The following is a 57,252-nucleotide window of genomic DNA, read 5'->3' on the forward strand; positions in this document are numbered from 1 at the left end:
GAAATCACCTTGACGATATCATTCTTCTTGATGTTAGCCATTAGAGAACCTCAGGTGCGAGGGAGATGATCTTCATGTACTTCTTGTCACGGAGCTCACGAGCCACCGGTCCAAAAATACGGGTTCCACGCGGTTCGCCATCCTTGTTGATGAGAACCACTGCGTTGTCGGAGAAACGAATGAACGTTCCGTCCGGACGTGCGATTTCTTTTGCTGTGCGGACGACAACGGCGTCGGCCACGGAACCCTTCTTCACCTTGCTCTGGGGGATAGCGTCCTTAACGGCTACCTTGATGACATCACCGATGCTAGCATAGCGACGGTTTGTGCCACCCAAAACACGGATGCAGGCGACTTCCTTGGCACCACTGTTATCGGCCACGACGAGTCTGGTTTCTTCTTGAATCATATTCGCCTTACTCCAGGAGTTTACTTCTTCTTTTCCACAATGCGGACGAGGCGCCAGCGCTTCGTTGCAGAGAGGGGACGAGTTTCCATGATTTCAACCAAGTCGCCTTCTTCGGCTTCATTCTTTTCATCGTGAGCCTTGAGCTTGCTGGTCGTAGTCATGATCTTGTTGTACATCGGGTGACGCTTGCGGTTTTCGACCACAACCGTAATCGTCTTGTCCATCTTGTCGGAAGAGACGATACCCTGCTTGACTTTACGAAGGTTTCTTTCCATTTCCTGCTCCTGCCGGCTTATGCCTTGGCCTTTTCGCTGAGGATGGTCTTGATTCTGGCGATGTCCTTGCGGGCAGCTTGAATCACAGAGGGTTTTTCCAAATTACCGAGCTTCGCAGTCATGCGGTAATTGAACAAATCGAGATTCAACTGAGCCAGTTTTTCCTTGAGCTGGTCAACGCCCAGTTCTTTCAATTCACGTGCTTTCATTAGATCTCCGATTCTTCGATGATTTTGCACTTAAGGGGGAGCTTCTGAATTGCGACATGGAGAGCTTCCATGGCAAGTTCACGTTCAACACCACCCATTTCAAAAAGGATGCGACCCGGGAGGATTACGGCTGCCCAGAATTCGACTGCGCCCTTACCCTTACCCATACGGGCTTCTGCAGGGTGACGGGTAATCGGCTTATCGGGGAAGACGCGGATCCAAACGCGGCCACCACGCTTGATCTTACGAGTCATGGCGATACGAGCAGCTTCGATCTGACGAGCGGTGAGCCAGCACTTTTCAAGAGCCTGGATACCGAATTCGCCAAAGGCGATATAGTTGCCACGAGAGGCGACGCCCTTCATGCGCCCTTTCATTTGCTTACGATGCAATGTTCTTTTCGGACTCAGCATAATTACTTCTCTCTCTTGTTGTCGTTCATGACGTCCTTACCAATCTTTTCACCGTGCATGATCCACACCTTGATACCGATGGCACCATAAACGGTCTTAGCGATGGCAGTTGCGTAGTCGATGTCAGCACGAAGAGTGTGCAGAGGCACGCGGCCTTCAGCATACTTTTCAACGCGTGCAATTTCAGCACCGCCGAGACGGCCACCGCACTGCACCTTGATTCCTTCAACGCCCATGCGCATAGCGGACTGGATAGCGCGCTTCATGGCACGGCGGAAAGAAATACGCTTTTCGAGCTGGCGAGCAATGTTTTCAGCCACGAGCTTGGCATCAGTTTCCGGACGCTTGATTTCGTGGACTGCAATATAGATTTCTTTACCGGTGAGGAACTGGAGTTCGCCCTTCAAACGTTCCAATTCTTCGCCCTTTTTACCGATAACGATACCCGGGCGAGCGGTATAGAGGTTAACGTTCACCTTCTTGACGGTACGTTCGATGCCGACCTTGGAAAGGGAGGCATGTTCGAAACGCTTCATCAAGTAGCGACGGAGCACGATATCTTCATAGAGAAGATCGGCAAACTTGTCTTCGGCATACCACTTGGATTCCCAACCGCGGATAACGCCAAGACGAAGACCATTAGGATGAGTTTTGTGACCCATTATTAATTCTCCTTGTCTGCGACAACGACGGTGATGTGGGAGAGCGGCTTTTCGATACGGAAAGCACGGCCCTGGGAACGCGGGTGAATACGCTTCATGATCGTACCACCATCAGCGGTGATGGTCTTGATCACGATTTCTTCGGCGGAAACCGGAGCGGCGGACTTCTGCTTCAAGTTAGCGACAGCGGACTTGAGAGCATTTTCAACCAGCGGAGCACCCTTGGTCTGCGTACGGAGGATGGAGAGCATCGCGAAGGCTTCGCTGACGGACTTGCCACGAACGAGGTCAACTACGCGACGGAGCTTGCGAACGCCGTAACGGACGTTTTTAACTTTAGCAACAGCTTGCATTATTTCTTGCCTCCAGCAGTTTCAGTCTTGCGGTGACCGCGGAAAGTACGGGTCAGAGCGAATTCGCCGAGCTTATGGCCAACCATGTTTTCGGTGACATAAACCGGAAGGAACTGCTTGCCGTTATAGACGGAGAAAGTGAGTCCGACCATATCCGGGACGATTGTGGAACGACGGGACCAGGTCTTGATAGCCTGTTTCTTGTCGGAACCGGCCATCGCCTGGGCCTTGCTGAGAACGTGGGAATCCACGAACGCACCTTTCTTAAGGGATCTAGACATGAATTAGGCCCTCTTCTGACGATGACGTACGATGAACTTATCAGTACGCTTGTTGTTACGAGTTTTAGCACCCTTAGAGTTCTTACCCCAAGGAGAGCACGGATGACGACCACCAGAGGTACGACCTTCACCACCACCAAGGGGGTGGTCGACCGGGTTCATAACGACACCACGGACGGCCGGGCGCTTGCCGAGCCAGCGAGAGCGGCCTGCAGAACCCGAGGATTCATTCATGTGATCGATATTGGAAACCTGACCAACGGTAGCGAGGCATTCTTCCGGGATGTAGCGAACTTCGCCACTCGGAAGCTTGACCTGGCAGAGCTTGCCGTCCTTGGCAACCAGTTCTGCACCGGCACCAGCGGAACGAGCAATCTGAGCACCCTTGCCCGGCTTCATTTCGATGTTGTGGATAATGGTGTTGAGCGGAATGTCGCGGAGAGGAATTGCGTTACCTACGCGGAATTCAGCACCTTCACCAGCTTTCAGCACATCGCCAACCTTGATTTCGGCCGGAGCGATGATGTATGCACGCTTGCCGTTTTCGTACTTGACGAGAGCGATGCGAGCTGTACGGTTCGGATCGTATTCGATTGTTTCGACAGTGCAGGAGAGACCGGCAAACTGACGCTTGAAGTCGATGATACGATACAGTTTCTTGTGACCACCACCACGACGACGGGAGGTAATTTCACCAGCATTGTTACGGCCGGAGCTGCGCTTGATACCTTCGGTAAGCGGCTTGTACGGCTTGGCAGCGGTGATTTCCTTGCGGTCACCAAGCTGCTTGTAACGCAGTGTCGGGGTAATCGGGCGATAAGATTTCAGACCCATGGTTATACTCCTTCAAACTCGGCAATCTTTTGCCCGGCCTTCAACGTGATGTAGGCCTTCTTCCAGTTCGGTTTCTTGCCAGCGACCATACGGACGCGCTTGATCTTGCCGCGGTTGATCAAAGTATTGACCTTAGCGACCTTGACGTCAAAGCGCTTTTCGATAGCGTACTTGATGTCTTCCTTGCTAGCGTCCAAGGCAACCTTGAATACGTACTTGTGCACGTCGTTACGCGGATTGACCATGTTCTTCATGGTTTCTTCGGTAACGTGCGGAGCAACGAGGATTTCACGAATTTCTTTCATTAGCGGCCTCCTTCAAGTTCTGCAAGAGCAGCCTGAGAGATGACAACGTTATTTGCGCGAACAACATCGTAAGTGTTGACGTCAGCTACGCGAGCGCAGCGGCACCAAGGAATGTTGTTGGAAGAAAGATAAAGGTTCTGATCCTTTTCGCTAACGATGAAGAGGACGTTACGCTGTTCGATACCAGACTTGGAAAGAACTGCGAGGAGATCCTTAGTCTTCGGAGCGGCGAAGCTGAGAGCTTCGAACACGGAGACCTTACCTTCGCTTGCCTTGGAGGCGAGAGCGGAGTGGAATGCGATCTTCTTGACCTTCTTGTTAACCTTTTCGAAGTAGTCATGAGACTTCGGACCGTGAGCCTTGGCACCACGAACCCAAACTGCAGAGGTGTTCTGGCCGGAACGAGCGCGACCCGTACCCTTCTGCTTCCACGGCTTCTGGCCACCGCCGCTGACTTCGCCCTTGGACTTAGTCTGAGCAGTACCCTGACGGTTGTTGTTCAGGATAGCCTTGATGTGGAGGTACATGCAGACCTTGTTGACTTCCTGGTCGAAGAGAGCCGGGAGCTGGATATCATTCTTAAAATCGCCAGTAGCGGCGAAAAGCTTTGCACTAGCCATTAGTCTTTCCTCACCACGATAATGCTGTTCTTCGGGCCCGGGACAGCGCCACGGACGAAGATCAGGTTGCGGTCGCCATCAACTTTGACGACCTGGAGGTGCTTCACGGTCACTTTCTTGTTGCCGTATTGACCAGCCATACGCTTACCCGGGAAAACACGACCCGGATAGGAGTGAGCGGACGTACCACCCGGTTCGCGCATATTGTGCGTACCATGGGAACGAGGACCGCTATGGAAACCGTGGCGCTTGATAGTGCCAGAGAAACCATGACCCTTGGAGATGCCAGAGACGTTCACAGTCTTTGCATCAGCGAAGTCGGCAGCGCCGAATTCCTTGCCAACCGGCCAGGATTCGAGATCAGCGACATCAAATTCAGCGAGGTGTTCACGAACAGCCACGTCAGCCTTCTTGAAATGGCCGACTTCTGCCTTATTGGCGCGCTGTTCCTTCTTGAGACCAAAGCCGATCTGGACAGCAGTGTAGCCGTCCTTCTCTTCTGTCTTATGGCAAACGACCACGCACGGACCGGCTTCGAGAACCGTGACAGGGACGCATTCGCCCTGTTCCGTGAACACTTGGGTCATTCCCAATTTCTTTGCGAGAATACCGTTCATTGTTATTAGACCTTAATTTCGACTTCAACGCCTGCCGGCAAGTCAAGTTTCATGAGGGAATCTACAGTTTGCGGCGTAGCATCAAGGATGTCGATAAGACGCTTGTGCGTACGGGATTCGAACTGTTCACGAGAAGTCTTGTCAATATGCGGAGAGCGGAGCACCGTATACTTCTGGATCTTCGTCGGGAGAGGGATGGGGCCTGCAATACGAGCCCCAGTGTTCTTAGCTGTATTCACGATATCTTGAGCGGAGCGGTCGATCATACGATGATCGAAGCTCTTCAAGCGAATACGGATGCGTTCACCAGCCATGATTATTCCTTACTTGATGATTTCGGTAACAGAGCCAGCACCAACAGTACGTCCACCTTCGCGGATAGCGAAGCGGAGCTGCTTTTCCATGGCGATCGGAGCGATGAGGTTCACGTGAATCGTGACGGTATCACCCGGGGTAACCATTTCGACGCCTTCCGGGAGCTGAATCGTGCCGGTAACGTCGGTGGTGCGGAAGTAGAACTGAGGACGGTAGCCGTTCATGAACGGCGTGTGGCGGCCACCTTCGTCCTTCGTGAGAACGTAGATTTCAGCCTTGAATTCGGTGTGCGGAGTAACGGACTTCGGAGCGGCGAGAACCATGCCACGGACGATGTCCTTCTTTTCAGCGCCACGGAGCAAGAGACCAACGTTGTCGCCGGCCTGAGCGTCGTCGAGGAGCTTACGGAACATTTCAACACCGGTGATGACGTATTCGGTGGTTTCACCGAGACCGATACGTTCGACCTTGTCGTTCAAGCGAACGACACCGCGTTCGATACGGCCAGTAGCGACAGTGCCGCGGCCAGTAATCGTGAACACGTCTTCGATCGGCATGAGGAACGGCTTGTCGGTATCGCGCTGCGGGAGCGGGATGTATTCGTCGCAAGCGTTCATGAGTTCCATGACCTTGTCCTGGTATTCCGGATCGCCTTCGAGGGCCTTGAGTGCGGAACCACGGATAATCGGCGTGTTGTCGCCGTCAAAGTCGTACTTAGACAGAAGTTCGCGGACTTCCATTTCGACGAGGTCGAGAATTTCGGCATCGTCAACCATGTCGCACTTGTTCATGAACACGACGATCTTCGGCACGCCAACCTGGTGAGCGAGAAGGATGTGTTCGCGAGTCTGCGGCATCGGGCCGTCAGTAGCAGCAACGACGAGGATAGCGCCGTCCATCTGAGCAGCACCAGTCACCATGTTCTTCACATAGTCAGCATGCCCCGGGCAGTCGACGTGTGCGTAGTGACGGTTAGCAGTGGTGTATTCCACGTGGGAGGTGTTAATCGTGATACCACGAGCCTTTTCTTCCGGAGCGTTGTCGATTTCGTCGAAACGCTTTGCAGCGGCAAGACCCTTAGCAGCAAGGGTGGTGCAGATTGCAGCGGTCAAAGTGGTTTTACCGTGGTCAACGTGGCCGATGGTGCCGATGTTGCAGTGCGGCTTGCTTCTGTCAAAATGTTCTTTTGCCATTTTTTCCTCTTCTTCAGCAGAAGGTTTATCGCTTCAAGTTCAAGAGAACTACTTGAGTTCTCCGTATTTTCGCAAAGCATAGGAAGCGGTACTCTGCGAAATTGGAACACAAATTTAATAATTTCTAGATTATTTGCAAGATTTTTTCTTTTGAAATTTCGCCAAAAATGCGGATTTTCGGACTTATCCACAACTTTTTCATCGTTTTTCGGCTGTTGAAAACACGCTTAAATCCTAGGTAAAAATTGCCCTTTTTTGCTTAAATTTCAAAGGTTCAATATTTTATTTCAACTATAAAACCAATTTTCTAACAATTTATCAACAACTCAATTAAATTCACTAAGCCCGTGATTTTCAACACGTTACAAAATGTAAAAAGATTTTTACATCAATAATTTTTACAATGTTTTACAAAAGCCGAGGCCCGTTCTCCCCCGTCCAATTTGTTCTAAGTCACTATCACAACACGAAATCGATGCGAAAAGTTTTTTTACAAGACATTATATATACACATTTCTATCTTTACACGAGGTGTTTGGGGAATATTTCTGAGGAACTTCTATGAAATACCCCTTTTTGAGATCCTTGCTTTCGCTTGGAACTATTATTTTGGCTTGTTCTTGTTCGGATGATAAATCGCCCAGCAATGGTAGCGATGTTTCTATTATACCTTGTGAAGACGCTTGGTATCTGCAAGAACAGGGTCTTTTGATGTATAAAGATCAAAGAGTCACCGACCTTGCCGGAAACCAAGTCGGTAAGCTCGTCCCTATCCAGGGAACATTGATCGCCATCGTCAAGGACATGGCAGGCAATACCATCATTCCTCAGGTTGATTTGGCTAAAACGCCGGTAATTCCTGGCGACGCTGCAAGGTGCAATACGAATCCGCAGCCCGATGCCTCCATTTCGACCTGCGTTGACGCTTGGTACTTAGTGGCCGACAAGAAATACCTCCTTTACGCAGACCTCACGGTAACTGATGAAGCCGGTACGCAAGTCGGTACAATCGTCGCAACTTCGGGTTCTACGCTCGTCAATGTAGTCGATATGTCCGGCAAGCCGGTTGTCAACAACATCGATCTCAATACCCTTCCGCTTATCCACGGCGACAATGTCCGCTACAAGATTCTGGAACCGGCCTTCCACTTGAAGGATGCGACTGGCGACTACGTCATTTACCAGAACACTGTCGTCACCATGCCAGATGGCACACCCATCGGTTATGCCGACTTTACAACAAATACCATCAAGTACATTGACATGGTCACTGTACTCACTACGACTTCGAACATCTTAACGCTCCCCATCCTTACACCGGGTGCCAAGTGCGTGGATTATACCGCTCCAGTCGTATCTTCGAGCTCACAGCAACCGATTGTTAGCAGTTCCTCTACTTATATCCCGCCAAACCCGAACAGCAGCAGCTCCAAACCCAAGAGCAGTTCTTCTCAACCGAAGAGCAGCAGTTCCGCACCTCCTCCGAGCAGCAGTTCTGCACCTGTGACCGGCAAGTGCCCGACAATCAAGACTAAGGGCAACGGCGGTTCTGGTTGGGCAACCCGTTATTGGGATTGCTGCAAGCCTCACTGCTCATGGCCGGAACACTCTGGTGGCAACTTCTCCAAGCAGTGCACCAACAAGGGCAAGTCCGCAAACACGAACTGGGGCGACGGCAGTATCTGCAGTGGCGGTCCTCAGATGACTTGCACAAGCCAAATTCCGTTTACGATTGACGGCTGTACCGAAATGGCATTCGCATTCGCGGCAGTTCCGGCAGCAAACGGCGGCTCCTGCGGTAAGTGCTTCCAGCTTACCTTCACCGGTACCGGTAAGTATTCTAACGACGCAAACATCAAGAGACTTAAAGGCAAGAAGCTCATCATCATGGCAACCAACGTAGGTGGCGACGTTCAGCAAGGGCAGTTCGACATCATGATTCCGGGTGGTGGCGTCGGTATGTTCAACGGATGCTCTAGCATGGGCTGGGGCAGCCAGGGCGCACAATACGGCGGTCTCCTCTCTGATTGCGAAACCGAGACGAAATACGCCGCAGGCAAATACAAGAGCTGCCTCACCGAAAAGTGCAACAAGTCGTTCGCCAACGACGAAGAAGCAAAGAAGGGCTGTCTCTTCCTTGCAACATGGATGGAAGCAGCAGGCAACCCGAACCACGAATACGTGGAAGTGGAATGCCCGCAGGTACTCAAGGACAAGTACTAATCGACAAGTCTAAAATGGAACTAAACGCCCCGGTAAGGGGCGTTTTTCTTTTTTGTAAGTCTTTGATAATAAACAGTTTGTGTTATGATTCACAATTTGTTCCTGTTTAGTTCTTTTTACTCTTATTTACGAGCATTTTTCTCAATAAGATTTTATCTTTAAGCCGGGATGATTGGATTCATGGGTGCAACTTTTTAAGGGCTTAGTATACACTATGAAGAATAAAATTTTCAAAACCCTCGCCGTTTTCGGCCTTTCCCTCGTCGCATGGAACTGCTCCGAAGACCTCGCTTCCGCTGCACAATCTGGCATCGAAGCAACCGCTACTCCAAAACCTGCTCTCGAAGTAGATCAAAATAGCTGGATGCTCGTGGCGGGCTCACAAATTTTCTTAATCGTGCCGAACGGAACAGGCACATATCTCGTCACCAACGAAACTAGCATTCCTGTTGGTGCATTCGATGTCGCTACAGGTTCTATCGTGGACTTGAGCGGCAATGCAATTGTAAATAACGTAAACCTTGCAACCCTCCCTGTTGTCAGTCCGGACAAGACAATTACCTACGCCGATGGATCCAAGGCAACCATTACCGGACAGACAATTCTTCTCCCGGGCGGAATCGATCCGAACGCAGCCAATATCGGCACAGGCGTTAGCTCCAGTGCAATCGTAGCTGTCAGCAGTTCCTCGGCATATATTCCGGGCCCGACTCCTGTTGCAAGCTCTAGCTCTGCCAAGAACAACCAGCAGCAGCCGAAGTCTTCCTCTTCTCAAAAGGTTGACCAGCCGAAGCCGGCAAGCTCTTCTGCAACACAGCCTACTGTAGTTGGTAACGTCACCGTGACAGGTAACTTGACCCAGACAGTCGCAAAGGGAGCCTCCATCAGCAAGGTGACCTTTAGCGGTGTTGAATCCGAACCGAACCGCAACTGGACATTGCACTTCTTGCAAGCAAACTACGACAAGAACGCAAAGACCTACTCTCTTGAAGGTTCCGTTCCTGATTACTGGAATGAAGCAACGGCCACAGAAGAAATTACTATCGATGGCCAGAAGTTCTCCTTCGTATTGACGGTTAGCGGCAACTCTCCGGCAAAGAGCTCCAACAGCACAGCCAAATCTTCTAGCAGTGCAAAGTCCTCTTCTTCTCAGCAACAGCCGAAGTCTTCCAGCAGTCAGCCGAAATCCTCCAGCAGCGCTCCCAAGTCGAGCAGCTCCCAGACACAAAGCAACCCCAACGCTTCCGCTGAAGAAGCCCAGTATCTCAACGCTGGCGCCGGTGGACAGCAGGGCTTCGCTACCCGTTATTGGGACTGCTGCATGCCTCACTGCGCATGGCCGGAACATGGCGGTGCAGCCAAGACTTGCGATGCCAAGGGCAAGAATCCGATTGGCAACACTAGCGGCAGCATCTGCTCTGGTGGCCAGGGTACAACTTGCACAAGCCAGATTCCTATAATCGTGAGCGACAAACTCGCCTACGCTTTCGCAGCGACTCCGGGTAACGATGCTACATGCGGCAAGTGCTTCGCCCTCACCTTCACCGGCACTGGCAAGTACGAAACCAAGGCTAACCATCAGGCACTCAAGGGCAAGACCCTCGTCGTGATGGCTTCCAACATCGGTTACGACGTGCAAGGCGGCCAGTTCGACATCATGATTCCGGGTGGCGGATTCGGTGCATTTAACGGATGCAGCCAGATGGGCTGGAACATTCCGCAAAACACCACGACATACGGTGGCCTCCTCTCCGACTGCGAAAAGGAAGTCGGTTACAATGGCAACCTCCTCACCCTGCGTAAGGAATGCCTTACCAAGAAGTGCAACAGCGCCTTTGCAAACGATGCTGAAGCCAAGGAAGGCTGCCTCTTCCTCGCCACTTGGATGGAAGCCGCAGGCAACCCGAACCACACTTATAAAGAAGTGCCTTGCCCGCAAGCCCTTAAGTCCAAATTCTAATCTTTCATAGGAAGGTTTAAGGCACCCCGTTCGGGGTGCCTTTTCTATTTGCAAATGGAACTTAAAATTGTTCGAGCAACTTAATGCGTTCGGGCGTATCCGGATGCGTGCAGAACATGATATTCGCTTTAGCTACCCAACCCTTAAGACCCATATTGTTGTCGAATTCTTCATCAGGGTGAATAACGTAAAGCTGTGCAATATCGCTACGCTTCACATTGGCTAGCCCAGGATCTTCAGAAATTTTCCTCAACGCAGAAGCAAGGGCAAGCGGGTCACCGCAAAGCTCGGCTCCCCCAGCATCAGCAACATACTCACGCTTGCGAGAAATGGCAAGACGCGTCAATGAACTGAAAAAGTAACCCACAGCGGCCCAAAGCAAAACAACAAGTAAAATAAGAATGATTCCCCCGCCATTCTTGCGGTTTGAGCGGCGCGGTGCACGTGTTATAGAACCCAAAATGCGGAATATCCCGTGCATGAGCATGGAGAAAATCCCGACAAAAACAATGCACACCACCATAAGGCGTGTATCGCGGTTCTTGATATGCGTGAGTTCATGGCCCACAACAGCCGAAAGCTCAGCATCATCTAGCTTATCTATAATTCCCGTCGTGAGCGTAACCGTATAGGAATTTATATCAATGCCGCTTGCAAAAGCATTCAAGCTTGAGTCCTGGACAATGTTGATTTTCGGCATCTCGATACCGCCTGCAATACAGAGGTTTTCGACAATGTTATAAACGCGGACATTCTCCTTGCGCTCGAGCGGGCGCGCGTGCGTTGCATGACGGATGATAGAAACATTCGCAAAGTACGCAATGATGAACCATATTGCGGTTATCCCAAGCACATACGGCGCCACCGCATAAAAAATTTCCCAAATGGCAGGCCAATGAAACGTAGTCGCCTGAAGCCCCGCATCACAATGTCCTTCCCAACAAAAATACCCGAGCCAATCGAGCATCATGATAGAACCCAAAACCATTCCCAACAAAAGTAGCGGGAACATCAAAAGCAGAATAACCGTATTGCGATTATTCCGCCAAATCTGGGTTTGGATACCGACATAGCGCATAATTTAGGTGATAGCGACCTAATTAAAACTTCACCTCGGGAGCCTTTTCAAGCGTTGCGCGATTTTCAGTTGCCTCGTACATGGCAGCACGCTTAAAGTTGAACATACCGGCAATGATATTGCTCGGGAATGTTTCGCATGCATTGTTGAATTCGCGAGTCGTAGAATTGAAGAAGCGGCGAGCAGCAGCAAGCTTGTTCTCGATATCTGCAAGTTCTGTCTGCAACTGCAAGAAGTTCTGGTTTGCCTTAAGTTCCGGATAAGCTTCAAGCGATACCTTGAGCCCCGAAAGCGCACTACTCATTGCCTTGTCCGCTGCAACCTTCTCGTCAATAGTCGTTGCGCTCATGGCGGCAGCACGGGCAGCAGTCACCTTTTCGAGCACTTCCTTTTCGTGAGAAGCATAACCCTTGACCGTCGAGACCAGCTGCGGTACAAGATCATAGCGCTGCTTGAGCTGCACATCGATATTGGCAAAGGCATTCTCGCGATTATTGCGGAGCTTCACAAGTCCATTGTACATGGAAATGAAGCAGAGGACTAAAATCACGATAACGGCGATAACAATAACGGTTACCATATAATCTCCTTTCTTATAGTATTGAATATATATAAGTTTTTAGTTTTTCGCAGTAGCCTTCGCAGCCTCTTTCTTCTCTTTTTCATCCTCAGGCATCGGTTTCGTATCTTCGAGCAGGCGGTCAGCCCATTCCATCCAGAACGTGCAGCGTTCGCCTTCGAGCTTCATCTTCGCGAACTTCACCGGTTCCGTTTCGACTGCAAGCGTCACCACGGATTCCTTGTAAGCTTGCGGGAGACCTGCCACGTGCGCCATACGCTTCTTAAGTTCAGCGACAGTTGCATCGAGAATATCGACTTCAAAACGACGCTCAATGTAACGGCGGATAATGAACCCAAGCGACATGAAGTAATCGCCCTGATTGCCTTCGGCAAGGTAATTCTTGTTGCGCAAATTCTTGAGAGCAAGTACGGCCTCTTCGTACGGCGGGAGCTGAGGCTCTTCGCCACGCTTTGCAAATTTCTTGTGCAAGAACCATCCGAGGAACACAAGCAAAACCACACCAAGAACAGCGAACAGAATATAAAGCCACTGCGGGAGTCTCGGGTCGCTGAGCGGATCTTCGACTTCGAGGATATCCGTTTCTTCGCCATTCGTGCGGTTCGAAACCTTGACCGCTACCGGGTCGGTGTGCGTCTTGACAGTATCCGTTCCGACAATTGCGTTTACCTCTTGCGGTGCAATCAGAAAATCGCCGCTCACGAATGTATTGAGCGTCGCAAGCCAAGTAAACTTTGCTGTTCCCTTAGGCATGCCCTCGGTAATCTTTTCGTTCTTCATTTCCTTGACTTCAAAACTGCCAAGGTTCCCGACAAAACTCGGCAAATCTACAATCGCATTTTCAGGTGCGGTCACTTGTATTTCGTAATTGAACTTGTCACCGATAAAAACTTGTGCATTATCGACATTTGCCTTGACCGACAAGTCAAACGCAAAAGCAGGGAGTGTGCAGAAAGCAAAAAACGCGACAACTGCAGCACGCATAGCTGCAGGGCGGAACAAACTTTTACATAAAACTAGTGACATTAAAAACCTCTGTGGCAAAGAATATACAAAAAAACTAATTCCTAGTTTTAACCCTCCTGAGCCAAAATTTCTCTAATAACTAAGCTCTTAGTTCTGCCAACTCCGTTGCTGCAATATTTCCCCTAGAAATTATTATACATTTGAGATGAAAAGAAGGAATTTTATGTCCAACAAGAAAAACCAAAACTTGATTAAGGGATTAACGCTCATTATTACGATAGTGGTAATGTTTGCTGCGATTATTGTTGTCAAACTTTCTGTCGTCTATGGCCCTATTGCATACTTGATTTTTGCTGCATTTGTTGTGTTCGTCATGCTTGCGGGTTATATCTTTTGGAGCAAGAACCGCGAAAACGAAACTACGCAACAGATTGCCGATTTAATGAAAGAGGCTCTGACGACTCCGCTAGAAGGCAATTCTTTTGGAGATTCGGGATACGCTGCGGCCATCAAACCTGATGGAACCATCGACCAAAGACTCATAAGAAGCATGAAACGACTCGAGCCGACAGTTTCTGCCCTATCGAAATTTTTTGATGATTTTATACACTACAATGGCGTGGCCGAAAAATTGCGCAACCATTTTTCGCTAGGAAGTGGTAGCGATACATTTCATGAACTTTCAACGATATTCCTTTCGGATGTGGCATTCCTTTCCGCAAAACTCGGGCACGAGGTAAGTTTTGATTCATTTGAATCATGCGGTTTTGTGACGCTTCTTTTGCGGCTACGAACAAACGCTCCCGAAAATACCGATTGGAATCGTCTTGTTTTTCAGGCATTCGTCGACAGAAATATCGACATGGATTCATTGCTCGACAACTTGCAAAAGAACCATGCCCAAGTTGAAGCCACAGGCGAAATATTTCTTTTCGCTTCCATTTTCTCGGAATTTTCACCGGATGCCGTTCAAAAATACATGCGCTTGATGTATGACTTTTCGGCAGCCCTTGCAAACATCGACCGAAAACTCATCCCGCAAGAAGTCCAATGGCTGCAGCACCTAGAACGATTCATCGGCAATTACCGTTTATCGGCCCGCAAGCCAAACTTTGTAAAATGTACCACTCGTCAAGTGAATTACAAAAATCCACTCAATGACATGGTCGTCAAGAATAAGTCTAAAGTCGAAGCAGACAGTTTTGTCAGCAGTGATGTGATCACAAGGCTCAACGAACTTATCGGACTTTCTTCGGTCAAGCGCGAAGTCATTACATTCCGCAACTTTATCAAAATTCAAAAGGAACGCAAGAAAAAAGGATTCTCTGTTCCGCCGACATCTTACCACCTGGTATTCTCCGGTAACCCCGGAACAGGCAAAACAACGATTGCTCGAATCATGGCCGAAATTTTTCGAGATATGGGCGTTCTTGCCAAAGGCCACTTGGTTGAAACATCTCGTGCCGATTTAGTCGCAGGATACATGGGGCAAACGGCGATTAAGACAAACAAAGTCATTGATAGCGCACTTGATGGTGTCCTTTTTATCGATGAAGCCTATACGCTCTCGAAGAATGCCGAAAACGATTATGGTCAAGAAGCTATAGACACGCTCCTCAAGCGCATGGAAGATGACCGCAACAGACTGGTGGTTATCATTGCAGGTTATACAAACGAAATAAAAAATTTCGTGAATTCCAACCCGGGGCTTTCATCTAGATTTAACAGGTACATCGAATTCCCCGATTACACAGAAGATGAACTTGCAGAAATTTTCAAATCGCTACTTTCCAAATACGATTACAAAATGGACTACGATGCCGAAGTCGCAATGAAAAAATGCATCGCAGCTGCAGTTCAAAACAAGGACAGTCGCTTTGGTAACGGACGTTACGTGAGAAACCTGTTCGAAAAAGTCATTGAAAAGCAGGCCAACCGCCTTGCCGCATTATCCGATTTAGGAAAGGCTGACGTAAGCAAAATTATTGCATCCGATTTTGTTTAAATCGCCTAACTACTTTATCACTTTTTGAAGTAGTCTTTGGCTGCGCAACATGGCAGTCGGGTGTTCGCGATACACAAGTGCAAAGAAGGTCGTGTACGGAATTTCGCATGCAGCAAGTTCGCGCATGGCAGCCTTCGCGACTTTCTTATCAGTCTTTTCTAGCGCATACTTGTCACATTCGTATTCCTGATTCCAGCAGTAAAAATGAAACAGCACGCGGAACGGAATCGCAACCATATGGAGCCACAATACAGCTTCGATAAAACTTGCATTCCAACGCACCATCATTGCTGCCAAGAACCATACCGCTACCATCCAAAAGGCGACCTTCATCAAATTGCGCAACACTGCGTGGTGCAGCGCCTTGTGACCTTCTTCGTGCAGCTTCACAAATTTTGACTCGGGCACTTCGTTGCGATATTCCGGAAGCGGTACAATATCATTCACAAGCGGAATCAAACGCAAGACTGCAAACACGCCACCGCGCATCTGCGTAAGCCTGCGTTCGCGAACCTCCAATGCGATGCGCGCTGCAACTTCTAAACAAAGTAAAATGTATAACAACATAACAGAAGAAATCCGCGCAGTTTAAGCCTAAGCAAGATTTTTCACAATGGCGTTCAAACGCTTTGCCGATTCTTCAAGGCGTGTCTTTTCCCATTCCATGAATCCCTTGTCTACCGGATGAGCGCTATCGTAGTCATCGAAAATCTTACGGCCGCGTTCGTTATCGCGATCCAAGCCATGGTTTACATTATCGAACCATTCCTTTTCGAGTTGCTTATAACGCTTGACTAAATCATCCATCGTTTCAGGGAGCGATACAACACGTGCAATTTCTTTGTTCGTATCGACAAGGAGCTTACGCAATTCGCGCACAGACTGCTTTGCAAGCGATTCATCGCTTTCTACAAGCGATAATATCAAATCTAGCACATAGCGTTCTAGATATTCACTATATGTTTTGATTGCATTCTGGCGTACGCGTTCACGCATAAAGTTTTCACCAAGACCGTCAATATCAGATTTCGTATAAACGTCCTTGACCTTTTCCACCTGCAAACGATTGTACGCATCGAATACCAATCGGGCTGTTTCAGGATTGTAAATCGAATAGAATGTCGATGACACTAAGCCCTTTCCACGAATAGCGTACTTGTATGCATTGCGATCAAGTGCATACGCATTCTTGGAATAATTCCAGCCCGGCACAATTTCATTTAAACGCGGGGCAACACCCACCAACTGCGGATCTCCGGCATGAATCAACGAGAACGGGAACTTGAGACGTTGCGGGAGTGTCGTAAGGCCGCTTGCAATCAAAGTAAATGGCGACTCGCGGAAATTCGACGGGAACTTGATGTTCACGCCAAGACCAAAGAACATGCCCTGACCAGGCATCACTTCTTGATCCGGCATGCGCCCCGTGTGATTGCTACCGACATTCGCACCATAGCCCAAATTGCCACAGCCTTCCGGCCAGAGTGCCGCAATCAAAAGCGAATGATGATGCATCTGCGTCATCGGACCCATGTACGAACTGTTGACCTCGCCTTCTTCGATATGGCAGCACGGAGCAATGATAGAAGACTTCACGATTGCCTTGCTCCCCACCTTGCAGCGACTCATCAACACGGAACTTTGGACTTCGGCACCGGAATGTATCGACACGCCCATTTGTACGTTCGTATTTTCAACAATCACAGAATCATAGACATGGCTTGATTCTTCGAGCGAACTCATGATAATGGAGTTACGGATTTTCGCAGCACCTTCAATACGGGCATGCGGGCCGATCCAGCTATTACGGATAATGTTCGTATTCGAAACGATAGCACCCTTCCCCACAATCCCGAACGGCAGCGCAAGTTCGGACCTGTAAGTACTGAGCATTTCTACAAAAGAATTCTGGACACTCGGTTCTGGCTTATGGAACAACTGCAAGTCGACAAGGTCCATCGTGAGTTCCGGGAACACCAGCACTTCGCGACCGCCCATCTCGTTACCCACATTGATAGACGAACCTACCATGTAGTTGATTTTTCCACTACTGACAAGAGTTCCCACATTATGCACAACTGCACTGCTACGCACAAGTACATTGCTAAGCATCGAGACCTTGTAAATCAAGGCGTTCTCGATAATGCAGTTGTGGACCATGCAATCATAAATACCCGTCGCAACCGAAACATCGCCCGGCAAAAGGAGCGTGCCAAAAAATTTCGGCAAACGCACATCGCCCATAAAGCTCGAACGGAAAATTCTATTCGGATCAAAATCAGGCTCGACCAGCACCTTGGTCCAGTCATCGCAACTGTTCCCGTTTTTCTCCAAAATCTGGATTTCAAAAGCCGTCATCGGACGGTACTTGCCAGTCGCTGATTTAATGACTTTAAAATTTTCAACCGAAGTAGCCAAAACACTGCTCTTCAGTGCTTTTTTCAATTTTAACAATCGCTGCATGGTTAAAAAATAGACTAAATTAGGGTCGATGATGAAGGAATACCTCTTCAACTTGATAAAAAAACATCAATACAATATCTCCATTTATACTGAAGATATTTTTGAAAGACGTTGTCAGGAAGAAATTATCCGCAGCGATGAGGATAAGAGTTCCTTCGTGTACGTTGAATTCGACTTTGAAACTATCGACAATACGCTTGGAAACAAGGCGAACTCACAGCAGTTCTGGAACGTCTTTATAGAGACACTCTCCCAGAACAAGCGCGGCAACGATATCCTCGGTTTTTTGGAACACGAAAGTGGAATCGGACTGTTATTGCTAGATTCGAAACTCGACGGGTGGACCCGCCTTGCAGGTCGTTTTTCGCGTAACGCAAGCAAGCACAACTTCGATATTATAAACCTTGTGCTCGAGAAAACCGTAAAGCCCATCGTGTATCCGAGCTGCATCCAGGACATCCAGGCACAACAAGCCCAGAAGCAGGAACAATGAAAGTTCTCGTCATAGGCTCTGTCTACCCAAGATTTCAAGAAGATGCCGAAGTCCCGTGGCTGCGCACTTCCGTTGCACACCTGAAAAAAGCAGGCGTCGAAATTCAAGTGCTTGCTCCTGCATACAAAGGACTCAAGAGTCACGACATCGATGGAACACATGTAAACCGTTTCCGCTACGCACCTGCGAATTGGGAAATTCTCACGCACGAAGAAGGCGCCCCAAGCAAAATGGCTTCCAAGCCGTGGCTACAGTTGCTCGCCATTCCCTATATCATCAACGGATTCATCCAGTGCATACGCATTTGCCGCAAATGGAAACCAGACGTTATCCATGCACACTGGCCGTTCCCGCACGCCTACATCGCACTCGGTGCCGCAAAGCTTTTTAGAATTCCGCTCGTACTGAATTTCCACGGCGCAGAACTTTTGCTCATCCGCAAAAAGAAGTGGGTCAAGCCGCTCTTGAAATTTGCCATCGGACAAGCACAGGCAATCTTTGCTAACTCGAGTTTTACGGCCGGAAAAATCAAGGCACTCCGTAACGCGAACGTCGAATGGAGCCCGTACGGAACGACACTTGAGACGAGTGGTTCGACTAATTCGACAGGCTCACCAACCTTGTGTCATCCTGAGCAAAACGAAGTGAAGTCGAAGGATCCAGTCACAATTGTTCCGCATCCAGTGAATGGCAAGTTCAAAATTCTCTTTGTCGGGCGACACATCGAACGCAAAGGCATCTGCTACCTCATCGAGGCCGCTAAGTACTTACCGCGTGACCAGTTCGAAATTCGCATCGTTGGCGTCGGCGACCTGACCGAACAACTTCACGTCATTGCGAACGAAGTGAAGCAATCCAACCCGGATTCTGCCGAAATCATATTTACAGGCAAGCTTTCTCCGGAAGATCTTGCAAACGAGTACAAGACAGCAAACGTCTTTACGCTCCCCGCCATCGTCGACAGCAAGGGCGATACCGAAGGTCTCGGTGTCGTTCTTATCGAAGCCATGGAACTCGGCCTCCCGATTGTCGCAAGCAATGTCGGCGGAATTCCGGACGTTGTTATCAATAACGAATCGGGAATCCTCGTTCCCGAAAAAGATCCTGTCGCTCTAGCCGATGCATTCAAGCGGCTCGCAGCCGATCCGTCTCTGACGGAACGCCTCCTCGCCGGTGCTCAAAAACGTATCAGCGAATGTTTCACCTGGGACGGCATTATCGAACGCCAGGTTGAAGTTTATAAGAGAGTCATACACAACAAAAAGTAGGCAATCATCCCGCGCAAAGCGCTGGATTTTTTCACAAAAAAAACCGCGATTCTTCGCGGCATTCTTTTTGATATTTCTAGTAACTAGCTAAACTACTTTACCTTGAAACCAGCTTTTTCAAATGCAAGCTTGTTTTCAGGATTCTTCAAGGCCACGTTAGTAATCCAGTCATATTCGGCAATGCCACCCTGCAGACCTGCACGTGCGCAGAGCTGATCACGTGCAACATTGTAGGCATTCAGTACCTGAATCTTTTCGTAATCCTTCGAATTGTCGATACGTTCAGACCACTTTGCGCCAAGTTCGACAAGACCATTGCTTGCCTTTGCGTAAATAAGTGCTTTTTCGACTGTAATAACGGATTTTGCAGGAGCCGTAAACGGAAGCACAGGAACAATCGGCTGCGACTGCGGCAACACTACCTGGCTTGCAGCCTTTGCTTCTGGCTGCTTGTCAGAGCAAGAAACAAAAAAAGAGACGATTGCCAAAAGTGAAATTGCTAGAATTTTTTTTGACATGCTCGCCTCTTTTTTTTGTAATAGCGGTTCAGGGATTTGAACCCCGGACCAATGGATTATGATTCCAGTGCTCTACCACTGAGCTAAACCGCCATCGAGTGCAAATTTAGCAAAAGTGGTTTTAAATTTCAAGGGGTATTCGAAAAATAAACCTTAGTTTCTAAAAATTTTTCGCCCCATTCTATCACACGCCAACGTGGAGCTGCAGAACTCAAACAAAATACCGAAATATTTGGATCAATCTGCATCTGCGTCGACGGCGTGACATAAACTGTTTTGTCTCCCAACTCTACAGTCATCTCACTGTGATAGTGTCCTACAAAAATATACTTGAGATTTTTGATTTTTGCAAGAGAATTCTGAACTTCTTCCATATTTTGCAAAGAATATCTTAAATCCATGAACTTGTGGTTGCAATAACATGGTGGATGATGGAGGAATAAAAGAACTTCGCCATCAATCTTTGCAGTTTCTTCTTCGAGCCATGCAAGCTGTTCACTCGAAACAGTACCACATGCACTATCTAAAAAGAAAATGGAATGACCATCAATATCGTAACGATAGTAGCATTTTCCATTATGAACTTTGCCTTTCAGGTCAAAGAACTTTTCCATGACTTCAAGATTATCATGGTTCCCCGGAATAATGCACACCGGCACTTTACAGTCTTTTAAAATATCGGCAATAAAGGAATAAGCGCCAGGATCGGCACTGTCTGCCAAATCTCCAGAAAGTACCAAAAGATCCAGATTCTTCATAGAATCGGAATTGTATGCAGCGAGAAAGTTCTTGCGAACATCAATCTCCTGCACAGGGCTAGAATCCTTCCCGATGTGGGCGTCGGATATCTGGCCAATCTTTAGTACTTTGTTTTGCATGCTTTTACGTAGATTTACTATGAATATAGCTAATGGGGATAAAAATTGATGTTATCAACTATTAATTTATATTTTTTGTGATTTAGTTCATACTTTTGGGGGTATTTTATGCACTTTCCCGCCGAATCTTCAACATCCCTTTGTTACCACCTCGTGAATTAACATTGAAAACTAGGGTTCAACACTTATCAACGTTGAAAAAAGTGAATAGATTTTAAATTTTCAACATTAATCCACAATTTCTTTATTTCTGTATTTCGTTGAATATCATTGAGTTACAATTACAAACCAAAATTTTTATCCACTATTCACCACATTAATTATCAAATATTATATATAAATATATCTAATATTATTTAATATAAGTGGTTGATTACTTTTCCTTTTTGCCTGCAAGCATTTCGTTCATGTCGCAGTTGCCCTGGAAGATGGCACCTTCGTTAATGACGAGCTGTTCGGCCTTTACATTTCCGATAATCTTTGAGTTATCCTGAAGAATAAGCTTAGTCTTGCAATCCACATCTCCCTTGATGGAACCTGCAAGAATGGCGGCGCCACACTTGACGTCACCTTCTACAATGGCATACTTTTCAAGAATCAACTCGCCATCTATCGAAACGTTTCCATAAACCTTTCCGGCAATACGTAAATCCGTCTTTCCGGTAATATCGCCATTAACTACGACACTTCTTCCGATTTGAGTAAATTCCTGTTCGTTCTTTGCCATAACTTACCTCTAGTAAGTAAATATCGTTTCTGGATCCTGCGGAATATTGTTTTTTGTAACGGAGTAGTGCAAATGTGGACCACTTGTATTTCCGGTTTCTCCAATATAACCGATGACATCACCTTTTGTGACGTTTGCCCCTCTTCGGGTTCTTATAGTCTTGAGGTGTGAATAAGATGACTTATAGCCATTCTGGTGATCGATGACAACTGTGTTTCCGAGATCTCCACTATTACCTGCAAAAGTGACTTTTCCACTGCCGGATGCAAAAACTGGGTTCCCCTTGCGGGCCGAAATGTCAATTCCCAAATGCTTGTTTTCATAGGAGAATTTTTTGCTTATGATACCGACTGCAGGAATAACATTTGGGATTCGTTCCATTCTGATTTTTTCGTCGGTCGTCAACCAGTTGTGGATGCCTTCGAAATCGATGCTGTTCTTTTGGGAAGGCACGTGTGCAAATCGGTTACGTTCGATAATACTGTTGATCTTGTTGGAGTCGTTTTCCAGGAAAGTCTCGAAAATATTCTGGATTCTATTTTCCATAATCCACAAGGAATCAAGTCGCGAGAACAACTCTTCGTAGTTTGCGTTCTGTTTCACAAGCTGCGCATTATGCACGCGCATCTTTTCGTAGTTCGCAAGAGTTTTGTTGATTTTTGCGATGTGGACAATGAATAAAACAAGAATGATAGCGACAATGACAAGCCCGACATTGAACAAGATAAACTGCTTGCTCGAAATGCGGTACTTCTTGGTGCCGTACGGATTTTCCGGAATAATCTGGATGGTGTAATACTTACGACTCACGATTTTACCGTTAGCGGTTTTCCATGATTTCTTGAATTCGGGTCAAGTCATCCATGGAATAATAGTTGATAACAATTGTGCCCTTGGTCTGGTCCTTGGCGTTCGGGTTCAAGGCGACCTTTGTTCCGAAGAATGTTTCAAGACGGGATTCGAACTGCTTCATGTCGGCACTGAGTTCAACCTTCGGTTTTGCCGGAGTATCAGATTCGGAATCTGCACCATGGACTTCCGGAGGGAGCTCATCTTCAGTTGTTTGGGCAGTGTTGCTTTCAGGTTCCTGAGCTTGTCGAAGGGCCAAAGCATCGTCTTTATTCACAAACGGATCTTCACCACGGCTGATGGCTTCAATCTGGCGAACGTTCAGACCTTCTTCGATAACGCGTTTTGCGAGAGCTTCCGGGTCTGCGATTTTTTCACTGCAAAGTGCACGGGCGGCACCACCTGCAAGTTTGCCTTCCTGGATCCATGCTTGGACCTGGTTCGGGAGCTTCAAAAGACGAAGTGCGTTCGTAATTGCAGAACGGGACTTGCCTACCGTCTTTGCGAGGTCTTCGTGCGTGTAATTGTGATTGTCAATTAATTGTTGATAAGATTGAGCGACTTCAATCGGGTTCAAGTCCACGCGCTGGATGTTTTCGATCAAGGCCCATTCGCTCATGGTCTTGTCATCGAGGTTGTCGTAAACCTGTGCCTTGATAGTTCTGCAGTTTGCAAGTTTGGATGCGCGAGTACGGCGTTCACCGCTGATGATCTGGTAACGGTCGCCTACCTTGCGGACTGCGATCGGTTGGATAAGACCATGCTTTTCGATAGTTTCTGCAAGTTCCACAAGTTCATCGTCGTCGAAGAACTTACGCGGTTGGAACGGGTTCGGGTCAATCAAGTCGATGTTGATTTCGACTATTTTTTGATTGTCCGGATTTGTGTTTTCAGTAGTTCCGGAATTGTGGATAGCGTTGTCGACAGAATTGCCGAGAACATCGTGTGCTTTGAAAATTGCAGAGAGACCGCGACCAAGTGCTTGTTTACCCATAATAGTTTCTAGTTGTTAGTCAATGGTTATTAGTTAAAAGTTAGTAGTTGTTAGTTACTAGTCAATGGTTGTTAGTTAAAAGTTATGCATCTATGTAGCTGTTAAAACTAATGACTAAAGACCAATGACTATTGACAGGGTCTACTTTTCCTTATTCAATATTTCCTCGGCGAGTTTCATGTATGCCTGGGAACCCGTGCTCTGGACATCGTAAAGAATGACCGGCTTTCCGTGAGACGGAGCTTCGGAAAGTTTCACGTTACGCGGAATCATTGTCTGGAAAACGGTATCGCTCAAGTTTTCGCGGACTTCTTCGGCAACCTGCTTCGAGAGACTCAAACGGGAGTCATACATCGTGAGGAGGGCGCCTTCGATTTTCAATCCGGAATTAAGGTTCTTCTGAACTTCGCGGATAGTCTTGAAAAGTTCAGTCATACCCTGCAAGGCGTAATATTCACATTGCACCGGAATAAGAACGCTTGTCGCTGCAGTCAGTGTATTGATTGTTAACAAGTTTAAGCTCGGAGGAGCGTCGACAATGATGAAGTCGAATTCCTGCTTCAGAACATTCATCACGCGTTCGAGTCTGCGTTCGCGGCTCATGGCGTTGACAAGTTCTATTTCCATGACAGCAAGGTCAGGTCCAGAAGTAATAATCTTCAAAAAGTCAAGTGGCGTGTCCAAAATTGCAGGCTTGATATTTTCGAACGTGAGATTATCCGGATTTCCAGCCATGTCCAAGATTTCGTGGATATCCATATCCTGGGATTCCATGAAACCCAAACCCTGCGAGGCATTACCCTGCGGGTCCATGTCTAAAAGAAGAGTCTTCTTTTCAAGGGCTGCAAAACTGGCGGCCAAGTTCACGGCCGTTGTAGTCTTGCCGACTCCACCTTTCTGGTTGCATATGGCGATAATTTTACTCATTATTACCTCGGGTGACTAGAGCGTACACCTGTTCTTCTTCTGGAAGTGTGTATTGTTGAATACGCACATTAGGATCATTTTCCAAATGGACAATATTATTGTAACTCTTGAGGGTGACAAATGTACCACCTTTCTTGAGTCCAACTTGGGCGCGTTCCCAATCATTTTCGAAAGTCGAGAGGGCACGGCAGCTGATAAAGTCAAGGTCGGTCAGGCCGGAAGTTTCAAAGCGCTTGCCGACGACAGTCAAGTTATCCAAGTGGAGTTTTTCCTTGACCATCTGCATAAAGTTCACGCGCATGTGGCGCGGTTCGACAGCATAGAACTGCACGTTCGGCATAGCAATCGCAAGCGGGAAAACTGGGCAACCCGCCCCAGCACCCATATCAGCCCAACGCTTCGTGTCATCCTGAGTGGACACTGACTTCCCTAAAAACACAAAGGGAACGAGCGAGTCGGCTATGTGCCTGCTTAAGAACTTTTCAGAATCCTTTGCCGAAATCAAGTTGCCAAATTCCTTGGTGTCCACCACCAAGTCTGCAAATTGGTAAAGCTTGTCGAGAGTCTCTTCGGACAATTGCACACCATGTTCTGCCAAGAACTGGTTCAAGAGATTTTGCTGCGCTTTGTTAGTTCTATAACTCAAGTTTTTTTATTGTCATTCCCGCCACCGAGCGGGAATCTCCCTTTTGTTGGAATTTTGGTTGCATGTTTCACGTGAAACCTTATGAGCCGAGAGTCGCAGAACATACTTGTATGTTCTATGACCGAGGCGATTAAGGTAGGACACGAAGTGTCCAAATATTTTCGATCCGAATTGAAATTTAGCATAACTTTTTTAGAAAACAAACAAATAACTCCCCCACTATAAAACTTTTATAAAATATATGTTGATAACATTTTGATAAATGTTGAGAAACTGTTAAGGTGAGAGTCGCAAAAATAAGCTTGCTTATTTTTATGACCGAACCGCCAATTTTGCGCTTGCGCAAAACTTGTTAAGGTTTGAATGCGAAGACGTGCTTTATGTTCCACGTGAAACGCAGCCGAGGTCAGAAAGAGAAAAAAATGCTTGCATTTTTTCATTTGCTGACCGATGGGTGTTGGACTACGATGTAATCGTAGGCCCAACATAGGGTGAGATATGAGGCGAGTGAAGCAAAAAAATTCCCTCGCATTCATAGCGAGGGTTATCTGTTTTTAATGGTTAATTACTTTAAAAATTGGACTGTGAATTTTCCTTTAGCAGGTCGTCCCATTAAATCAAAATGTCTGCGTTTTTCGATATGTAGTTTTTGGCGGGCTGTATTATGAATTGATGTTTTGCCATTTTTTCGTTCATGGAAAAAGTAGGTAACTGTTTTGTGATCAAGTCCTTCTTCTATATATGTTTTGCTGAGTGTAGGTTTCCCATTTATAACAGCGGTTTCATATCGGTACCATATAGTTTGGTAATTGTCGCGATCATCTTTCTGATAGCATGTATTAGTATCTTTTTCATCCATGACAATAATCTCGGTTTGGTCGCGTCTGAAAATGGTATCGTTTTTCATGACATAGATGAAAGTATGTTCATCTTCATCATCAATGTCGGTAATGGCTATGGAGTCTCCATCAAAATACATAGTTGTTGTCGGTGAAAAACTCATACTGTCTATCGCAGTACTTATGGTCCATATATTTCCTTCGTGAGAGACCTTGATACTATCATGAGGTATATTAGTTGTTTTATAGGACCATTCCCCATTACGGAGGTTCGCTTCATAGATGCTATCGATTTTTTCATTGTTCCAGTATGCTTTCCAGATGTAGATGGATTTGCCTCTGGTTTCGGCTGTTCCTTTGTCCCAGTATGCACTGTCTGGAACGAGACCATCATAATTTTCATCGAACATTGCAATTTCCATTTTTTCTAAATCGAAAATTGCCTGGATGCAATTGGCCGAAGCTTGAGAAAATAGAACTAAAGCGGAAAGTATAAGTATGATTTTCTTCTTCATGTATTGTAATATAGTAAATAAATTAATTTGTGAGTATTATATTGGAAAAATTATGGAATCGACTTATGGCTTTACCGCAGGCTTAACTTGAGGTGGATTTTGTTCATGTCGCGAAAAGTTTTCCATGAAGAACGGGAGTGTAATTATCTTAAAGAACCAACCAATGTTGCGTTGCTTGTTGGTGATTTCGAAAGAGACACCTGCTGTTACCTGAGCTAAGAAAATTCCAAATTGAATCCCCACTTCTTCAACGAATCCGAATTCTTTGAACGAATAATGAAATTTGTTGTCTTTTTCCTCAGATCTGAGAAACCATTCTATAGCATGACTTTCGGCTAGCGCAACTCCAGAAAGATTGTTCCCATACAATATGTACTTTGTTGTACCGGATGCAAGCCACAATCCTCCAAATGCTATTTTCTGCAAAGTGCTTTCTTTGGGAGCCGCCATTCCGAGAATGCTAAATCCTACAGAGATTGCTGCACTTCCGATTGATAAGTCATCGATTTTCTTGTCTCCTTCGGTTCTTTCTAACCTGCGATCAAATCGTAAAAATGTAAAGTCTGCGAGCAGTCGGTCAATGCTGAAAAGTTTGCTCCCCAAGTTTTGTGCGCTCATGCAAAATATATCCACTTCAAATCTTTTAGTGGATGTATATCCTACCCCTCCTAGGAATATTACCTGGAATGGGTTGTATTTGTTTTCGTAGATGTTGCTTACATCTATAGAAAAAGTAGAATCCTGCACTGAATCTTCCAATGCAGATATCTTTGCAAAAGCGAAAGATATAGAAATGAGGAATATGGTAATAGACTTTTTAATCATAATGTTCCACGTGAAACGCAGCCGAGGTCAGAAAGCGAAAAAATGCTTGCATTTTTTCATTTGCTGACCGATGGGTGTTGGACTATGGCTTTGCCATAGTCCAAACATGCGATAGCGAGTGTTGCAAAAATATGCTTGCATATTTTTATGACCGAGCATGAGCATGTAGGACTATGATGAAATCATAGTCCAAACATGATATGAGGCGAGAGAAGCAGGAATGAACATAAATGTGTTATTTATGTCCTTCGCTCCATTGTCTAGATTACAAAAGGTATTGCTAAGAAGAATAATTTTGCATACCATCCTATGTTACGCTGTTTGTTTGTTACTTCCAACGATATGCCAGAAGATATGTAGGCGACTACTAAATTTAATTGAACGCCGATTTCTTCAATGAAACCGACCTCGTTAAAAGCATAATCTGTCTTTCTGTCATGTTTGGTGTTGCTAAGGAACCATTCAAAGGCGTGTGTTTCTACGAGCGATATGCCGAATATGGGATTTTCTATCACTGCGAATTGCGTTGATCCGGAAGACAACCATAACCCACCAATTGCGATTTTTCGCATTGTACTTTTTTTGTCGGTGAATCGGGATATGCTTCCGAATACTAATGTTCCAATAATTGCCCCAAGGGAACTTTCGTTGATTTCTTTTCCGTTTTCTTTTCTTGTTAGACGTCTATCGAATCGCAATGGGATGAAATCGAATTCCAATCGTTTATTGTCGAAGGCTCCCATTATACTGACGGATAATCCGTTGAGTTCGAGTCTTTTTGTGGAAGTGTATCCTACCCCAACTAATTTTAAGGAAATGAGGAGGTCGAAATTGTTGGATTTGGTGGTGTCGATGTCTAGGTTACTATCGATTGATTTTTCAATAGGAGATGTGTCCTCGTAATTGTTTGCGAGGACAAATGATGCTGAGACAAAGAATATGGTAAGAGCTTTATACAGTAATCTCAATTCTGTTCCCTTCGGGGTCGAGGACTACACTTTCATAATACCCATCGCCGGTTGTTCGAGGTTGACCTACAACGGGTACACCTTCAGAAGACATTTGTTGGGTCAGGTGGTCTACCTCTTCTTTTGAACCAACGGAAAAGGAAAGATGGGTGAAGCCAAGATGTTCCACGTGAAACATCTCGACAGTCCCAACATTTCGTTCAACACATATGTCAGGGCGGTGCATGACTTCCAGGCGGGCACCATCATCGAAGGTAATGAATCTGCTGGTAAACTGTTTTGTCGGGTTGTGGTAAATTGGGTGGACTACCCCGCCGAAGTATTTCCGGTAGAACTCACATACCCTATCGATGTCTTTAACCCAGATGGCAATATGTTCAATCTTCATAAAATGATCATTTGGAACAACATTATTAATATACATAAAAGCGACCTATTTGCCATTATTATATAGTGAATTATATTTAATAGTGAAATATTTATAGGAGGTTTTCGTGATCAATATTGAAGTTATCCAGGGCGATATTACCAAGCTTAAAGTCGATGCCATCGTGAATGCGGCGAATTGTTCGTTGCTGGGAGGTGGCGGTGTCGATGGAGCTATACATCGTGCGGCAGGTCCGGAACTTTTGCAGGCGTGTATTCCCCTGAAAGGTTGTGAGACGGGCAAGGCCAAAATCACTCCCGGGTTTAAGCTTCCGGCGAAGTTTGTGATTCATACCCCGGGACCGGTTTATCGTGACGGTCAGCATGGTGAACCTGAACTTTTGGAATCGTGCTATAAAAGCTGCCTTGCTCTTGCCGAAGAGAATAATTGTGAGACTGTCGCCTTCCCTGCTATTTCCACCGGCGTCTATGGCTACCCTTGGAAGGCTGCAACCGAAATTGCCGTGAAAACTGTTCGCGAATTCTCGGCGAAGATTGTTAAGAAGGTTATCTTCTGCTGCTTCAGTGCAGAGATGGAAAAGATTTATCGAGACGTTTTTAAATGTGCATAATATAGGACCGTCGCTTTGGAATTTATTATCATTTTCCTTCTCTCTGTACCTGTTATTGTTTTTTCTCTCCATCGTAAGCGGGTTCTGCTTATCGCTGAAATTCGATGGGAATCTCAGCCAGTAATGTTTACTATTGTTTTGGCTACGTATTGTTTGTGTGCTGTTGCCAGTCTTTGCAATTGCTTACCATTACTTGAAATTGTTTTTCCTAAAGTGATTGCCCCTTCGTCCGAAAGTTTGGAACTTCTTAACTTCATTACGGGTTTTGAGTTTTGTTTTGCAGGGGCGCTTGTGTCGGTATTTGCAAGAGTTGTTACGATACGCAAAAAGAACTATACCTGGAAAAGCTCGCCAAAGGTTAGAGGGACGATATTGGCGGTGTGCATTCTCATGTCGGCAGGGGCGCTAGAATTATTAATTTCTATATTGGCATAAAAACAAAAAGGAACATCTTATGGAAGAAGTCAAGAATTTCATCAAGGAATGCGGGGCCTATTTCCTCGCAACAGTCGATGGTGACGAACCGAAGGTGCGCCCGTTCGGGACCATCAATATTTTCGAGGGCAAGCTCTACATCCAAACCGGCAAGTCCAAGAATGTTTCGAAACAGATCCAGAAGAACGGCAAGGTTCAGCTTTGCGCCATGAACAAAACTTGCAATAAGTGGCTTCGTTTGAGTGGAACTCTCGTTCGTGATGACCGCCGTGAACCCAAAGTCCACATGCTCGAAGCTTACCCCGAGCTCAAGCGTATGTATTCCCCGGACGATGAAAACACCGAAGTCCTCTATTTCAAGGATGCAACTGCCACGTTCTGCAGCTTCACTGAACCGCCGCGTACTGTGACATTTTAGTTGATTGTTGAAAAAATTCAAATATTTTATAAACGCCGGGTTCTACGTGAAACTCGGTTCTTTTTTATTTGTGAATAATTATCGATTTATGTATGTTGATAAAACGGAGTATTTTTATAAACAATGATATGCTGAAATAAATATGAGTTTCAAAATCATTAAATTTTTGTTGATAGCTATTGTTTATATTTTTCCACTAAATGATGTTTCACGTGAAACAAATAATAAAGTAGGTGGATAAATTGTAAAAAATGATGTTAAACTGTGAAAATCTTATTTTAAATATGTACATTATATCAACACAGCGTATTTTAGAGTATATGTCGAATCCAAAATGCGCGATTAATTTTTTGCGACTTTACGTACACCCCTTCTTTGTTTTTGTAGGTGAATGTGAATAGATTTTTGACTATTTATAGTGCTATTTCTACGAAATAATTGCCTGTGGTAACAGGAGTAAATTTGCAATTGTTATATTTTGGCTGGAGGATTTATGCAGGATAATACGAAACGCGGAGAACAGGCTCTTTTTTGGATGAAAGTCCTTTTTGTACTTTTCATCCTATTGTTTTTTGTAAATAACGCCTTTGATGATTCCATGAAAAGCATGCAGCAAGATTCGGTTGTCCTTGCTGTTGTTTATATCATCTATAGTTTTATTTGTGGAATAGGCTTTTTGGTTTCTTCGGTGATGTTCCTGGTTTATTATTTCTCATGGCTTCACCGTGCGATTGCAAATTTGCGCGTTATAGCGAAACCGGATTTTTCACCTGTCGGTGCAATTATTCTTACTCTGATTCCGATTATTGGATTTGTTCTGCATTTTTGGATTTTCAACGACATGGCCGTGTGCCAGGAAAAATGCATGGAAGAGCGTGGTCTTTTGAAGGAACGTTTCCCGAAAAAATTGTTGATCGCTTGGTTCTTCGCGACGCTTGCAGTCGTGGTGCTTATGTTCCAACATTCTGAAATGACGGTTGTGAATGTCATTGAAAATTTGTTCTTTGTAACAAGCATTGGTCTGTATATCAAATTCTTCACCTTCTACATTGCGCAAGAACGTGAACTTTTCCAGTATCACACCGAGACGCTTTTCCAGAAACGTGTAGATGAAGCAATCCGTGAACGTGATATCGAACGCGCTGCCGAGATGCTTCGCAAAAGTGAAAATAAAGAACCCCCTCAAACTGAAGACGTTCAACCCTGACAAGAAATTTAAATGTGCGCCAAGTACAAACTGTCATCCTGGAGGCGCGAAGCACCGATAGGATCCATTAAGGCATTCGTGTCATCCTGAGCGAAGTGTAACGGAGTCGAAGGATCTCAGACTCGTCATTCCCGTGTAGGCGGAAATTTCATTACAAATACGTCGCCACGAATTTTTTCTGGAATTCCGGATCTTCGTGTGCCCAATGTTTTTCTTCCATCGCCTGGTATTGCCAGTTGATGGCTTGCATAAATTTTTCCGGATTGCAGAGCTGCGCGAAAATTGCATCGAGTTCATCGACCGTTGCATTTGAACCGACGAGCTGTTCCTTCGGAGCATAGCTGTACGGACTCCCTGCAAAATCGCTCCCGATAAAAACGGCTCCGAGTGCGGCTGCTTCCTTGAGCTTCAAGTCGCTCTTTGCCTTATTGAAATTGTTGTTCGCGAGCGGCGTGATGTAAAAGTCGGGCTTGTAGCTTGCTGCAGTCGATGCAAACTGCATGAAGTTCGTGTAAGGAATTTTCGTGTATTTCCCGTCGAGGTCTTTCAGAAAATTTGGCTCGCCAAAAATCTGGAAATCGATGCTCTCGTCTTCGATATGCTTGCGGATCCAGGGAATCCAGGCGCCTTCGAGGTCACCCGGAATTTCAGCAGTGAAATGACCGAGACTGCCGGCGTACATCACTTTCGGTTTTTCCGTGAAAGCGGACGTTCTCTGCCCCATCCCGAACAGCGACTTTGAAACACCGTTCGGCATCACCACCGCGTTAACGCCGAGGTCGGACTTGATGCGACTCGCGAGATAACGTGTCGAGCAAACCACCACGTCGAACAGCGGCAACACCTGCTTGAGACTTGCAAGCATCATCTGGTCATGATTCGGAATCTGCTTTGCGTACGATGCGATGACCGGCGAAAGATCCCACTGCAAATCGTCCAAGTCCGTCACCAGCTTGAACCCACATTCCTTTTTGAGCTTGGAATAGAACAACGCAATCTGCGCGCGCCCCGGCGCCGTCGGCTTCTGCAGAATCACCGCCCGCGTCTGCTTGAGAGCGTCTTTGTTGTTGCAGATGATTTGCGTAACCGAAGGCACGACCTGAAAATCGTTCGGCCCCATGAACTGCGTCAAGGGCGAAATGCAACGAACCCAGTCCGATTGCGCCATGTCGTAAGGATGCACGATAACTTGCGATTTGATCATAGTGGGAAAAGTAGTAAAAAGTTTGATGGAAGTGCCATCAGGTGCGGAAGGGAGAGTGCTGGAAAGTGAGACGAGAGTGCCGCGGAATGCTTCGGAGGAAACGGCTCGCGAAGTCAGATGGAAACACTGCGTCGAAAGTGTACTCGCCCACCCTACCCACCCCGTCATTCTGAACGGCAACACCGTGAAGAATCCAGTAACATTCCCTTTGCGTTCTCATTCCGGCCACTGTGCCGGAATCACCATTAATTATGTCATCTTAATTGAAGAATAACCAAGAAATTCATTTCAAATAAACTTTGTCCATGACAGATAAAAGTAAGAAGTTTATAAAAAACTTACTTTAGATTCATTTGTTGACAAGGTGTTGATTAAAGTATAAATTGTGCGGGAAAAGAATCTATATAAATTTTGTTAACAAGAATAAAATATGAAAGAAAAAATTTTAGAAACAATAAGAAGCAGTACTGGTGGAATTGAAGTTGATATGTTATCATCAATAGTTAAAGATCAGTTGCATATAAAGGATCAATCTATTATTGATGAAGCTGTAGGTTCTCTTACATCTGAAAAGAAAATAAAATGCAAAGAAAAAAGATGGATTGCCACAGAAAATCAAAATTTTGGTGTTTCTAAATATTATGAAGAAATTGGAGGACCACATTCTCCTGAAGGAATGAAAACTTTAGAAGAATTTTTTGTAGAAAATACAGAAAAAATAACCATATTGGTAGATGTAACGTCTGTTGTAGCGTTTAAAAAATTATGCTATCGTATTGATCATGATCTTTTGACAGAAGTAATTCTTCCTCCAGAGAATGAAATAAATATAGAACGAAGAGATAATTATAAAAAAGTAAAAAAAGAATGGATAGAATTCTATAAGTCGCATAAAAAAGACTGTTTCACATTGCTCCAATCAACAGTAATAAACAAAGCTGTAAGAACAACTCTTTTTAGTAAAGAAAAAGCTAGAATAAATATTAGAAAGTTATCTGCGCGGTCAACTCGAGATGGTAATATTATTGTTGTAGGAAATGACAATACGTTATATAAGCAGTTTGCCAACGAAATTATAATTCAACAATTGACAGCTGATTATTGTTTTACTGCGAATCCAATGAAATGGTTGTGGAGAAAAATAATAAAAAAGTGGATATTTATTTTATTAGTTTTTTTGATAATGATAATTTCGTTTATCAATGATCAAAAAATTATTGGATTTGTTACGGGTGTACTTACGGGTGCTGCAGGTAATTGTTTGTATGAGTTATTTTCTATTAACAAAAAATTTAAATAACAATATAATTTTTTACGATCCAGTCAAAGATGTTTTATATGAAAATGGTATTAAAGATAATGGATATAATAGAACGTTAACTAGAGAGCCTTATGATCTTTGTATGGAGATTACAAATAATTGTCCCTTTTCGTGTAAAAATTGTTTTTGCGAAAGGGGAAAGGATTTTTTATCTCTAGAACAGTTTAGTAAAATTATTGATTTATATCAAAATAAAATAATTCGTATTTGTCTTTCTGGAGGAGAACCTACAATTAATCCTTTTTTTCTTGATATGGTTAAGAGACTAAATACTATAGATAATATTGGTAGAGTTTTGTCGACTACAGGATACAACTATACAGAAGAAATGGCTCATTTAATGAGTGATTCGTTTTGGACGGTTTCTGTATCATTACATGGGCAAGAAGAAACTCACAATCAATATGTTGGTGGTGATGCGTATGAAAAAGCAAGAAGAACGCTAGAGATATTATCAAAATATGGAATAAATATTCATTTATATTCTGTTTTGCATAATTCTATGAATATTCAAGATATTGAACATCTCATAGAAATAAAGGAAATGTATAATGTTAGTGTTCTTCGCTTTATAAAAATAAGAAAAATAGGTATTTATCAATCTGATTTATCAAGAGTTGAATCAATAATTAACAATTACTTATGTGATGATATTGTATATAAAAAAGATAAATCTAACACTTTTTTTGTTTCTGCAAAAATGCAAGAGCGACTAAGTAGATGATGATAAAACTATTGTTGACAAGTTGTTAGCATTAGTATAAATTGTGAAAAAAAATATTATAAAGGATTATTATGCTCGTAGCTGAAAATTACACGTTTAGGTTCTATCACAATGCTGAAACTCGGTTATACGTAGAGGGTGTAAGGGAAAAAGACGATTCTATTTTCAGGAACGTATATGGATCTTTTTTTAAAGAGATTGAAAGTCGATTATTGGATAGAAAAAAAGATGATTCTAATAAGCGTGGTAATGAACTCCAGAATAATCTCAACAATATTTTTGCGTTTATTGGAGAAAGAGGAACTGGAAAAAGTTCGTGCATGCTTTCTGTTGCAAAGATGTTAAAAGAAAACATCGATATTCCTGTTGTTGATAATGGACGAACATCATTTAAAGTTCTTGAATCCATGGATCCCTCTTTTTTTGATGAGACGACTAATATCTTGGACATTTGTTTAGGTCATCTATTCAACGACTTTAAAACAAAATGGGAAAAGAGTAACCAAGATAATATCAAGGAAAAAAATGACTTACTGGAATCGTTTGAAAAGGTGAAACAAACTATTTCGTGCATGGATTTCAAAAAAAAATCGAAATCCAATTGCATATCGTCAGAAGATAATGTTGATAGACTTTTAGATTTAGGTGCTTCTGTCAATCTTGCAAAAGATATTCAAAATTTGATTCAACTGTATTTAAAGTTTTTTAACAAAGATGTTCTTGTCATTCCTGTAGATGATATTGATTTACATTCAAGTTGTGCCTATGAAATGGTGGAAGAGATTCGAAAATATCTTGCTTTAAAAAATGTAATTGTACTAATGGCATTGAAAATTGAACAATTGCAAAAAGTAGTTGAAAAAAATTTTTTGAAAGAATTCTCTGATTTGATTTCGCAGAGGCTTTTATGTTGTGAACAAATTTCTGAAATGGCGAATAAGTATCTTATTAAGCTTATTCCGGAGAATCAGCGTTTTAATTTGCCAACTATTGATGTAATGTACAATCGGCTAGCCTTGATATATGATAAGTGTAGAGAAAATGCAAGCCAGACAGAATCGGATATTTTTTTGAATCAGAAGTGGCTAATAAATGAAAGTCTTTCTGGCTATCCTGTGAGATATATTATTGTCAAATTGATTTTTTCAAAGACAAGATACCTTTTTTATCATATGCAGGGAGCTACAAGCTTTATTATTCCACATACACTTCGTGAATATAATCAGTTGCTGGAATTGTTGCTTGAAATGCCGGATTACAAAAAGGGTGAATTGTCTGAGCAAAATCAGCATAACAAGGATGTGTTTAAGCAGTATTTCATTCAATCGTGGTGTAAATGTAATTTAAACGAGATTGATGGGTCGTTTATCAAGTACTTGTTCTCTATAGAAGATCCTTCAATTGTTAATAAAATTGTTGTTCAAAAACTGCATAATCGTTTTCCGAATGTGCTGAATGAAAACTCGGAAGAAGTAAAAAAGATTCTTGATGAGAAAAATAGATCTTACAATATTTCTGTTGGAGATGTGAATCTGCTTTTGAGGTTGATCAAAGGAACGTTAGTTCAATTTTATGACAAGGCATTCATTTTTGCAATAGAAACATTTTATTCAATGCGGTTGTATGAGTATTATGATTATAGAACCGAGTTGGCAAGAGAAATTGAAGGCATTGAAAGAAATGTACTTGTAAAGAATGACATTGATAAATATTCGTCGTATGAAATACTAGTGGGTGGTTCATTTTTTAATTTAAAAGGTGAAGATAGTTTTCTAATTCCTAGGAATGTTGAAGAACATAAAAGAAGAGATTATAGACTTATTTCATTAGATGCGATTAGGGAGTGTTTGATTCCACTTCTGTCACAAGATAAAATAAATGGAAACGAAATAAAACTTTTTAAACTATGCGAATTTTTTGCCTTGCTTATCTTAAGGCGAAAGTATGATCCTGATGAAGATGGTAAGATTAAGGCTAGTGATTATCGTTCGAAAGTTGATATTATATATGCTTCCGAATTTGGTTCGAATCAACGGCAAGTTTGGTTTGATGTGATGTCTTTTTTCTCTAATTTGGTTAATGTGGAAAGATGCTACAATCGTATTGATAAAAGATTTTTGGAGATGGCGAAAAAAAACGACAAATCTTTGTATAATAGTTTATTAAAATATTGTAAAGATAATCGTCCTCATGCTCAAATTAATGAAGAACATCCATTATTATCATATTGTACCATTAGAAATATGGAAATATTGAATGGTTTATTTAATTATGTAAATGCAGAATCTGGTAAAAGAAAATATACTGCAGATAATCGTATATGCTTGATTGAATTTTTTAAGTTGATTCAGGGATATTTCATCAAGTCATACGATGAAAAACCTAAGAAAGAAGATGTAGCAAATAAAGACTGGTATCAGATAGATTTTTATTTTGTAACAGAATTTATTGATCTTTTAAAAGATGTTGATATTAAAGATTCATTTGATAACATATTTAGTAGTAAAAGTAATATAAGCAATAAAAACGCAGATGTTTCAAATGTTAAAGATGCTATTGCAACGATTGTGAACGGTGCAAAAGATGATTCGGATAATAACATTGCTTTGTTAGATGGTGTAATATCGCTTATGGATAATGTAAAAAGTGGAGATGCTGGTAGTAATGATGATACACTTCGATCATTAGGTGGTTTAATCAAATCACTTGCTGAAAAACAAAAAAATAAAATTATTCAGAGAACGGAAGCTATTGAAGTGATTCCAGAAAAAAAAGTTGAACAAAATATTGATTATCCGAAATTAGATGGTGAACTTCGTAGTTTATTCAATGAAAATGTAAGCTACAGATCTGATGCTGTTAAATTAAAATTCAGAGAATGTCTTCGTGACAGAATAATTTTGGATCGTCGCATAACTAGTTGGATTTCTAGAAAATTTAAAAATTCATTAAAGGTATGGACTTATAGCGATATATCTAAATCTATCGGAGATTTTATAAACTACATGCAAAACCGTAAAGAGCGTACATGACAAATTTAAATGCTGTTCTTCAAGTATATTTTGCTGATGCAGATATTTATGATGTATTAAATTCTGCTATTTGGATTAAATCATCTAGTTTTCCAGTGCTATCTATTAGCGAAGGGATGAATGAACAAACATTTCGTCGTCTCTTCATTAGTCATAATTCTATGTACGGAACGGATGTAGTTAGCAATATATATCAGTTGGCTAATAAATGGAGATATATAGAAAATGTTAAGAGGCCTAGTCTTTTTAATATACTTGCTCATGCTACAGATAAAATACTTCGATGGGTGAATGATGAACCCGTATGTGATTATAATAGTTATCTTCGTTGGAATGATATATCCACAATAGTCGGCGAAGATCTTTTGACGTCTTCATATTTAGCAATTCGTTCAGTTCGTGAAAATTTAAAAGTAAGTTCTTTTGCATGGAAACCTTGTATTACTTCTTATAATCCAGAATTGAATCATATAATGGAAAAGGGTCTAGGTGAATTACATTTCCATATGCTAGGTTCTTCTTTAGGATTTGATGTCACCTGGATGTCTTTAATGAATTCAGAAAGCATAGATGGTGGTTTAAAGAATAAATTGGATGGATTAAATAAAAATTTATATGAATGGATAGAAAAAGCACGTGCATCACGAATTTTTTTGTATAAAAGATTAAAATATAAGGACATTGATTTCAAAAAAGATGAATTATATAGACTTTTGAGAGATGATGCTCAATCTCTTCCATATCATGTAGTATACTTAAAAAATGAAATATCAAATGAAAAGATAAATGCTTATTACTTTGGAAAGGATTGTTTTGATTATGCAATAAGTGGTGCAGTATCAGAACGAGACCGAAAAAGATATTATAATGTTCCTTTGATTGGAGAAAGAAAATTATTATACAGTCACCTTAAAGAGATTTTTAGTGGGAATGAAGAATATAGTGACTGTATGCTTCCTTTATATATTTACATACTTGTAAAAAATAAATTTCGCAGATATATTGTCCAAAATGATTCCATAAAGGGATTTTCTTATTTCCAAGAAATTCAATCTCGAAAAAATAAGTATATAAAAAATGTATATAAAAAACTATTTGCATTTATGGCTGTGCAAACGACAATTGGTAATCAACCTATACAAAAATTGGAAATGCGAATTACTCCTGAATATAATTCACCTAAATTAAAAAAAGCTTTGAGAGAATATAATGTTGCTGTCAATGATGATTCGTTAAGGTTGGAAGAAGCGAATGTTATTTACACAAAAAAAGCAAAAGTAGGTTATGTTATTCATTTCCTTAAAAGATCTGAAAAAAATGTGATAAAAAAATAGATAGAGATTTATCATGTCGACATAGTAAATACAGAAAGGATTTGGAGAAGCAGGCGGAGGCAATTGCACAGTTAATTCGTGATAATAGTATGTATGTAAAAGGAGGATTCCGTCCTTATTTTTGCAATAATAAAAAATTTGCTGAAAAAATTAAAAAATGTTCATATATCTATCCAATTGTAGGGATTGACGCTGCTAGTTCAGAATTTGGGTGTCGTCCAGAAGTTTTTGCACCAGTTTTTAGGCGTTTAAGAGCCGTTTCTCGTAAAAATACCTTGGATTCGTTATACGAAAAACATGATATGCAGCTTGGAAGAACTTTTCATGTAGGTGAGGATTTTTATGATATTGTCGATGGATTGCGAGCTATTGATGAATGTATTTTTTTCTTGAATTTTGAAAGTGGTGATCGTATAGGTCATGCTGTATCTTTAGGTATAGATGCATATAGTTATTATAAAACTCGAAACTTTAATATTGTTTTGCCAAGGCAAATTTTACTTGATAATGCAGTATGGCTTCTTAAAAAAATGGAGGAATATTCTATTAATGACTCATATGGCACGAAATATAAATTAAAGGAAATTTTTGAGACTTATTTTCGCACGATTTATAGTAAAATAGATGCATCGATAGAAGATTATTATGCATCTTGGATGTTACGTGGTGATGAACCGTCTCGTACAAAGGATAGTTTGCAATCTGAATGGAAAATATGTGCGAAAAATAATTTTAAGCCTATTCTTAAGCAAATACGCAATAATTCCAAAGCAATGGATCTTTATCAGTATTATCATTATTCAAAAGATGTAAAAGATAAAGGAGAAGAAATTGCTGAATATCAACTTGATGATGGTGATGTACTTGTTATACGTGAAGTTCAAAAGAAAATGCGACAGAAAATTGCGCGTGAGAAAATTGCTATTGAAACTAATCCGACTTCAAATTTGAGGATTACTGATATTGATCGTTATTCAAAACATCCGATAACAGTATTTTATAATAGAGGGTTGAAGCCGAATTATGATCCAGATCAAATAATGGTTTCCATCAACACTGATGACCAAGGTGTTTTTGCGACATCGTTAGAAAAGGAATATGCTTTAATTGCTTGCGCTCTTGAAAAGAAACGTAATGACGATGGTTCTCCGACATATTCGCCCAAGGATATATATAAATGGTTAGATGATGTTCGAGAATCTAGCCTTGTAAGTAGTTTCTTGGATGATGAAATGAGTTAAAAACAAAATAGGCCATCGTTCTTCACGATGACCGTTTTAAATGCTTTAGATCCTTCGACATCGCTCAGGATGACGCTTTCATTTTATGGATTCTCTTCCGCGTTACACTTGGTCGAGAATGACGCCTTGGGCCGCTGATGAAATCTTACTTTATATCAAACTGAACTTTCGGGGCTACGCTTGCTCCAGCGTCAGCGGAGAAGAGGGCTTTCGGGGAGGCGCCTGCGAAACCTGCGACGAGGTTTGTCGGGAACTGGCGAATGGTGGTGTTGTAGGCCTGCACGGTTTCATTGTAGCGCTTGCGTTCCACGGCGATGCGGTTTTCGGCGCCTTCGAGTTGTACGCGGAGTTCTTGGAAGCTCTTGTTGCTCTTGAGATCGGGATAGTTTTCGGAGACGGCCATTAAGCGCTGGAGGGCACCACTGAGGGAGCCTTGCATTTCCTGGAAGCGTTTGAGAGCGGCTTCGTCGTTCATGAGGCTTTCGTCGAGTTTGATGGTTCCGCCCATGCGGCTGCGCATTTCCATGACTTCGGTGAGGGTGCTCTTTTCGAAGTTGGCTTCGCCTTGCACGGTGCTGACGAGATTCGGAATAAGGTCAAAGCGGCGCTGATAGGTGTTTTCGACTTGTGCCCACTGTGCCTTTACGCCTTCTTCGAGGGCGATGATGTTGTTGTAAGTGCTGATGCCTTTTCCTACGATGATTACGAGGACAATAGCGATGATGATGAGAGCTTTTTTCATTGAGACTCCGTTTTTTTTCGATTTACGATGAGTAATATAAAAATTTCGGGATGTGTAAGGAGATTCCCGCTCAGAGGCGGGAATGACAATGCTGATTGTGCGCGGTTCCTTTTCCTGTCTCCCCTACTGCACCACTAGCGATTTTTCGTAGATGTAGTCGATGTCTTCGGGGGTGATTTTTCCGGGGACGAGGTCGAGTTTGGAGTGGTTCGTTTTCATCGCGGCGGCGAACTTGTCTCGCATTTCGCGGGTGACGCTGCATGTGCCGATGAGCTTGCGGAGCATTTCCCTGAATTCTTCGACGTTTTTGAGTCCCAAAAGCGAGAGGATTTTTTCGACGTCTTGCGGAACGAACTTGGCGCAGACTTCGACATAGGCGGCGAGGAAGTATCCGACTGCGGGGCCGTGCGGAACGCCTGCGTGGAGCGTAAGGTCGTAGCTCATTCCATGCGGTACTGCGGTGCTTGTCTGTGCGATGGACATGCCGGCAATTGTCGAGGTTAGCATGAGTTTTTCGTACAAACTTGCATCAATCGGCGCGGCATTTTCAGCAGCATTTCCTGTGGCATTTTGCGCGGCGCTTAGTGCTTCCTTGCTTTCGCCCCAAAGCTTGAGTCCGTATTCCGGGCACATGCGGTTGAATAAATTCGATTTCACGTTGAGGATGCTTTCGACCATGTGGGCTAGCGCATCGACCGCGGTGTTTACAATCAACTGCTTTTTGGCGGAGGCGAGGTATTTGCCATCAACGAGTGCGAGCACGGGGAAAATGACGTGCGGGATGCTCTTCTTGAGATTGATTTTGTGGTTCGTGATGATAGAAACGGGTGTTGCTTCGGAACCGGTTCCGCATGTTGTCGGAACTGCTACAACGGGCGCGTGGTCGAGCGGATGGCTCGGCGCTTTGTGAAGTTCGTCTGCATCAACATCGGGATTCACGAGGAGGAGTGCCACTGCTTTGGCGGCATCGATGGCGGATCCTCCCCCAATGCCGATGATAAAGTCGGCTTTGAATTCACGGGCGGTTTGTGCTGCCTTCCCCACTGTATTTGTTGACGGGTTTTCTTCGACCTCGCTGAAAATCAGGTATGGAATTTCACCTGCGTTCAAGACGTTTGTTACATCGTTCAGTGAACCGTTTGCGGCAGCGGAATTTCGCCCGGTCACAATGAGCGCGCGCTTCCCTACCGCGAGTATATTTTGTGCGTGATTTTTGACGCAGTCTTTTTCGACGTAGATGTCCGTGGGTACAAAAAATCGCATGGTGTTCCTTTGAAAATTACTGCATCAGCCATTCTTTATTGAACCACTGATAAAGTCTTGCTTGTTCGGAGCGGTTCTTGATAAGCCATTGCGCAAATGTCGGGCGGTCAATGGGTTCGCAGATGGTGTAGATAAATGCTTCAACTAATCCTTCGCGGATAAGTCCCTGATAAAATCTCTGGATGGGGTCATCGATTTCGTCGGTGAAGGCGATGAGCTTGATGTTTTTTCTCAGAATGTGGATTAAGAATTCAGTTTGTTCTGCCGAGGAGGAATCCTTGTCGTAGAGTTTGCGCTTGCCGAGTGTGTCTGTCACGAGCATAGTTTGGATGGCGAGCAAAAATTCGTTGTTGACGGTGGAATCACTATCGGTCTGTTTGATTTTGGGTGTGTTCACCTCGACTTTATTGTCTTTCACGAGAACAAATGATTTTGTTCGGCCGTAAAGTCTCGAAAGGTTATCGCGGATGATTTCGGCTTTTTTGGAGATGAACGTGGAATACATCGTATAGGCGTAAAATGCGGGCCACTTGCCGGTTTGACTTGCTAGGAATCCTGCGTAATAGTAGCAGCCTTCGTGCGTGCGCGTGTTGTTAATGCTACGCTTGATCCAGGCATAGGCGCTATCGGCGTTGTTCTTGCGCATGTAGGTGATGGTTGCGTTGTAGGGGATGTTTGCCGAGTTGGGCGTTTTTTGGAATCCTTCGCGGTAGACTGCGAGCGCGGAGTCGGGCATGCCTTTTTCGTCGTAGATGCTTCCGAGCAGGCTATAGAGATTTTCGTTGATAGATTCTGTTTTGAGCTTTGTCGCGGCTTTGGCGTAGGTGAGAGCTTTGTTTAAATCTCGCTTGGCATGGTACGTAAAAGCCATCTCGTATTTGACGAGTGCGTTTTTGGGATCCTTCTTTTCGGCCTGTTTGTACTTGGCGATGGCATCGTCGAATTGACCTTGTTCGTGGAACTGGACGCCTTCGTTTACGAGGCGTTCGACCGCATCAGCATTTTTGTTGGCTGTATTTGAAGCCGCAAAAATTGAGGTTGTGGCGATGCAAAAAAGGAGTGCAATGGATTTTTTCATGATAAATTATTTTTTTAAAGTATAGAGGATAGCGGAGTAAAATTCGCGGACATCGTCCCAGCGGTAATACGGGGCAGCGGGGCATTTATCCTTGTTGGTGTCCTTACATTCGATGGGGAGTGTCTGCTCGATTTCGTTGTACAGGACTTTTACGAGGATGGAATTATTGCCGGAGGACTTGTAGAATACCATTTGCAGGTTTGCTGCCATCGGGATAATCTTGAAGTCATTCCATTGTTCGTGCAATTTGGTGAGGTCCGAAACTTTTGCGCTTGCGAAGGGGAGTTGCATCAAGGCAGCGAGGGGGAGGAGTGTTGCATCGTGACCAAAGCGGAGTGTGGCTGCAATTGGTGTTTGGGCTGTGCGTGCATTTGTCGATGTATCCAAGGCAATCGCTTCATCGGCTTCGTCAAGAATGTTTTGTAGTGTGGGGGCCGCAGATTTGAGTCCTTCGGAACTTGCGATGAGCGGACTTGTACCGACAAGACTGTACCACCAAGCGTTCTGGGCTTTCCAGCGTGTGATTTTTTCTTCGGTCGTGAAGAGATTTACGATGGAGTCGGCAGGGATTTTTGCGTTTGCTGCAATGTCATCGAGCAATTGCTTGTCCATGCCTTGGAGCGATGTAGCAATTTCAAAGAATCGGTTGTAGAATTTGTCTGTTTCAATATTTTTTACAACGTAATTACTGTCATTGAAGAGCTTTTTCAAGAATGGTTGCGGGTTCACGTTTTTCCACAACTTGTCGCTTTCGTCCGTGTAGGCCTTGACCTTCGAATAGTCGAGTTTGCCCCAATCGAAAGCGCTGATGAACTTCATGTAGCTTTTGCCAGAGATGAGTTCGGGCTTGATTTTCGGATTGAGCGAACGGAGTTCTCCGTTGAACGCGGCCATGCTCACGATGCAGCGTCCACTTGTGCTTGCGTACGCTTTCACGCGCGGTGTAACTTTTTTGCCACCGATTTTCCAGTCCTTGAAGACTTCCCTAAAATTCTTGTACATGCGGCTTGCGATTCCCTCGTGCTGCTTGACTCCCACTTGCGTGAGATCTCCTTTGCGCGGGGCGGCGTCATTTGCGAGTACCTTGGCGTAGGCGAGCGCCTGTTTACCGATTTCGGTGAGTTTCTGGGCGGAATCGGCTTTTGAAAGGGTTTCGAAAAGGTAGGTGTATTCTTCGTCGCTGTGGTGGTAACGGCTACCGTGGCGTCCGTAATGGCTGATATAGAACGGCTTGTATCCGGCGGGAATCTTGGCGTAATTGGTATTTACAGGTTCCGGGTATACGAGATAATTGCTCGATGTGAATTCGGGATGTTTTGCAAGCTCGGCATCACTTGTTTGGGCGTTGAGGGGGGCTACAAGGAAAAATCCTGCTGCAAGTAAAAAAAAGCCGTTTACGAAATCCATTTTTTTCATGCCACTAATATAATATATTGATGGTTTTGTTTAAGTAAACTAAATTCAAAGTTTCGTTTTAAGGCCCCGCCCGCATGATTTTTAAGGCGATTAGCCTATATTTCAAGTTGAAACGAAAAAATTGTGGCACATCTTTTGCTACTTTTAACCACGTTTAATTTTAAATCATGCCCGGCGGGAATCCGAGGGCAATTATAAAGGATAACCATGAGCATTGTAGATACAGTACTCCATAAGATTTTTGGTACACCTCATGAACGTAAGGTGAAGCAGCTCCGCCCGGTGATTGCAAAGATTCACGAAGCCTGTAAGGCCCTTGCAACGTTGGACGACGCTGAACTCGCTGCAAAGAGTGCGGAATTTCGCGAAAAACTGAATAACGGCGCAACGCTCGACGATATCAAGGTTGAAGCATTTGCGGTTTGCCGTGAAGCTTGCGACCGCCGCTTGGGTATCTTCAATATTTTCAAGCCGGAATTTGGCTTTGATTTTAGCCGCCTCGGCCCGGAACTTCAGGAAGCTGTGAACAAGGCCAAGGCCGAACTCGAAAGTGGCAAGAATGAATGGGAAGTCTACCTCCCGGCAGCTCTTTATGCCAAGGTTCGTGAACTCTATCCGGAATCTGTGAAGCCGTTCCGCATGTTGCCTTTTGACGTGCAGATGATCGGTGGCTTGGTGCTTCACGAAGGTGCAATTGCAGAAATGGCAACCGGTGAAGGTAAGACGCTTGCCGCTGCTCTCCCGGTTTACTTGAACGGTCTTTCGGGCCATGGCGTGCATGTGGTGACGGTGAACGATTACCTCGCTGGCCGTGACGCAAAGCAGATGGGCTTGGTCTATAAGTTCCTCGGTCTTACGGTTGGTCTTATTATCAACGGCCTCAATCCGGAACAGCGCCGCGAAAGCTACAACTCCGACGTGACTTACGGTACCAACAATGAATTCGGTTTCGACTATCTCCGTGACAACATGGCTGTTGAACCGAACCAGCTCGTGCAGCGCGAACTCAACTTCTGTATCGTTGACGAAGTCGACTCTATCTTGATTGACGAAGCCCGTACGCCGCTTATCATCAGTGGTCCGGCCGAAGACGCTACCGAAAAGTACGCAAAGGCAAACGAAATTTCGAAGCAGCTCGTCCGCAACAAGGACTTCTCTGTCGATGAAAAGGACAAGAACATCCAGTTTACCGAAAAGGGCGTGCTCCACATCCAGGACTTGATGCACATTACGAACCTCTATGGCGAACATGCCGACTGGGTTCACTTCCTCGATAACGCTCTCCGCGCTTGGTACCTCTTCGAGAAGGATGTCGACTACATCGTGCGTGATGGCGAAATCATCATCGTTGACGAAAACACGGGTCGTTTGATGGAAGGCCGCCGCTACTCTAACGGTATCCACCAAGCTATCGAAGCCAAGGAAGGCGTGCAGATCCGTCGCGAAAACCAGACGCTTGCAACGATTACGTTCCAGAACTACTTCCGTATGTACAAGAAGCTCTCGGGTATGACCGGTACGGCAGAAACCGAAGCAACGGAATTCATCAAGATTTACAACATGAACACGTGGGTCATTCCGACGAACAAGCCGTGCATCCGTAAGGACTTGCAGGACCTCGTTTATAAGTCCGAAGATGCCAAGTGGCGCGCCATTGTTGCTGAAATCAAGGAACGCCATGCGAAGGGCCAGCCGCTCCTCGTGGGTACGGCCTCCATCGAAAAGTCTGAAATCCTCCACGGCATGCTCGAAAAGGAAGGCATCCCGCACGAAGTCTTGAACGCCAAGAACCATGGCCGTGAAGCTGAAATCATCCAGTACGCAGGTCACAAGGACAAGGTGACGATTGCAACGAACATGGCTGGTCGTGGTACTGACATTGCTCTTGGACCGGGAGTGACTGAACTCGGCGGTTTGCATGTGCTCGGTACTGAACGTCATGAATCTCGTCGTATCGACAACCAGTTGCGCGGTCGTTCCGGCCGTCAGGGTGACCCGGGTTCTAGCCAGTACTTCCTCTCCCTCGACGATAACTTGATGCGTATCTTCGGTGGCGACAACGTCAAGAACCTCATGAACCGTTTTGGCGTGGGCGAAGACGAAGTGATTACCCACCCGATCGTTTCCCGTTCTATCCGTGGTGCACAGCGCCGCGTCGAAAGCCAGAGCTTCGATATCCGTAAGCACTTGCTCGACTACGATAACGTGATGAACGAACAGCGTAAGGTGATTTACGGGCTGCGTCGCCGTATCTTGAACGGTGAAGATATCCGTGACGAAATCATGAACCGCATCGAAGATGCTTGCGATATCAAGGTTTCCGCTTACATTCCGGCCAAGAGCTATCCGGAACAGTGGAAGCTCGAAGACTTGCATGCAGACTTGCAGCGCACGCTCGGCATGGAATACAACTTGACGCTTGAAGATGCAGTGACGAAGACACCGGAACAGGTGCTCGATGAAATCATCGACCTTTGCAAGGTGCGTTACGACAAGCTCACGAAGATTATTCCGGATGCTGACTTCCGCAATATCGAACGCCGCTTCCTCCTTATGACGATTGACCAAGTTTGGAAGGAACACTTGTATGCTATGGACCAGTTGAAGGATGCTATCCGCTTCCATGGATACGCCCAGAAGGATCCGCTGATGGTGTACAAGAACGACGGCTTCAAGATGTTCGAAAGCTGCCTCGAAAAGATTGCAACACTTACGGCTCTCCGCATTTTGAACATCCGCATCACGCTCCCGAACGGTGTGACGGTCTCTCCGGACCAGCTCCAGCTTAAGAGCCAGGAACAGATTGATGCCGAACGCAAGGCTGCTGAAGAAGCTGCTGCTAACGCAGGTGAAAATGGCGCCTCCGACGTCATTGCGAGCGAAGCGAAGCAATCTCAAGAAACTTCTGAACAGCTGAGTGCCGATGGCGCCAAGGCCGCAGGCCTCGCCGGTCAGGCAGCTTCTTCTGAAACGAATGCTCTTTCTGAAGATCAGCAGGCTCAGCCGATGCCGCAGAGCGCGCTTCCGGGCACTCGCCCGAACCGTGTGAACCCGGCTCTCGCTGCCGCGGTGAAGCGCGCCCAACAACAGGCCGGTGCAAAGCTCGGTCGCAATGACCTCTGCTGGTGCGGTTCTGGCCTCAAGTACAAGAAGTGCCACGGCAAGGACGTGGAATAATCCTTAACTGTTACCCCGGCCAGTCTTCCAGACAATGTGCCGGGGTCTCCTATAAAAAAATTGAAAACAGCGAAGAAATTTTTCAGCCTCGAAGGCATTGATGGTTCCGGCAAGTCAACGCAAATTGACTTGCTGGTTTCTGCACTTGAATCCGAAGGTTACAAGGTTGTGCGTTTGCGTGAACCTGGTGGTGCGAAAATTTCTGAGCGCATTCGTGAACTGCTCTTGGATCCTGCATTCAAGGGCATCATGGCTGACGATACCGAACTCTTGTTATACAATGCTGCACGCGCCCAGGTGATTCACGAAATCATCCAGCCTGCGCTTGATGCAGGAAATATCGTTATCGCCGATCGTTTTGCGTGGAGCACATTTGCTTATCAGGGCTACGCCCGTGGGCTTGGTGCAGACAAAGTACAGCGCCTCACAGAACTCACGTGCGGCGGTTGCTTCCCGGAACTTACCGTGGTGCTTGACTTGACTGTCGAGGCAAGCCGCAAGCGCATGGCGACTCGTGGCGGAGCACCTGACCGTCTTGAAAGCGAAAAGGCGGAATTCTTTGAACGCGTCCGTGAAGGCTACTTGGCCGCCGGCCGCGATTACAGCGATGTCGTGAGTGTTGTCGATGCCGACCGTACTCCCGATGAAGTCCATCGTGATGTCCTTTCACTCATCCAGGCGAAACTGAAATGATATTCTTTTTTATTCTCATTTTCGGCGTGTTTTTCCTGTTCATGAATGTCAGGAATGTAGCGCCAGGAATCAAGGGGAGCATTATTGCCGGTATTTCGGTAATCCTCCTCCCTGTATGTTTTCTGTTTAGGACAAGTTATTTTGCTTCGCTTGGCATGTCGTTTTTTGCGGTATGGCTTTGTGAAGCCTTGATGCTTTATATCCTCTGGTGGGTTGTCCGCGGCATCCGCCGTGCCATCGTAAAGAAGCCGATTAACCCACGCCTTGTCATTTCGGTATCGAGACTTTTGCTTTTTGTCTCTGTGCTCCTTGCAGTCATATTCCGCATTGTGGGTGTGAGCGCAAATGATAATTTCCATGTCCGTAGTTTCAAGGTGGCTATTCCGACAGAACGTGAATTTACGGCGGTCTTCTTTAGTGACCTCCACATCGACCCGTTATCCAACCGCGAAAAGATGGAACGCATTGTGCACGTGTCCGACAGTCTTCACCCGGACTTGGTTCTTTTTGGCGGTGATTTTGCAGATGTTCTGGATTCGACGCTATCTGCTTGGGAATATGACTTTTTAGTGCAAAAGTTGGCGGCAACTGCCAAGGTGGCTGCAATTGCTATCGACGGAAATCATGAAGGGTTCATTGAACGCGAAGGTGGCGACTACAAAAAATGGATGCAGAATAACGGCTTTGTCGTGCTTGAAGATTCTACGGTCTGTACGTCGTTTGCCTGCATTACCGGTCGTGTAGACTACAGCGTTGCCAAAATGCGCGATGTCGAACGCAAGCCGCTTTTTGATTTGCGCCCTCCGATGGAGGCTACAAAACTCCCCTGGTTGCTCTTGGATCACCAGCCGCGTGGCATCGAAGAAGACCACCCCGGTCGTCGCCCCGACTTTGCCATGTCCGGCCACACTCACAATGGGCAATTCTTCCCGGGAACAGTAATTATTAATTGGGTCTGGCGCCTTGCATACGGCCTTGGCGAGCTGGATCAGGTCAAATGGCTAGTCTCTAGCGGTGTTGATTCATGGGGACCGCCTGTCCGTGTCGGTAGCGATACCGAAATTTGGTTCCTCCGTTTTGTGCCTGACAGACTTTAATGTCATTCAGTGTCAAAATACATTAACTATATTTGAAACAACTATGACTCTTTGTTTAGAATCGGATCAGTTAGAAACCGTACAGAGAATACTTGGGCTCCATTTTGAGGGCTTTGAAGTTTGGGCGTACGGCACGCGTGTCACGGGTGTGGATTTGACCCCGGATACGGATTTGGAATTGGCAGTCATTTCGGATTCTCCTATTGCCCTCGATGATATGACTTCGGTGGAGAAGGCGTTTGTCGAAAGCGGACTCCCGTTCCGCGTAGATGTAATCGACTGGTCTAAGCTCCCTGAATCTCTTCAAAAGCAAATCAAGAAAGAACATTTTGTAATACAGGAGGCCGCCGATAGCTTCCAGTAAGACGGCGAGGTTAAATATGAATCGCTTGTTTCCTCTATTTCTAGCTGCAATTCTTTCGACTTCGGTTTTTGCACAGGACGATGTCGAAAAGGTAAAGCAGGTGGTCAAGAGTGGCCGCTGCTCGGATGCGATTGCTCCGCTGCAAAAAATTTATGGTTCTTCGTTCCGTAAGCTCGAAGGCGAAAAGGCTTCTGTCATGCTGGCGGAATGTTACCTCCGCACTGGCAAGAAAGACGCCGCTCACGATGTGGCATCTCGCTTCTTGGAATACCATGTGAAGTCCGCTTACCGCGAACGTATGGAACTTGCCCGTGCTGTTGTCGATGTCGAAAAGGGCTCTGTGTTCGATGGCGTCGAAGCTATGCTCCGCGTGCTTTCTTACTCGACCAATCCGGCTGCCCGTTCCCATGCAAAGGATGTAGTTATCCAGACATTGGCTGCTTCGCTCCTTACGGCCGACCAGCTCCAGTCCTTGCTCGAAAAATATCCCGTCGACCGCGAAGTGATGGGATGGATGCAACTCCAGATCGGCCGCGAATGTCAGAATGCCAAGCGCTATCGCGCTGCAAGATATTGGTACAAGAAAGTCCTCAAGACGACCTCTTCCGAAAACTTGCAGAAGACCGCCAAGAAGGGTATCAGCGCTCTTGAAGGTCTCGGTGCAGGCCTTCCGACTGTTCTCGTTCTCGCTCCGCTTTCTGGTGATTACGCAGAATTCGGTGCCGCCGCCGTTCAGGGTTCTCTCCTTGCATACGAACAGGCTGGACTCAAGGGCAAAGTGAATATCATTTTCCAGGATACGCATGCCGATGCTGCTATCGCTCTCATGCGCACGCAGCGTGCTGTCAATCAGGATAGCATTATCGCTATTGTCGGTCCTATCATGAGTGCTCCGGCAACGGCTGTGGCTGCATGGCTTGGTGCAAACTTCCAGCATGTGCCGATGCTTACCCCGACTGCAACCGATGCAGGCATCGCAAAGCTTGGTCCGAATATTTTCCAGGTGAATATCACTATGGATATTCTCGCTCAGACCATTGCAGACTTTGCTATCAAGTGCCTTGATATCCGCGAGTTTGGCGTGATGAGCCCGCTTGGTGAATTCGGTACTGCTATGTCCGAAAGCTTTACCAAGGCTGTTGAACGCCGTGGCGGTGCAGTTGTTGGTTTCCGTAATTACGAAGAAGGTCGTCCGGACTACAAGACGGAATTCAATCTTCTCCGCGATGTACGCTTTACTCAGGAAAACCGCCGTCGCAATATTGCCAAGGGCTTGAGCGACCTCAATACTGTGAATCCGAGAGATCGCAAGATTTACCTCGCTGATTCTACTAGTGATTTCCCGGGCCTCTTTATTCCGGCTACAAACCCGGCTGATGCAGGCGCTATGGTAAGCCAGGCTGCATTCAACAAGGTTTCTGGTACATATCTTGGAACGTCTGGCTGGTATGGCCGTGAACTCTTGATTCAGGGCAAGCGCCTTGTTGAAGGTTCTTTCTTCAGCGTTCCGGATATCGATATGAACAAAGGAAATGTCGCCTATACGAACTTTGTAAAGGACTTTACAGCTCGTTGGGGTGTTGAACCGGGTGAAGATAAAGTAAGTGGCCTTAGCTACGATGCTGCAAATATCATCTTCACGGCCTTGAATGCTATTACGGGCAAGCAAGACGACATGACGCATTATATCAATGCAACGAAGGACTTCAAGGGTATTTACGGTGACATCAAGTTCCGTCGTGGTGCAAATGCCAATACGCGAATCGTGACCGTGAACAAGGGCAAGTTCGAAGTCGTCACCACTTGCGAAAAGCAGGATGCGGCTGAAAAGGGTGCAAAGTCCAAGAAAAAGAAATAATTGACTTGTCATCCTGAGGGCAAAGCCCGAAGGATCCATAATTTCTCGTTTAAAAAAAAGAGCCCTGTGGTTAAAACCACAGGGTCTTTTGCTAGGAGGAGAATTATGCCCTATCCCTGTCAGCAGCATGCTGCAATGCATGCTGCCACAAAATCTGCCGATTCACCTTGTTGGTAGTAGGCGTAAAGGTTCGAGTCATCCATGACATCTTCGAGGTTTACGCCGCTTGTGGAGGTCAGTTCATCTTTAATCCGTTCCTTGAAGGTTTGGAACCCCGTATGGAACAGGTAGTAAAGAGCCGTGGTCTGCGTTTTTTGGAGCATCTTCATGGAAACCTCCGTTTTTTTATAAATCTCTCATTCCAACTCGTTCTAACTTCCCTTGCATCAACAACTTAGAATTCAAAAATGTCTAAAATTGTTGATAAAATGTTTATTTCTTATTAGTATCTATTGTATTTATACATTTTTTTACATTCAGAAACAAGCCCTAGCCATATTCCAAAGTGGAATGTGGTGATGCAGGTCGAAAGTTTCTAAATTGTCCATAATGCTAAAGAAATATATAGTTCCGCTTTTAATGGTCGCCGGCATTTCGTTTGCCGACGAAAATACTTTTGCGCTTTCTCCGGCCCAAAATGAACTTGCTGAAAAGATCACGCAAAAGACGATGGAACTTAACTATGTCGAGGCATTCAACTTAGCCCGCAAGCTCCGCCTAGAAAACGATGGTGTTGGCTGCGTGTTCCAGAACATCATCCGCGTAAGCATGTACGACGACAAGGGCGATACAACGTCGCTCAAGGTTGCTGCCAAGAATCTTGAGACCTGCAAGACCGAAGGCCTGTGGGATGCGCTTCGCAATTTTGAGATTGGTTACGTGCTCACGGAAACGGGACATTCTGTTAAGGGTGCTATGCAGACCCGCTCGGCGGCGAATCAGTTTGAAGATGCCAAGGATTTTGAGTCGAAGGCGTTTTACTCCATCTATGCCTATTACGTCGACAACAGCTTTGGTTGGCTCCCGTTCAAGTCGGATAACCGGGAATCGTACCTCAAGATTCTTGATTCCGGCTCATTGCGCTCGGCCCGGTTTTGGCCGCTGTTCCTGACACCGCTTATATGGATGCACTACGACCGCAAGGATTTCAAGACGGGTCTGTCCCTTGCCGAACGCGGACTTAAAAAAGCACCGAATCATCCGGTGATGCTCCAAATCAAGGCCGATATGCTTTACAGGTTGAACCGTTACGATGAGGCTGCAGCCATTTACGAAAAGAGTGCTGCCGACTATCTCGAACGTACCGGAAAGACAATTCGCTATTGGTGTTCTGTCTTGAATCTCATCCGCATTTATCATGACGCGGGTGACGAAGCCAAGGCTAACGAACAGCGCAAGAAACTTAATGACCCGGACTACCAAAAGCAAAAGAAATGGATGCCGGGCTCGCTTCTTGACGATCTCAACGACCGCAAGTTGATTTAAGTAGCAAGTAGACAATGGTTAGGGAATTGCAGTCCTCACAGCTAGAGTGGGGACTTTTTTGAATGTTAACAAAAATTATCGCATAGATTTTAGTACAAGCCCGGTAAAAAAGCGTGTTAATAAGTAGAAGCTCATTAACATATCAGGAGGCTTTATGTCGAGCAAATTATCTGTATTGCGTGTCGGTTTTTTCTTGGATGGTTACACGCTAAAAAAAGTGAACGAGTATTATCTCAAGTATCATCGTTACCATGCGCGCCTTGACTTCAGGGCGTTAAAGGGGTGGGTGAGGGATTATGCTGTAAGGCTTTTGGGCAGGGAGGCTTGTCCGGTCGAGGTGGAGGCGCATTACTATCATCCGTATGTCCGGAGTACTGATGTCGCGGAATTGTCCACTGGCGACGGGATGGATCGCTTTGAAAAGCAGCTTACGCTTGCAGGTTTCGAGGTCCATTATAACACGCCTGATCATGCCAATAAAATGGGACCGAACATGCAACTGGTCGAGGATGCGTACCTTTATGCATATTACCACAAGATTGATGTTCTTGTATTGCTCAGCACGCAGGGGCAGTATTCGACATTGCCGGAGCGGCTCAAGCGGGAAGGTGTCCCGATGCTTCTCCTAGGTTGGAACTTCATGTACGAAAAGGATAACACGACCGTTTGTTGGAAAACGGATTCGTGCTTGCGTGAACTGAGTGGTTATTATGTCGCTATGGAGGACGTTGCCGAAAAGTATCCGCCCAGGCATGGAGTTGCCAGGAATTTGTTCATGCTGCCGTACAGTGCTCGCCCTTCACATTCAAGTCCATGGCGTACTTACCTAAAAAAATTAGTGGATTCAATCGATGATTCCCACAGCGGGTTCGAAAAGGCTAGTTATGAAAAAAGCCCCGCGTTAGCGAGGCTCGGCTGAGAATTAAGTTGTTATTAAATCTTGTCCAATTGTTTCTTGGCCCAGGGGCTTAGGAACGTCCAAGTGAAGCGAAGACCTACAAACCAGGTATCGCCATCGTTGTCGGTATTGAATATTGTCGTATCGAGGTTTGCGCCTTCGACGTTGAGTTCGTTGTAGCGAACTGCGCGGTAACCGCCATAGAGACCGATCGAGAACTGTTCGAACTGGAGTCGAGCTTCAAGTTCGGCATTGAACGTGGCGGCCATGGTGCTGTAGTAACGGTCGCGCATGATAGTCTCTTCATTGGAGGACTTGTCCGTGACGACGTAGTTGGACGTGAAGTGGATGTTCATCATGTTGAATCCGATACCTACTGCCGGAATCAAGTTGAAGAATGCATCTTCGCCGAGCGTCTTCCACCCGAACATCCAGTCGACGCCGTAGTTGAACCAGCGTGCGTCGTAGAGGGGGAATGCTGCCATATTTCCGCTTGTGTCAATGGCGGTCATGGATTTTCTCGGACGTTCAGAAACCTGCGTGATTGCAAAGTTGATGTTGAACCAGGTCATGAACTGCTTGTACTGTGCACCGATATTGAAGTGCAAGTTCGGGTAGAACTTGTTGAACTTGCTGTACTTTGCAGAACCGTAGTATAGGGAAGTGTCGCTGCCGTTCTTGTTTTTGAGTGCTGCGTTAGCAAGGGCGACTGTATTTATGTAGTCGTTGAATGCGGGGAACATGCCGCGGAAATCACCACCGAAGGAAACGAAGCCACGGATGTGGTCCTTGTCGTAAAATCCTTCTTCGGCAGCAGATGAATTAGTGGCAAATGCAAGAATGCTAAATACCACAGCCAAGCATAAAGAGGCTATTTTTGTCTTCATAAAGGCTCTCTCCTAATAGGTATCTTCAAAAGAGATATTAAGTCAAACAATAAAATACATTATCTTCCGGTTTTGTGCATGAAAATTTACGATAGAATGATGAAAAACGGTAAAATAGGCCCATTTTCGCATTTAGTTTTGCCAATTTTGTGTTTTTGGGGCGCCTTGACGGGGATTTTCCTTGTAACAGGGTGCAATAGCGATAAGCAAGATATGAAGGTGGTCACATGCAACGAGGCGGTACATTTTGAGCAGATCGGGAGTGATTATTTCTCGATTGGCCGGTTGTGCGGAGCGGATGTCGCTGTTGTGCGTTCTGTGCTCGGTAAGGATACTATAGTCCATAAGTACGTGATGATGGATTCTGCGACCGCAAGTTTAGGGACGGATTTGCGCCGCCGTGGTTTCCCGGAAGAATGGCAGTCTGCATTTGTGTTGCGCGTTCCGCTCAAGCGGGTGGTTACTCTTTCGACTGCGCAGGTCGGATACATGCTCAGGCTCGGGCTTCGCGACAACATTATCGGCGTCTCGGATGGCCAGTACATTGTAGATAGTATTTTGTATGAACGGGCAAAGCAGAACACTGTTGCAAGTATCGGTTATGATGCAAGTGCCCTGGAAAAGCTCATGGCATTAAGTCCGGACTTGGTTCTTGACTTTACGACAGGCGGTGATTATGATAATTATGAACAAATTGCAAGAACGAGTTTGCCATTGATGCTCACTTCGGAGTGGCAAGAAAATACACCGCTCGCAAAACTGGAATGGATTAAGTTGTACGGAATCCTTTTCGGGATTCGCGCACAAGCCGATTCGATTTTTGAACAAGAGAAGAATAAATACGAAACGCTAAAGGCCTTGATTGCTTTGCCTGCGGCCCGCAATGACGAAATAACTCTGAATTCCCATTGTCCTCGCGTTCTTGCCGGTATGTCCTATGGCGGTGTCTGGCATGCTTCTGGCGGCAATAGCTTTACGGCGAATCTTGTTCGCGATGCGGGTGGCTGTTACCTGTGGGCATCCGATACGTCCCGCGAACTTACTTTCTCGTTTGAGCAGGTCTATGCGCTTGCCGATAGCGTGGACATGTGGGTGAATCCGTCTGCATTTGGTACTGTCGATGAAATCCTCTCGCTGGAACCTCGCGTAAAGAATATCAAGGCATTCAGGGAGAAGAAAATTTTCCAGAATGACGGGCGCAAGGGGCCTGGGGGAGGTAACGATTTTTACGAAGGGGCCATCACTCGACCGGCGGAACTCCTTTGGAATCTTACAAAATGCATAAAAGGCTCCGTTCCGGGTGTAAATTCGATAGATACCAGTTACAAATGGTACAGAAATATCTATAATTTTTAGCGTATGATGTCACACACAGGTATTGGAGATTGGATCGCCGCTCAGTATGATCTTGGTGTACCGTTTTTGCAACAGGTCCCGAGGGATTATGCGGACTATCTTCTTTTGAATTCGCAGATTCGCGAATATGATACTGGCGAGATTATTCTCCAGGGCGGAGTTGAAGGCGATTCCTTCTGCGTTTTGCAGAGCGGGCGTGCTACTATTTGTGGTCAGATTTTACCAGATGGCCATTATAGCGCGCTTGCGACTTTGGAAAGCGGCTCCTGTTTTGGCGAAATGTCTATCCTGTGTAATGAGCCTACTGTCAATACGGTTATTGCCGCTGAAGATGGTTGCACGGTTCTTCACATTCCGAAGGCGGAATTCGTGAAGTTCCTCGACAAGAATCCGAACGTCGTGGTTTACCTTTACAAGGTGATGGCGGATCGCCTCCGCGCAAAGAACCAGGCGTTTGACGAGTTCGAACGTTTGTCGCTTTTGGCTTCGGCAAAGGTGCTTCCGTTTATTGATTTTGCTCAGACAATGGAAAAGAGCCACATTACAGGAACGGTTATTTTCGAATGCTCCGGTGAATCGGGTTTTATCGCTTTCCAGGAAGGTCGAATTTGCTGTGCCAAGTGCGGAAAACTTGCAGGTCCGGATGCTCTCGAAAAGATGCTTTCGTGGGGTGACGAGACGCTGTTCAAGCTGGATACGCACGTGATGCCGGATGTGGTCAACATCAACCAGATGACGGATACGACAAGCCTCATCCTTGATGCACTCAGAAATATTGATGAAAAACAAAGTGCCCGTAAATAGGGCCAAATCGCT

60 protein-coding genes and 1 tRNA gene (1 of these 61 running past the window's edge) are annotated in these 57,252 nt (G+C 45.2%); 23 read left to right on the top strand and 38 right to left on the bottom strand.

Annotated features, from left to right (window positions below; all coding sequences use genetic code 11):
- The 14 genes in view from rplX to tuf are tightly spaced (at most 20 nt apart) and all read right to left on the bottom strand, a layout consistent with a single transcriptional unit that may run on beyond the window.
- Positions 1-41, bottom strand: the 5' portion of a protein-coding gene (gene rplX, locus BUQ91_RS11885; RefSeq protein ID WP_072830551.1) for a 50S ribosomal protein L24. Its footprint begins 256 nt before the window's first position; only the first 41 of its 297 coding nucleotides appear in the window; its start codon is at positions 39-41; its stop codon lies beyond the left edge, outside the window.
- Positions 41-409, bottom strand: coding sequence for a 50S ribosomal protein L14 (gene rplN / locus BUQ91_RS11890; RefSeq protein WP_015732011.1), 369 nt, complete (start codon positions 407-409; stop codon positions 41-43). Before rplN ends, rplX begins: the two co-directional genes overlap by 1 nt.
- Before the next feature lie 20 nt (positions 410-429).
- Positions 430-684 carry a 30S ribosomal protein S17 gene (gene rpsQ, locus BUQ91_RS11895; protein WP_015732012.1) on the bottom strand — a complete coding sequence of 85 codons (255 nt, stop codon included), beginning with the start codon at positions 682-684 and terminating at the stop codon, positions 430-432.
- Between the two features lie 17 nt (positions 685-701).
- The gene (gene rpmC, locus BUQ91_RS11900) at positions 702-893 is read right to left on the bottom strand and encodes a 50S ribosomal protein L29 (protein ID WP_014546109.1); all 192 of its coding nucleotides are present in this window, start codon (positions 891-893) and stop codon (positions 702-704) included.
- Positions 893-1,306 carry a 50S ribosomal protein L16 gene (gene rplP, locus BUQ91_RS11905; protein ID WP_014546110.1) on the bottom strand — a complete coding sequence of 138 codons (414 nt, stop codon included), beginning with the start codon at positions 1,304-1,306 and terminating at the stop codon, positions 893-895. The genes rpmC and rplP overlap by 1 nt, the downstream gene beginning before the upstream one ends.
- A gap of 2 nt (positions 1,307-1,308) precedes the next feature.
- Positions 1,309-1,968, bottom strand: a complete 660-nt coding sequence (gene rpsC / locus BUQ91_RS11910; RefSeq protein ID WP_014546111.1) for a 30S ribosomal protein S3 — start codon at positions 1,966-1,968, stop codon at positions 1,309-1,311.
- 2 nt (positions 1,969-1,970) lie between these two features.
- Positions 1,971-2,321, bottom strand: a complete 351-nt coding sequence (gene rplV, locus BUQ91_RS11915) for a 50S ribosomal protein L22 (protein ID WP_014546112.1) — start codon at positions 2,319-2,321, stop codon at positions 1,971-1,973.
- Complete coding sequence (gene rpsS / locus BUQ91_RS11920) at positions 2,321-2,602, bottom strand: 30S ribosomal protein S19 (RefSeq protein WP_072830549.1); 282 nt, start codon at positions 2,600-2,602, stop codon at positions 2,321-2,323. Before rpsS ends, rplV begins: the two co-directional genes overlap by 1 nt.
- 3 nt (positions 2,603-2,605) lie before the next feature.
- Positions 2,606-3,436 carry a 50S ribosomal protein L2 gene (gene rplB / locus BUQ91_RS11925; RefSeq protein WP_072830547.1) on the bottom strand — a complete coding sequence of 277 codons (831 nt, stop codon included), beginning with the start codon at positions 3,434-3,436 and terminating at the stop codon, positions 2,606-2,608.
- A gap of 2 nt (positions 3,437-3,438) precedes the next feature.
- Complete coding sequence (rplW, locus tag BUQ91_RS11930; protein ID WP_072830545.1) at positions 3,439-3,741, bottom strand: 50S ribosomal protein L23; 303 nt, start codon at positions 3,739-3,741, stop codon at positions 3,439-3,441.
- Complete coding sequence (gene rplD, locus BUQ91_RS11935) at positions 3,741-4,361, bottom strand: 50S ribosomal protein L4 (RefSeq protein WP_072830543.1); 621 nt, start codon at positions 4,359-4,361, stop codon at positions 3,741-3,743. The genes rplW and rplD overlap by 1 nt, the downstream gene beginning before the upstream one ends.
- Entirely contained in the window at positions 4,361-4,978 is a 618-nt protein-coding gene (gene rplC, locus BUQ91_RS11940; RefSeq protein WP_014546116.1) for a 50S ribosomal protein L3, read from the bottom strand. Before rplC ends, rplD begins: the two co-directional genes overlap by 1 nt.
- Positions 4,979-4,983: 5 nt before the next feature.
- Entirely contained in the window at positions 4,984-5,292 is a 309-nt protein-coding gene (gene rpsJ, locus BUQ91_RS11945) for a 30S ribosomal protein S10 (protein WP_014546117.1), read from the bottom strand.
- 9 nt (positions 5,293-5,301) lie between these two features.
- Positions 5,302-6,486, bottom strand: coding sequence for an elongation factor Tu (tuf, locus tag BUQ91_RS11950; RefSeq protein WP_014545994.1), 1,185 nt, complete (start codon positions 6,484-6,486; stop codon positions 5,302-5,304).
- 561 nt (positions 6,487-7,047) lie between these two features.
- Here tuf and BUQ91_RS11955 point away from each other — a divergent pair.
- On the top strand, positions 7,048-8,709 hold the full coding sequence (locus tag BUQ91_RS11955; RefSeq protein WP_074209425.1) for a glycosyl hydrolase family 5: 1,662 nt from the start codon (positions 7,048-7,050) through the stop codon (positions 8,707-8,709).
- A 214-nt stretch (positions 8,710-8,923) separates the two neighbouring features.
- On the top strand, positions 8,924-10,669 hold the full coding sequence (locus BUQ91_RS11960) for a glycosyl hydrolase family 5 (RefSeq protein ID WP_072830930.1): 1,746 nt from the start codon (positions 8,924-8,926) through the stop codon (positions 10,667-10,669).
- A 61-nt stretch (positions 10,670-10,730) separates the two neighbouring features.
- On the opposite strand, the gene BUQ91_RS11965 is transcribed toward BUQ91_RS11960, so the two are convergent.
- The 3 genes from BUQ91_RS11965 to BUQ91_RS11975 are packed head-to-tail and all read right to left on the bottom strand — an operon-like array spanning position 10,731 to position 13,353.
- Positions 10,731-11,747: a M48 family metallopeptidase gene (locus BUQ91_RS11965; protein WP_072830928.1), complete on the bottom strand. Its 1,017-nt coding sequence runs from the start codon at positions 11,745-11,747 to the stop codon at positions 10,731-10,733.
- Between the two features lie 22 nt (positions 11,748-11,769).
- A complete protein-coding gene (locus BUQ91_RS11970) occupies positions 11,770-12,327 on the bottom strand; it encodes a LemA family protein (RefSeq protein ID WP_074209426.1) in 558 nt (185 codons plus the stop codon).
- A 39-nt stretch (positions 12,328-12,366) separates the two neighbouring features.
- Positions 12,367-13,353: a DUF11 domain-containing protein gene (locus BUQ91_RS11975; RefSeq protein WP_254842344.1), complete on the bottom strand. Its 987-nt coding sequence runs from the start codon at positions 13,351-13,353 to the stop codon at positions 12,367-12,369.
- Positions 13,354-13,516: 163 nt separating this feature from the next.
- Between BUQ91_RS11975 and BUQ91_RS11980 the strand changes: the two genes are divergently transcribed.
- Positions 13,517-15,298 carry an AAA family ATPase gene (locus BUQ91_RS11980; protein ID WP_074209428.1) on the top strand — a complete coding sequence of 594 codons (1,782 nt, stop codon included), beginning with the start codon at positions 13,517-13,519 and terminating at the stop codon, positions 15,296-15,298.
- A 9-nt stretch (positions 15,299-15,307) separates the two neighbouring features.
- Here BUQ91_RS11980 and BUQ91_RS11985 read toward each other — a convergent pair whose 3' ends face one another.
- Positions 15,308-15,865 (bottom strand): M48 family metalloprotease, encoded by a 558-nt coding sequence (locus tag BUQ91_RS11985; protein WP_139299743.1) that lies wholly within the window; start codon positions 15,863-15,865, stop codon positions 15,308-15,310.
- 27 nt (positions 15,866-15,892) lie between these two features.
- Positions 15,893-17,716, bottom strand: coding sequence for a DUF4954 family protein (locus tag BUQ91_RS11990; protein WP_254794510.1), 1,824 nt, complete (start codon positions 17,714-17,716; stop codon positions 15,893-15,895).
- Between the two features lie 73 nt (positions 17,717-17,789).
- Between BUQ91_RS11990 and BUQ91_RS11995 the strand changes: the two genes are divergently transcribed.
- Together BUQ91_RS11995 and BUQ91_RS12000 are read left to right on the top strand one after the other, a co-directional pair.
- Positions 17,790-18,254, top strand: a complete 465-nt coding sequence (locus BUQ91_RS11995) for a hypothetical protein (protein ID WP_074209430.1) — start codon at positions 17,790-17,792, stop codon at positions 18,252-18,254.
- The gene (locus BUQ91_RS12000; RefSeq protein WP_074209431.1) at positions 18,251-19,522 is read left to right on the top strand and encodes a glycosyltransferase; all 1,272 of its coding nucleotides are present in this window, start codon (positions 18,251-18,253) and stop codon (positions 19,520-19,522) included. Before BUQ91_RS11995 ends, BUQ91_RS12000 begins: the two co-directional genes overlap by 4 nt.
- Positions 19,523-19,614: 92 nt before the next feature.
- On the opposite strand, the gene BUQ91_RS12005 is transcribed toward BUQ91_RS12000, so the two are convergent.
- The 12 genes from BUQ91_RS12005 to BUQ91_RS12060 form a co-directional block, all read right to left on the bottom strand.
- Positions 19,615-20,040 (bottom strand): hypothetical protein, encoded by a 426-nt coding sequence (locus BUQ91_RS12005; RefSeq protein ID WP_074209432.1) that lies wholly within the window; start codon positions 20,038-20,040, stop codon positions 19,615-19,617.
- Positions 20,041-20,061: 21 nt separating this feature from the next.
- Positions 20,062-20,133 (bottom strand) — tRNA-Met (locus BUQ91_RS12010).
- A gap of 35 nt (positions 20,134-20,168) precedes the next feature.
- A complete protein-coding gene (locus BUQ91_RS12015; RefSeq protein WP_074209433.1) occupies positions 20,169-20,918 on the bottom strand; it encodes a metallophosphoesterase family protein in 750 nt (249 codons plus the stop codon).
- A gap of 373 nt (positions 20,919-21,291) precedes the next feature.
- Entirely contained in the window at positions 21,292-21,645 is a 354-nt protein-coding gene (locus BUQ91_RS12020; RefSeq protein ID WP_072830881.1) for a bactofilin family protein, read from the bottom strand.
- Positions 21,646-21,654: 9 nt separating this feature from the next.
- On the bottom strand, positions 21,655-22,455 hold the full coding sequence (locus tag BUQ91_RS12025; RefSeq protein ID WP_074209434.1) for a M23 family metallopeptidase: 801 nt from the start codon (positions 22,453-22,455) through the stop codon (positions 21,655-21,657).
- A 10-nt stretch (positions 22,456-22,465) separates the two neighbouring features.
- Positions 22,466-23,488, bottom strand: a complete 1,023-nt coding sequence (locus BUQ91_RS12030) for a ParB/RepB/Spo0J family partition protein (RefSeq protein ID WP_074209435.1) — start codon at positions 23,486-23,488, stop codon at positions 22,466-22,468.
- A 141-nt stretch (positions 23,489-23,629) separates the two neighbouring features.
- Positions 23,630-24,415, bottom strand: coding sequence for a ParA family protein (locus BUQ91_RS12035; protein WP_072830875.1), 786 nt, complete (start codon positions 24,413-24,415; stop codon positions 23,630-23,632).
- Positions 24,408-25,061: a 16S rRNA (guanine(527)-N(7))-methyltransferase RsmG gene (locus BUQ91_RS12040; RefSeq protein ID WP_083601257.1), complete on the bottom strand. Its 654-nt coding sequence runs from the start codon at positions 25,059-25,061 to the stop codon at positions 24,408-24,410. Before BUQ91_RS12040 ends, BUQ91_RS12035 begins: the two co-directional genes overlap by 8 nt.
- A gap of 565 nt (positions 25,062-25,626) precedes the next feature.
- The gene (locus tag BUQ91_RS12045; protein WP_074209437.1) at positions 25,627-26,415 is read right to left on the bottom strand and encodes a hypothetical protein; all 789 of its coding nucleotides are present in this window, start codon (positions 26,413-26,415) and stop codon (positions 25,627-25,629) included.
- Positions 26,416-26,478: 63 nt separating this feature from the next.
- Positions 26,479-27,240, bottom strand: a complete 762-nt coding sequence (locus BUQ91_RS12050; protein ID WP_074209438.1) for a hypothetical protein — start codon at positions 27,238-27,240, stop codon at positions 26,479-26,481.
- A 260-nt stretch (positions 27,241-27,500) separates the two neighbouring features.
- Positions 27,501-28,208, bottom strand: coding sequence for a hypothetical protein (locus tag BUQ91_RS12055; protein ID WP_074209439.1), 708 nt, complete (start codon positions 28,206-28,208; stop codon positions 27,501-27,503).
- Positions 28,192-28,596, bottom strand: a complete 405-nt coding sequence (locus BUQ91_RS12060) for a VOC family protein (RefSeq protein ID WP_074209487.1) — start codon at positions 28,594-28,596, stop codon at positions 28,192-28,194. Before BUQ91_RS12060 ends, BUQ91_RS12055 begins: the two co-directional genes overlap by 17 nt.
- Positions 28,597-28,702: 106 nt before the next feature.
- Here BUQ91_RS12060 and BUQ91_RS12065 point away from each other — a divergent pair, with 106 nt between their 5' ends.
- From BUQ91_RS12065 to BUQ91_RS12075, 4 genes are all read left to right on the top strand, one after another.
- The gene (locus tag BUQ91_RS12065) at positions 28,703-29,206 is read left to right on the top strand and encodes an O-acetyl-ADP-ribose deacetylase (protein WP_074209440.1); all 504 of its coding nucleotides are present in this window, start codon (positions 28,703-28,705) and stop codon (positions 29,204-29,206) included.
- 15 nt (positions 29,207-29,221) lie between these two features.
- Entirely contained in the window at positions 29,222-29,641 is a 420-nt protein-coding gene (locus BUQ91_RS15570; protein WP_072830863.1) for a hypothetical protein, read from the top strand.
- Between the two features lie 19 nt (positions 29,642-29,660).
- Complete coding sequence (locus tag BUQ91_RS12070) at positions 29,661-30,059, top strand: pyridoxamine 5'-phosphate oxidase family protein (RefSeq protein ID WP_074209441.1); 399 nt, start codon at positions 29,661-29,663, stop codon at positions 30,057-30,059.
- 493 nt (positions 30,060-30,552) lie between these two features.
- Positions 30,553-31,266 carry a hypothetical protein gene (locus BUQ91_RS12075; protein ID WP_074209442.1) on the top strand — a complete coding sequence of 238 codons (714 nt, stop codon included), beginning with the start codon at positions 30,553-30,555 and terminating at the stop codon, positions 31,264-31,266.
- A gap of 151 nt (positions 31,267-31,417) precedes the next feature.
- Here the strand turns inward: BUQ91_RS12075 and BUQ91_RS12080 are convergent, their stop codons facing one another.
- Entirely contained in the window at positions 31,418-32,470 is a 1,053-nt protein-coding gene (locus BUQ91_RS12080) for a glycosyltransferase family protein (protein ID WP_074209443.1), read from the bottom strand.
- 430 nt (positions 32,471-32,900) lie between these two features.
- Between BUQ91_RS12080 and BUQ91_RS12085 the strand changes: the two genes are divergently transcribed.
- The 5 genes from BUQ91_RS12085 to BUQ91_RS12105 all read left to right on the top strand — a co-directional run bounded on the left by BUQ91_RS12085 (position 32,901) and on the right by BUQ91_RS12105 (position 40,122).
- Positions 32,901-33,770 (top strand): hypothetical protein, encoded by an 870-nt coding sequence (locus BUQ91_RS12085; RefSeq protein ID WP_074209444.1) that lies wholly within the window; start codon positions 32,901-32,903, stop codon positions 33,768-33,770.
- Positions 33,736-34,515, top strand: coding sequence for a radical SAM protein (locus BUQ91_RS12090; RefSeq protein ID WP_074209445.1), 780 nt, complete (start codon positions 33,736-33,738; stop codon positions 34,513-34,515). Before BUQ91_RS12085 ends, BUQ91_RS12090 begins: the two co-directional genes overlap by 35 nt.
- Positions 34,516-34,586: 71 nt before the next feature.
- Positions 34,587-37,547 carry a hypothetical protein gene (locus tag BUQ91_RS12095; RefSeq protein ID WP_074209446.1) on the top strand — a complete coding sequence of 987 codons (2,961 nt, stop codon included), beginning with the start codon at positions 34,587-34,589 and terminating at the stop codon, positions 37,545-37,547.
- The gene (locus BUQ91_RS12100) at positions 37,544-38,881 is read left to right on the top strand and encodes a hypothetical protein (protein WP_074209447.1); all 1,338 of its coding nucleotides are present in this window, start codon (positions 37,544-37,546) and stop codon (positions 38,879-38,881) included. Before BUQ91_RS12095 ends, BUQ91_RS12100 begins: the two co-directional genes overlap by 4 nt.
- Before the next feature lie 41 nt (positions 38,882-38,922).
- Positions 38,923-40,122 (top strand): amidohydrolase family protein, encoded by a 1,200-nt coding sequence (locus BUQ91_RS12105; protein ID WP_074209448.1) that lies wholly within the window; start codon positions 38,923-38,925, stop codon positions 40,120-40,122.
- 145 nt (positions 40,123-40,267) lie between these two features.
- On the opposite strand, the gene BUQ91_RS12110 is transcribed toward BUQ91_RS12105, so the two are convergent.
- The 4 genes from BUQ91_RS12110 to BUQ91_RS12125 form a co-directional block, all read right to left on the bottom strand.
- On the bottom strand, positions 40,268-40,864 hold the full coding sequence (locus tag BUQ91_RS12110) for a LemA family protein (protein WP_072830847.1): 597 nt from the start codon (positions 40,862-40,864) through the stop codon (positions 40,268-40,270).
- 123 nt (positions 40,865-40,987) lie between these two features.
- A complete protein-coding gene (locus tag BUQ91_RS12115; protein ID WP_074209449.1) occupies positions 40,988-42,127 on the bottom strand; it encodes an iron-containing alcohol dehydrogenase family protein in 1,140 nt (379 codons plus the stop codon).
- A gap of 16 nt (positions 42,128-42,143) precedes the next feature.
- Complete coding sequence (locus tag BUQ91_RS12120; RefSeq protein WP_074209450.1) at positions 42,144-43,205, bottom strand: tetratricopeptide repeat protein; 1,062 nt, start codon at positions 43,203-43,205, stop codon at positions 42,144-42,146.
- A gap of 6 nt (positions 43,206-43,211) precedes the next feature.
- On the bottom strand, positions 43,212-44,621 hold the full coding sequence (locus BUQ91_RS12125; RefSeq protein ID WP_074209451.1) for a histidine phosphatase family protein: 1,410 nt from the start codon (positions 44,619-44,621) through the stop codon (positions 43,212-43,214).
- 207 nt (positions 44,622-44,828) lie between these two features.
- Between BUQ91_RS12125 and secA the strand changes: the two genes are divergently transcribed.
- Genes secA through BUQ91_RS12150 form a run of 5 tightly spaced genes read left to right on the top strand, consistent with a single transcriptional unit; the run spans position 44,829 to position 51,810 of the window.
- Positions 44,829-47,798 (top strand): preprotein translocase subunit SecA, encoded by a 2,970-nt coding sequence (secA, locus tag BUQ91_RS12130; protein WP_074209452.1) that lies wholly within the window; start codon positions 44,829-44,831, stop codon positions 47,796-47,798.
- 60 nt (positions 47,799-47,858) lie between these two features.
- Complete coding sequence (tmk, locus tag BUQ91_RS12135; protein WP_074209453.1) at positions 47,859-48,491, top strand: dTMP kinase; 633 nt, start codon at positions 47,859-47,861, stop codon at positions 48,489-48,491.
- Positions 48,488-49,588 (top strand): metallophosphoesterase, encoded by a 1,101-nt coding sequence (locus tag BUQ91_RS12140; protein ID WP_072830835.1) that lies wholly within the window; start codon positions 48,488-48,490, stop codon positions 49,586-49,588. Before tmk ends, BUQ91_RS12140 begins: the two co-directional genes overlap by 4 nt.
- Before the next feature lie 43 nt (positions 49,589-49,631).
- Positions 49,632-49,952: a nucleotidyltransferase family protein gene (locus BUQ91_RS12145; RefSeq protein WP_072830833.1), complete on the top strand. Its 321-nt coding sequence runs from the start codon at positions 49,632-49,634 to the stop codon at positions 49,950-49,952.
- Positions 49,953-49,968: 16 nt separating this feature from the next.
- Entirely contained in the window at positions 49,969-51,810 is a 1,842-nt protein-coding gene (locus BUQ91_RS12150) for an ABC transporter substrate-binding protein (RefSeq protein ID WP_072830831.1), read from the top strand.
- Between the two features lie 119 nt (positions 51,811-51,929).
- Here BUQ91_RS12150 and BUQ91_RS12155 read toward each other — a convergent pair whose 3' ends face one another.
- Positions 51,930-52,139 carry a hypothetical protein gene (locus BUQ91_RS12155; RefSeq protein ID WP_072830828.1) on the bottom strand — a complete coding sequence of 70 codons (210 nt, stop codon included), beginning with the start codon at positions 52,137-52,139 and terminating at the stop codon, positions 51,930-51,932.
- Positions 52,140-52,359: 220 nt separating this feature from the next.
- Between BUQ91_RS12155 and BUQ91_RS12160 the strand changes: the two genes are divergently transcribed.
- Together BUQ91_RS12160 and BUQ91_RS12165 are read left to right on the top strand one after the other, a co-directional pair.
- Positions 52,360-53,295 (top strand): tetratricopeptide repeat protein, encoded by a 936-nt coding sequence (locus BUQ91_RS12160; protein ID WP_254842345.1) that lies wholly within the window; start codon positions 52,360-52,362, stop codon positions 53,293-53,295.
- A 154-nt stretch (positions 53,296-53,449) separates the two neighbouring features.
- Positions 53,450-54,214, top strand: coding sequence for an NYN domain-containing protein (locus tag BUQ91_RS12165; RefSeq protein WP_074209454.1), 765 nt, complete (start codon positions 53,450-53,452; stop codon positions 54,212-54,214).
- A gap of 14 nt (positions 54,215-54,228) precedes the next feature.
- On the opposite strand, the gene BUQ91_RS12170 is transcribed toward BUQ91_RS12165, so the two are convergent.
- A complete protein-coding gene (locus BUQ91_RS12170; protein ID WP_072830825.1) occupies positions 54,229-55,080 on the bottom strand; it encodes a hypothetical protein in 852 nt (283 codons plus the stop codon).
- Positions 55,081-55,293: 213 nt separating this feature from the next.
- On the opposite strand from BUQ91_RS12170, the gene BUQ91_RS12175 reads away from it, so the two are divergent.
- Positions 55,294-56,436, top strand: coding sequence for an ABC transporter substrate-binding protein (locus BUQ91_RS12175; RefSeq protein ID WP_254842346.1), 1,143 nt, complete (start codon positions 55,294-55,296; stop codon positions 56,434-56,436).
- Positions 56,437-56,439: 3 nt separating this feature from the next.
- On the top strand, positions 56,440-57,240 hold the full coding sequence (locus BUQ91_RS12180; protein ID WP_074209456.1) for a cyclic nucleotide-binding domain-containing protein: 801 nt from the start codon (positions 56,440-56,442) through the stop codon (positions 57,238-57,240).
- Positions 57,241-57,252 lie beyond the last annotated feature (12 nt).

This window comes from Fibrobacter sp. UWB11 (assembly GCF_900143015.1).
Lineage (GTDB): Bacteria > Fibrobacterota > Fibrobacteria > Fibrobacterales > Fibrobacteraceae > Fibrobacter.

Coding starts and splice junctions, on each gene's coding strand:
- rpsS (WP_072830549.1), bottom strand. CDS start 2,602: ATGTCTAGATCCCTTAAGAAAGGTGCGTTCGTGGATTCCCACGTTCTC.
- BUQ91_RS12075 (WP_074209442.1), top strand. CDS start 30,553: ATGCAGGATAATACGAAACGCGGAGAACAGGCTCTTTTTTGGATGAAA.
- BUQ91_RS12060 (WP_074209487.1), bottom strand. CDS start 28,596: ATGAAGATTGAACATATTGCCATCTGGGTTAAAGACATCGATAGGGTA.
- BUQ91_RS12085 (WP_074209444.1), top strand. CDS start 32,901: ATGAAAGAAAAAATTTTAGAAACAATAAGAAGCAGTACTGGTGGAATT.
- BUQ91_RS12165 (WP_074209454.1), top strand. CDS start 53,450: ATGTCGAGCAAATTATCTGTATTGCGTGTCGGTTTTTTCTTGGATGGT.
- rplD (WP_072830543.1), bottom strand. CDS start 4,361: ATGGCTAGTGCAAAGCTTTTCGCCGCTACTGGCGATTTTAAGAATGAT.
- BUQ91_RS12070 (WP_074209441.1), top strand. CDS start 29,661: ATGGAAGAAGTCAAGAATTTCATCAAGGAATGCGGGGCCTATTTCCTC.
- BUQ91_RS12095 (WP_074209446.1), top strand. CDS start 34,587: ATGCTCGTAGCTGAAAATTACACGTTTAGGTTCTATCACAATGCTGAA.
- rplN (WP_015732011.1), bottom strand. CDS start 409: ATGATTCAAGAAGAAACCAGACTCGTCGTGGCCGATAACAGTGGTGCC.
- BUQ91_RS12140 (WP_072830835.1), top strand. CDS start 48,488: ATGATATTCTTTTTTATTCTCATTTTCGGCGTGTTTTTCCTGTTCATG.
- BUQ91_RS12120 (WP_074209450.1), bottom strand. CDS start 43,205: ATGAAAAAATCCATTGCACTCCTTTTTTGCATCGCCACAACCTCAATT.
- rpmC (WP_014546109.1), bottom strand. CDS start 893: ATGAAAGCACGTGAATTGAAAGAACTGGGCGTTGACCAGCTCAAGGAA.
- tuf (WP_014545994.1), bottom strand. CDS start 6,486: ATGGCAAAAGAACATTTTGACAGAAGCAAGCCGCACTGCAACATCGGC.
- BUQ91_RS11955 (WP_074209425.1), top strand. CDS start 7,048: ATGAAATACCCCTTTTTGAGATCCTTGCTTTCGCTTGGAACTATTATT.
- BUQ91_RS12145 (WP_072830833.1), top strand. CDS start 49,632: ATGACTCTTTGTTTAGAATCGGATCAGTTAGAAACCGTACAGAGAATA.
- BUQ91_RS12175 (WP_254842346.1), top strand. CDS start 55,294: ATGAAGGTGGTCACATGCAACGAGGCGGTACATTTTGAGCAGATCGGG.
- rplB (WP_072830547.1), bottom strand. CDS start 3,436: ATGGGTCTGAAATCTTATCGCCCGATTACCCCGACACTGCGTTACAAG.
- BUQ91_RS12115 (WP_074209449.1), bottom strand. CDS start 42,127: ATGCGATTTTTTGTACCCACGGACATCTACGTCGAAAAAGACTGCGTC.
- BUQ91_RS12125 (WP_074209451.1), bottom strand. CDS start 44,621: ATGAAAAAAATGGATTTCGTAAACGGCTTTTTTTTACTTGCAGCAGGA.
- BUQ91_RS12080 (WP_074209443.1), bottom strand. CDS start 32,470: ATGATCAAATCGCAAGTTATCGTGCATCCTTACGACATGGCGCAATCG.
- BUQ91_RS12180 (WP_074209456.1), top strand. CDS start 56,440: ATGATGTCACACACAGGTATTGGAGATTGGATCGCCGCTCAGTATGAT.
- rplP (WP_014546110.1), bottom strand. CDS start 1,306: ATGCTGAGTCCGAAAAGAACATTGCATCGTAAGCAAATGAAAGGGCGC.
- rpsC (WP_014546111.1), bottom strand. CDS start 1,968: ATGGGTCACAAAACTCATCCTAATGGTCTTCGTCTTGGCGTTATCCGC.
- BUQ91_RS12170 (WP_072830825.1), bottom strand. CDS start 55,080: ATGAAGACAAAAATAGCCTCTTTATGCTTGGCTGTGGTATTTAGCATT.
- BUQ91_RS12000 (WP_074209431.1), top strand. CDS start 18,251: ATGAAAGTTCTCGTCATAGGCTCTGTCTACCCAAGATTTCAAGAAGAT.
- rpsQ (WP_015732012.1), bottom strand. CDS start 684: ATGGAAAGAAACCTTCGTAAAGTCAAGCAGGGTATCGTCTCTTCCGAC.
- BUQ91_RS12015 (WP_074209433.1), bottom strand. CDS start 20,918: ATGCAAAACAAAGTACTAAAGATTGGCCAGATATCCGACGCCCACATC.
- BUQ91_RS12150 (WP_072830831.1), top strand. CDS start 49,969: ATGAATCGCTTGTTTCCTCTATTTCTAGCTGCAATTCTTTCGACTTCG.
- BUQ91_RS11960 (WP_072830930.1), top strand. CDS start 8,924: ATGAAGAATAAAATTTTCAAAACCCTCGCCGTTTTCGGCCTTTCCCTC.
- rplV (WP_014546112.1), bottom strand. CDS start 2,321: ATGCAAGCTGTTGCTAAAGTTAAAAACGTCCGTTACGGCGTTCGCAAG.
- BUQ91_RS11965 (WP_072830928.1), bottom strand. CDS start 11,747: ATGCGCTATGTCGGTATCCAAACCCAGATTTGGCGGAATAATCGCAAT.
- BUQ91_RS11995 (WP_074209430.1), top strand. CDS start 17,790: ATGATGAAGGAATACCTCTTCAACTTGATAAAAAAACATCAATACAAT.
- BUQ91_RS12045 (WP_074209437.1), bottom strand. CDS start 26,415: ATGAAGAAGAAAATCATACTTATACTTTCCGCTTTAGTTCTATTTTCT.
- BUQ91_RS12090 (WP_074209445.1), top strand. CDS start 33,736: ATGAGTTATTTTCTATTAACAAAAAATTTAAATAACAATATAATTTTT.
- BUQ91_RS12005 (WP_074209432.1), bottom strand. CDS start 20,040: ATGTCAAAAAAAATTCTAGCAATTTCACTTTTGGCAATCGTCTCTTTT.
- rplC (WP_014546116.1), bottom strand. CDS start 4,978: ATGAACGGTATTCTCGCAAAGAAATTGGGAATGACCCAAGTGTTCACG.
- BUQ91_RS12050 (WP_074209438.1), bottom strand. CDS start 27,240: ATGATTAAAAAGTCTATTACCATATTCCTCATTTCTATATCTTTCGCT.
- rplW (WP_072830545.1), bottom strand. CDS start 3,741: ATGAAAGAAATTCGTGAAATCCTCGTTGCTCCGCACGTTACCGAAGAA.
- BUQ91_RS11985 (WP_139299743.1), bottom strand. CDS start 15,865: ATGTTGTTATACATTTTACTTTGTTTAGAAGTTGCAGCGCGCATCGCA.
- BUQ91_RS11980 (WP_074209428.1), top strand. CDS start 13,517: ATGTCCAACAAGAAAAACCAAAACTTGATTAAGGGATTAACGCTCATT.
- rpsJ (WP_014546117.1), bottom strand. CDS start 5,292: ATGGCTGGTGAACGCATCCGTATTCGCTTGAAGAGCTTCGATCATCGT.
- BUQ91_RS12035 (WP_072830875.1), bottom strand. CDS start 24,415: ATGAGTAAAATTATCGCCATATGCAACCAGAAAGGTGGAGTCGGCAAG.
- secA (WP_074209452.1), top strand. CDS start 44,829: ATGAGCATTGTAGATACAGTACTCCATAAGATTTTTGGTACACCTCAT.
- BUQ91_RS12020 (WP_072830881.1), bottom strand. CDS start 21,645: ATGGCAAAGAACGAACAGGAATTTACTCAAATCGGAAGAAGTGTCGTA.
- BUQ91_RS12160 (WP_254842345.1), top strand. CDS start 52,360: ATGCTAAAGAAATATATAGTTCCGCTTTTAATGGTCGCCGGCATTTCG.
- BUQ91_RS12155 (WP_072830828.1), bottom strand. CDS start 52,139: ATGAAGATGCTCCAAAAAACGCAGACCACGGCTCTTTACTACCTGTTC.
- BUQ91_RS12110 (WP_072830847.1), bottom strand. CDS start 40,864: ATGAAAAAAGCTCTCATCATCATCGCTATTGTCCTCGTAATCATCGTA.
- BUQ91_RS12030 (WP_074209435.1), bottom strand. CDS start 23,488: ATGGGTAAACAAGCACTTGGTCGCGGTCTCTCTGCAATTTTCAAAGCA.
- BUQ91_RS12100 (WP_074209447.1), top strand. CDS start 37,544: ATGACAAATTTAAATGCTGTTCTTCAAGTATATTTTGCTGATGCAGAT.
- BUQ91_RS11970 (WP_074209426.1), bottom strand. CDS start 12,327: ATGGTAACCGTTATTGTTATCGCCGTTATCGTGATTTTAGTCCTCTGC.
- BUQ91_RS11975 (WP_254842344.1), bottom strand. CDS start 13,353: ATGTCACTAGTTTTATGTAAAAGTTTGTTCCGCCCTGCAGCTATGCGT.